The following is a 41,480-nucleotide window of genomic DNA, read 5'->3' as shown; positions in this document are numbered from 1 at the left end:
GCTGATTTTTTGAAGGTATGGTCATCATCCAGTGCGTGTCACCACGGCTACGACTTGGTTGTTCGAGGTGCCCTTAAATGCTCGGCAGCTTGCAAATAATGCAATCAAGAGAGGCAGTTGGCCTGCAGCTTTGGCTGCCTATAATGCGACACGCGACCAACACGGCGTTAGAACGCTGATTGGTTATACACAGGCCGAGCAGTACCAATTGGCTCGTCTGCTACAAATGGGTACGGCTGATCCGGACTTGGCGGCTAGTTTATCTTATGAGTCGGCTAGGCTTGGTGCAGGATTGAATGTTGGCGTTATTATAAAGGCTGATGATTGGGCAAAGAAGATGTTTAATGATGTATTTAATGGCAAGGTAATGACGGATGACGATATTCGTGAAAATTGCGGAAATTGAAAAATATAAGGAGGTAGTGTTGTGCGAATTTTGACGCGTGATGAGATGAGTCAAGTGTTCGGTGGAAAATCAAATGGAACTGTGGCGACGGCGTTGCCAACTGTCAATGTGACTGGGGTGCGCGGTTCTAATGGGAACTATTTTACAGGCTCTTATTTCGGTGGAGGATACCAAAGTTATAATGAGTATTCATCTGGAAATTCCGGAGGATCTCATTCGCGAGTTTATCCAGCTATACCGCCTTCGCAAATGCCAAGTGCAAGCAAAGTACGGTGTAGTGCTGATGCCGCCGCTGCAGCCGTTGGGTTACCTGGTATGGAAGCCGGCTGGGGTATGACGATTGTCAACGCTTACGCATATCAAGACGTGAATGCCGGAGCTCAGGGTTATCGTGATATACATCTTAACGAAACGAGGGCCACCAACATCGCTGCAGGACGAATGGAGATTCGTGGTTTGGCTCAGCCTACTGTTTGGAACGCAGCGGGAAACAATTAGACAGGTGGCACGGTTACAATCTATGCCGCTGCGTTCGAGGATCTTTCATCTGGATTTCGGTCGTCCGCTTATTATGATTCAACGGGAACATTGGTTGCATCAGGCATAACAATTGGTGCTGTTGATTTAGTTACTCACTCTGCGTTAGGTGCGGCGCATGAAGCCCGACACACATGGCAATTCAAAAATTCTGATGCCTCTCAGTGGTATGGGACTAACAATGAAGTAGATGCGGAGACATATGCACTTAACGTGCTGGACAGCTACCGCGCCGGCAACAACGGTAACTGCAATTGAATGAAAAATGAGCGGTTGTTCTTGATGTTTCTGAGCAAAAGCAAAAACCCCGCTGAAGCGGGGTTTTTGCTTTTTGCCTTGAGTCGTGGTGCCCAGGAGAGGACTCGAACCTCCACGAAGTTGCCCCCGCTAGCACCTGAAGCCCGCTAGCACCTGAAGCTAGTGCGTCTACCAATTCCGCCACCTGGGCGACTCAGGGGCGAATTGTGCAAGTTGCGCACGAAGCTGTCAACGCATCTCGCACAAATTCTTCGTGGTGGCTGTCGCCTGCCGGCGACGTGAGAAGACGGCGTGGCGGACGTGCGCAGTGCACGTCCGCCGCGACATCTGATTACGGCAGCTGCGCCGCCTGCAAGGTGACTTCCGCACTCTGCACCGGGTCGCTCGCCGAACGCGCCAGCTGCACGCGATAGGTGCCGGCGGCGATGTTCCAGTGACGCGCCCTGGCATCGAAGTCGGCCAGCGTCTTGGGCTCGGCCACCACCTGCACGCTGCGCTTTTCGCCCGGCTTGAGGGTGAGCTTCTGCCAGCCGATCAGGCGCAGCGGGGTGGCGTGACCATCCGGCAAGGTGACGTAGAGCTGCGGCACGGCGGCGCCTTCACGCGGGCCGATGTTTTCCACGTCGAAGCTCGCCGTGAGCTGGCTGCCGTTGGCGTTAACGCGCAGCGCGCCCATGCGGAATTGCGTATACGACAGGCCGTGGCCGAACGGATAACGCGGGGTCAGCTTGCGCGCGGCGAACCATTTGTAGCCGACGTTGGCGCCTTCGATGGCGTAGTCGATGCTGTCTTCGCCAGGCTTGGCAGGCTTGAAGCCCAGGCCCGGAATCGATGGACGCGGCAGCTGCGATTCGTCCACCGGCCAGGTCACCGGCAGATGGCCGGAGGGATTCACTGCGCCGGTCAGCAGGTTGGCGATCGCCTCGCCGCCGCCGATACCCGGATACCACGCCTGCAGCACTGCCGGCACGCGCTCGGCCCACGGCATGCGTACCGGGCCGTTGGTTTCCAGCACCACCGTGGTCCTGGGGTTGGCCTTGGCCACCGCTTCAATCAACGCGTCCTGGTGGTCGGGCAACTGCATGTCCGGCAGGTCCACCGATTCGGCGGCCCATTGGGTGGCAAAGACAATCGCCACATCGGCGGCCTTGGCCGCGCGTGCGGCAGCAGTGCGGTCCTTGCCGTCCACATAGTCGATCTGCACGTCCGGCAATGCGGCGCGCAGCGCCTGCAACGGCGAGGACGGATGGATGATGACCGGGCCGGGCCAGGTGGTCGGGGTCAGACCGGGCACCGCGTTGCCGCCGTTGATGGTGTAGTCCACGCGCGAGGAACCGCCGCCGGACATCACGCCCTTGTCGGCGTAACTACCGATCACCGCGATGCGGCGCACCTGCTTGGACAACGGCAAGGTGGCCTGCGCGTTGCGCAGCAGCACACTGCCTTCTTCGGCGACGTGTTGTGCAGCCAACAGCCCGGCCTTGCCGTCGATCGGCTGGCGCTGGGGGGGGGGGATCGAACGCGCCATGCGCGAACAGGCTGCGCAGGATGCGCTTGACCATATCGTCGAAGCGCGCGCGTGGCACCACGCCGGCCGACACCGCCATGCGCAACGGCGCGTCGAAGAACACCGCCGCATCGAAGACTTCGCCGGCCGATTGCTGATCCAGGCCAGCCAGCGCCGCCTTGGAGCCGCTGTGCACGCCGCCCCAATCGGACATCACGTAGCCAGGGTATTTCCATTCCTGCTTCAGCACCTGGTTGAGCAGGTAATCGTGCTCGCAGCCGTAGGTGCCGTTGATCTTGTTGTAGGAGCACATCACCGAGGCGGGGTCGCCGATCTTCAACGCAATCTCGAACGCGAGCAGGTCCGACTCATGCATCGCCTGTTCGCCGAGTTGCGCGCTATGGAAGTTGCGGCGCGTCTCCATATCGTTGAGCGCGAAATTCTTCATCGTCGACAGCATATGCTCGCTCTGGATGCCACGAATCGATTGACCGACCATCGTGCCGGCCAGCAGCGGGTCTTCGCCGGCATATTCGAAGTTGCGCCCGTTGCGCGGGTCGCGCTGCAGGTTGACGCTGCCGGCCAGCAGCACATTGAAGCCCTGCTGCCCGGCTTCACGGCCCATGGTCTTGCCGCCGGCGTAGGCCTGCTGCGGATTCCAGCTCGACGCCGTGGATGTGCCGGACGGCATCGCGGTGGCGAAGTCGCCTTTGCGGATGCCGCCGGGATTGGTCACGCCCACGCCGGCATCGGCGAGCTGCTGCGCCGGGATGCCCAGGCGCGGGATGCCGGGCACATAGCCGGCCGAGCCCAGCGCGCCCTCCGGCTTGGGAATCTTGTCGGTGCCCAGCCCGAAATAGCTGCGCAACATCTGGAATTTTTCGTCTTCGCTCATCTGCGCCAGCAGGCGGTCGGCGCGCTGATCCGGATTCAGTGCGGTATCCATCCACGGCTGCGCGACAGCAGCGGTTTGCGCGTAGAGCGGGGCGGCGAAAGCGACGCTCATGCCGAGTGCAATGGCGAGCGCGAGACGGCGTGGAGTGTGTGTAAACGTTTTCATTTCGAGCTGTGACACAGGGTGGTCCTTGTAGTGCGGTTGCAATAAGGGGAGGGCACTGCAGTGCACGAGTGGGGGTGGCGCGCGTGCGCGCCGAATCAGGTGGTTGCCGGGACTAAATGCTTCGTCAGAACTGCGTCTGCGCCGTGCGAAATACCGGATACAACCGGTAGCGCTCGTCCCAGGAAGCATGCAGGCGGGCGAAGAATTCCAGGCGCGCTTTCGGGTCGGCGGCGAAGGCTGCATCGCTGGCCAGGCGTTGCTCGAATTGCGCCTTCACTGCCGGATCGCGCTCGAGCATGTCGCGCGCGACATCCTCTGCGACGTAATCCTCCATGTATTCCTTGAGCTCAAACGCGTTGTTGAACAAGCCCCACTGCAGCAGCGAATCCGGCGCCTGCGGTTCCAGCATCGCCATCACCAAGCGCGACTTGGCCTGGGCGATCGGTACGAGCAGCGAGCCGGCCGGCACGCTGCGGGTTTCATCGCGCCATTGGCCGGCGATTTCCAGGGTTTGATGGCCTTCATTGGAGCGTGCGGCAAACGTTGCTTTGTCGGCACGGAAGCTCTGCACCGCATACTCGCCAGCAGTGGCGATGGTGTCGAAGGCGATGCCGTGCAGACGCAGTTTTCCGGCCACCAATGCAGCTTGCGCGGCAGGCACCAGATAGCCGCCGCGCGGCGCATCGACCACCACATCTGGCTTGATCTGATCGCGCAGCGGCACTTTCCAGATTTGCGGGGTGGTCTCGTCGTAGCGCGTCATCAACGCGCCGGAAATCGGCGAAGGCGTGCGCGTGTAGGCGTAACCACGGAAGGCGACAGTGCGTGTGGACGGGCCCGGTGCAAAGCTCAAGGGCTCCGGTTCGCCGGCCAGTTTGCTTGCACGTTGATCGGCGGCCAGCGCATCGGCGTGCCACTTCGCAACGTTGCGCGCGGTCTGCTGCAACACCGAGACGATCGCGTTGCGGGTGACGCGTACGCGCACCGGGTAGGTCTTCCACGAATGCGTTTCCACCAGCATGCCGAAGCGATTGCGCAGCAGGAAATAGCCGTGCGAAAAGCGCGGCGGCGACACGTCGTCGGCAAAGCCCGAGGTCGTGTCGTCTTCGTGCACAAACGAGGGGTAATACGGCAGCGGCAGCGAGCCTTGTTTGGCCAGATCGGCAATCACCGCATCGCGCCAGCGCGTGCCATCGCGCTGCAGCGTGGCATCGCCGGCATGCACCGGTTCCACCTGCACCGAGACGTCGTGCTCGAACTTGGCGCCATCGGTGACGTGCAGGTCCACAACCATCAGCGGGTCCCATTGCTGCACCAGCCGCAGCATCGCCTGCATTTCCGGTGCGTCGGCCTTGAGGTAGTCGCGGTTGAGATTGAGGTTCTGCGCGGTGGTGCGCCAGCCCATTTGCTCGGGGCCGCGCTGATTGGGGCGGTTCCAGGCGCCGAAGCGTTCGTGGCCGTCGACATTGAACACCGGCACGAACACCCACACCAGCTTGTCGAGTACGCTCTTGCCGGCCTTAGCGTCCAGCAATTCGCGCAGGGCCAGAAAGCCCGCGTCCTTGCCGTCGATCTCGCCGGCATGGATGCCGCCTTGTACCAGCACCACCGGCAACTTGCGTTGCGCAGCGCGTTGCGCATCCAGTGCGCCGCTGGTGGAGACGATCAGCGCCTTCATCGGCCGGCCTTCCGGCGTGGTGCCGAATTCGTTGCAGCGCACCGCCTGCGGGTAGCGCTGCGCGAAGGCATCGCACAGTGCGATGACCTCGTCATAGCGTCCGGTTTGCGCAAAGCCGCTGCGCTCGGCCTGGGTGGTCAGCGGTTCGGCAGCCAGTGCGGCGGGGGTGGTGGTCAGCAGCAACAGGCTCAGGGCCAGGCTGGTGAAGCGGGGCATCCAGCGGTCCAGTGTTCCAGGAAAACGTTTGCAATGTAGCCGAGCCGGCGCAGCAGGCCAATCTGCGCTGCGTCATGACCTGCGCGTGATCGGCTTGGTAGCGGTGTTTTGGATGCGCGTTTTTCAGCACATACGGGCCGAACGACTTTCGAGGCGTTCCGCAACGGCATCAACAAGCGCAGCGGCGTCGATGCATGCAATGGCCCATCCAGTGCCTGATCCAATGGTCGCGATGGCGGCCCGCCACCGCCCGCCGGTACGATAGCGCGTGTTTTCTGCTCGACCGGACTTTCTTTGACTACTTCCACCCTGCCGGGCGCCACTACCGGCGCGCGGCTGCCGTGCCAGATTCCTTTCATCATCGGCAACGAAGCGTGCGAGCGTTTCAGTTTCTATGGGATGCGCAACATCCTGGTGCAGTTCCTGATCACCTCGCTGCTGCTGCAGGAGATCGGCGGGCCCGGCCGTGAGGTCGAGGCCAAGCACATCCTGCACAGTTTCATGATCGGGGTGTATTTTTTCCCGCTGCTGGGCGGGTGGCTGGCCGATCGCTTCTTCGGCAAGTACACCACCATTGTGTGGTTCAGCCTGATTTATTGCGCCGGACATGCATGCCTGGCGCTGTTCGAAGGCAGCCGCAATGGGTTTTTCGTCGGGCTTGGGTTGATTGCGCTGGGTGCCGGCGGCATCAAGCCATTGGTGGCCTCGTTCATGGGCGACCAGTTCGACCAGTCAAACAAGCACATGGCCAAGGTTGTGTTCGACGCCTTTTACTGGATCATCAACTTCGGCTCGTTGTTCGCCTCGTTGCTGATTCCGCTGGCGTTGAAGCATCTCGGCCCGGCCTGGGCGTTCGGCATTCCCGGGATTTTGATGTTCGTGGCCACGCTGGTGTTCTGGCTGGGCCGCAAGCGCTATGTGCGGGTGCCGTTGCCGCCGAAGGATCCGCATGGCTTCGGCGCGGTGATGCGTACCGCATTGCTGGCACACGCGCCAGGGCAGGGCCGTCCTGGCTTGATGCTCGCGGTGGTCTCGGCGCTGCTGGCAGTGGCCTGCTTCGGGCTGATCGAGCAGCTCGATATCGTCATCTGCCTGTGCATGGCGCTGGTGCTGCTGTTGGCAGGCATCGGTTGCGGTACCTGGTGGCAGCTGGAGCGTGCGCGCGGCAGCCATCCCGCTACGGCGGTCGAAGGCGTGCGTGCGCTGCTGCGGGTGCTGGTGATCTTCGCGCTGGTGACGCCGTTCTTCTCGCTGTTCGATCAGAAGGCCTCGACCTGGGTGCTGCAGGGCCGCGAGATGACGATGCCGGCCTGGTTCACCGCCTCGCAGATGCAGGCGCTCAATCCGCTGCTGGTGATGCTGCTGATCCCGTTCAATAACCTGGTGCTGTATCCACTGCTGCGCCGTGGCGGCTGGGAGCCGACTGCGTTGCGTCGCATGACCTGCGGCATCGCTTTCAGCGGTCTGGCGTGGATTGCGGTCGGTGCCATCCAGATCGGCATGGACGGCGGTGAGCCGATGCATATCGCCTGGCAGATCCTGCCCTATGCGCTGCTGACCTTCGGCGAAGTGCTGGTGTCGGCCACCGGCATCGAGTTCGCCTATAGCCAGGCGCCGCCATCAATGAAGGGCGTGGTGATGAGCTTCTGGTACCTGACCACCACGGTGGGCAATCTCTGGGTGCTGCTATCGAACGTGGCGGTGCGCAACGCGACGGTGACCGCGCATATCGCCGATACTGGGCTCAGCGAAGCGGCATTTCTGATGTTCTTCTTCGCGGCCTTCGCGTTTCTGGCAGCACTGGCCTTCGGCCTGTACGCACGCCGGTATCGCATGGTCGACAATTACCGTTCTGCCTGAGGTTTGCATGATTACCCTGATCCTGATCGCCATCACCGGCATCGTCTCGTGGATGGCGTTCAACAACCGCAAGCTGGCCGACCGGCTGGTGCTGTGGCCGCCGGCGCTGGACAAGCAAAAACAATACGACCGCCTGGTGACCTACGGCTTCATCCATGCCGACCTGGGCCATCTGGTCTTCAACATGATCACGCTGTTCTTCTTCGGCCGGTATATCGAAGAGGTGATGACGCGGCTGAGCGGCAGCGTGCTGACCTATCCGTTGTTCTATCTGGGCGCGCTGGTGGTGTCGATCCTGCCCAGCTATCTGAAGAACCAGAAGAATCCCAATTATCTGAGCCTTGGCGCCTCCGGCGCGGTGTCGGCGGTGTTGTTCGCCTTCATCCTGCTCAAGCCGTGGACGATCATCCTGGTGCTGTTCATTCCGGCGCCGGCGATCCTCTATGCGGTGTTCTACGTGGGCTACAGCCTGTGGATGGATCGCCGCGGCGGCGATCGCATCAACCACAGCGCGCATCTTGCCGGTGCCGCGTTCGGGGTGATGTTCATGCTGATCATGGAGCCGCGCGTGCTGCAGGTGTTTCTGGAGCAGTTGTCCAATCCGCGCTTCGGATAAGCGCGTCGGTTGAGCGCGTTTGCCGAAGGGCAGCGTGGCCGTCAGGCGGCGCGACGGTTATCGGCAATGTTGATTGCCTGTTTGCCTGTTTGCCTGTTTGCCTGTTTGCCTGGGGCAACCGGCCAGCACCATCGAGGTGATTGGTCCTGGCGGGTAACGTGACGCGTGGCTCAGGCCGCGGTGCGTTCCTGGTCGGCAGCGGCATTGCTGCCGTAGGCCTGCTGCAAGCGCTCGTACACCGTATCGTTGAGCTGCGCGAAGTGCGGGTTGTGGGTATCGCCATTGATGGCGAGCTGGAATAAGCCCTCCAGCAACGAACTATCGCTGTCTGCGCTGTGTCCTGCCGAATCGTTGTTCATGCGGTGACTCCTCGTAGGTAAGGCGAAGACCTCGGCAGACGGTCAGCAAACCCTTTGCCAGCAGACCATCCGCAGCGGATGCCTTCGGCTTGGCTATCGGCGCTAGGCGAGCGAACTTAAGTGCACCCTCGACGCGCTGCGCGACGCGTCACAGTATCGATTCATTTTCACGCAGGCGCGGCGCCGCGCTGGTCACACTCACAGCTATATTCACAGCCACATTCACTGCCAAACGCAGACCACGATGGAGGCCGCTACAGTGCAGGCAGAACACGATCAAACCCAGCAACGCTTCAGCGTAGACACCGATGGACAATGCGCCGAACTGGTCTACCGTCGCGAAGGCGAGCGCATGACCATTACCCATACGCATGTGCCGGATGCGATCAGCGGACGTGGCATTGCTGCCGTGTTGGTCGAGGCCGCTTTGCATTACGCGCGCGAATCGGGTTTGAAGGTCGTGCCTGAGTGCAGTTATGCCGATGCCTATATACGTCGGCACCATCAGTTTCAGGATCTGCTGGCTTGATCGCCGGCAGCGTGTATTTGTAGCGTGTATTCGATTAGGGGCGGGTGGGATGGGGCGGCTGTTTGCAGTCAATGGAGCCCAGGGCTTACTGATGCTGGCCCTGCTGGCAGGGTGTACACAGCGCGCACCCACAACCGCAGAAACGACGGAGCCGGCAGCGCGCGCAACGCCGCCTGCAGAGCCCCTCGTCGTCCAAAGCGGCCCACTGGAAGATGAGATCGAGCATGCGCCTGCCTATATGGTCGGTATCAGCTATCCACGCGGATTGGACGCCTACCCGGAACTGGCGGCGCTGATCCACAGCTATTCGCAAGACGCGCGGGCCGAATTGATGGTAGCCGTCTCTAGTCTCGGCAACGACAAACCTGCCGCGCCGTACGAACTGTCGCTGGCATGGGAGACCGTGCTGCACACTGCCGAGCTGATCGTGGTGTCTGCCGATGGCAGCCGCTACACCGGCGGCACACATGGCGAGCCGCTGGTGGCGCGCTTAGTGTGGTTGGTCAAGGAGCGCAAGCAACTGACGGCGCAGGCGCTGATTCCCGACCCGGTAGGCTGGGAAAAGATCGCACGCGAGGTCGCAGCACAGTTGCATAACGCAGCCACCCAACGGGTGGAAGCCGATCGCGTGCCGGTCGAAGACCAGGCCGAGCAGGTGGCCTCGGCCGATCGCATGATTGCCGAAGGCACCGCGGCTCAGGTCGACAAGTTTGCCCAGTTCGTGCCGGTGCTCAATCCCGCCGGGCAGATCACTGCGTTACGGTTCGTGTTTCCGCCGTATCAGGTGGGCCCGTATTCGGATGGCACGCAGACTGCCGATGTCGCTTCCTCCACATTGTTAACCTGGGTCGCTCCGGAATATGTACATCTCTTCGCTCGCTGAGATGCAACCCCCGCAGATGATGTGATTGAATGGGGTGGCCATTCAGTAATGTAATCAAACGGGTGATATGAGCAGTTTCGATCCGACCGCAAGTCGCGTGGAAAACACTTGCGTGCGTTACCCTGCGTTCCCACGGGAGCCAGCTGTCCTGGTGAGGTTGATCAAGCATCTCTACAAGCGACTGCATACGCAGGGCTGTGTGCGGCTGAAGCCTTATGGCATCAGCCCACCGGAATACGAAATCCTGGTGATGCTCTACGGCACGCCGGAGCAATCGATCACGCCCACGGAAGTGGCCGAAGCGGCTAGCGAAAAGCCGGCCAACATCACACGGCTCACCGATCAGCTTTGCGAAAAAGGCCTGATTGCGCGTGGCATCAGCCAAGACGATCGGCGCAAGATCGTGCTGACGCTGCAACCGGCAGGCTTGGCCTTGATCGACAGTCTGCTGCCTGATGCCTGCAGGCTGTTGAATGCAGAAACTGCCGGCATGAGCGACGCCGAGCAGGTGCGTCTGGAAAAATTGCTGAGAAAACTGTTGGACAGTGTGGACGCTGTCGAGCTCTGATCGATAGGCATCGGCCTTGCCGCAGCACGGGCCATCGCACGCATGAAAACGCCGCCCGGATTGCTCCGGGATGCGTTTTCATTTCCCGCAGGTGCCGATTAGGGCTTGGACTGCGGCGCTTCCGGCGTCGCACCATCGCCGCCTTGCGCGCTCAGGCCGCGCTTTTTGAGCAAGGGCTCGATGTGCGGCGCATGCTTGGCAAAGTTGTTGAACAGCTCCATCGCATCCACGCTGCCGCTGCGCGAGATCAGGGTCTGGCGGAAACGATCGCCGTTGGCGCGGCTCAGCCTGCCATTGCGCTTGAACCACTGCTGGGTGTTGGCGTCCAGCACCTCCGACCAGATGCAGGCGTCATAGCCGACCGCGTAACCGCCGATGATGTGGCTGAAATACGGTGTCTTGTAGCGCGGCGGCACCGGCGCATAGGCAATGCCGTCCTGTTGCAAGGCCTTGGCTTCGAAGGCTATCACCCCGGCCGCCTCCGGCACTTGATTGGCGCTGATCTGATGCCAGTTCTGGCCGAGCATGGCCGCACCCAGATACTCGGTGGTGGCAAAGCCCTGGTTGAACTTGGAGTCGGCAATCACCTTGTCCAACAACACCTGCGGCATCGGTGTGCCGTTCTGATAGTGCTTGGCGTAGTTCTTGAGAATGGACGGCGCGTCGGCCCACATTTCGTTGGTCTGCGAGGGAAACTCGACGAAGTCGCACGGCACGCTGTTGCCGGAGAAATACGGATATTTCACGTCCGAGAACATGCCGTGCAGCGCATGGCCGAACTCATGGAACATGGTGGTCACCTCGTCCCAGGTCAGCAGCGTCGGCTGGCCTGCCGGCGGCTTGGGGATGTTGAGGTGATTGGCGACCACCGGCTTGAACCCGGTCAGCGCCGACTGTGACACGTAGGAGTTCATCCACGCGCCACCGCGCTTGGATTCGCGCGCGCACATGTCGGCGATGAAGATTGCCAGCTGCTTGCAGTCGGCGTCGAATAGGTCATAGACGGTGATGTCGTCGCGGTAGGTCGGCAGGTCGGTACGCTGCTTGAAGGTCAGCCCGTATTCCTGGTTGGCCGCATAAAACACGCCGTTTTCCAGCACATTCTTCAATTCGAAGTACGGCTTGAGGTGGGATTCGTCAAAGTTGTACTTGGCCTGGCGCACTTTCTCGCTGTCGTAGGCCCAATCCCAGGCTTCGAGCTTGAAGCTCGGCTTGCGTGCGGCTTTTTGTTCCTTGTCGATCATCGCCTGCAGATCGGCGGCTTCGCGCTTGGCGTTGGCCACCGCAGCCGGTGCCAGTTTGCCCAGCATCGCATTGACCGCTTCCGGGGTCTTGGCGGTTTGGTGTTCCAGCTAATAGGCCGCGTACGTCGGGAAGCCAAGCAGCTTGGCCTTGTCGGCGCGCAGCTTCATGATGCGCGAGACCAATGCGGTAGTGTCGTACTGGCCGCCGTGGCTGCCACGCGCCACCGAGGCGTCGTAGATCTTCTTGCGCAGATCGCGGTTTTTCAGCTGGGTCAGCGGCGGCTGGCCGGTGGTGTTGAGCAACGCGATCACGTACTTGCCGTCGAGCTTGCGCGCCTTGGCGGCTTCGGCGGCAGAGGCGATCTGCTGATCAGACAGGCCATCCAGTTGCTTGACGTCATCATCGACGACCGCCGCAGCATTCACCTCGGCCAGCACGTTCTGGCTGAAGGCGGTGTCCGGGTTGGCCAGCTCGGCGTTCATCGCCTTGAGCGTGGTCTTCTCGGCATCGGACAGCTTGGCGCCATCGCGCACGAAATCGCTGTGGTACTTCTCGACCAGACGCAGGCCTTGTGCGTCCAGGTCTAGCTTGCTGCGTTGGTCGTACAAGGTCTGGATGCGCGCAAACAGCTTGCTGTTGAGCGAAATCGCATCGCGGTGCGCGGCGAACCATGTGTATGCTGCGGTTCTGGCATCTTCTGCGTGTGCTTGATGGTTGCCCGCGTGAGTGCTGTTGGCCGCGTTTGGTTTCGCAATAGGCACGTTGAGCGCGCAATCCGGCTGCACGCAGCGATGTAGGCGGCTGCGTTATGCTGTTGTCTTGCTGATTGATCGAGGCTAGCCGTGAGCCAAGTGACCACGTTTGAATTCACTGACCTGGAAGGTCGCACGCAGTCAATGCGCGACTATGCCGGCAAGGTGCTGCTGGTGGTCAATGTCGCTTCCAAATGCGGCTTTACGCCGCAGTACGCCGGATTGCAGGCGCTATGGCACCGCTATCGCGAGCGTGGCCTGGTGGTGATCGGGTTTCCGTGCGATCAGTTCGGCCATCAGGAGCCGGGCGATGCTGCGCAGATCCGCCAGTTCTGCTCGCTCGATTACGCAGTGGATTTTCCGCTGGCTGAGAAGATCGAAGTCAATGGCAGCGGCGCGCATCCGCTGTGGCAATGGCTCAAGCACGAACAGCGCGGCGTATTGGGATCGGCAGTGATCAAGTGGAATTTCACCAAGTTTTTGATCGGCCGCGATGGCAGCGTGGTGGAGCGTTATGCACCGACCACCAAACCGGAAGCCTTGGCTGCGGATATCGAACGCGCGTTGGGCGCGTGATCTCGCAGGTGCGCTCCTACGACAGCGCATGCCGGCGACGCGGTCCCTCGACGTGGTCATGTGAAACGCCGCACTGCGCTGGCGTTTCACGCGCGTCGCATCACTTCTCGACGAACGCCCGCTCGAACACGTAATGCCCAGGCGTTCCGATGCGTGGCGAGGTTTCAAAACCGCGCGCATCCAGCACGTTGCGCAGGTCGGCCAGCATCTGCGGGCTGCCGCAGATCATGAAGCGGTCGTTGGCCGGATCCAGCGGTGGCAAGCCCAGCGTCTGCTGCATGCGGCCATCTTCCATCAATTCGGTCAAACGGCCCTGGTTGGCGAACGCTTCGCGCGTCACAGCCGGGTAGTACAGCAACTTGTCGCGCAGGATGTCGCCGAGAAATTCTTGCTGCGGCAGCTCGCGCTCGAAGTAGTCGCGGTAGGCCAGATCCTGCACGAAGCGCACGCCCTGGGTCAGGATCACCTTGTCGAAACGTTCGTAGGTTTCCGGATCCTTGATCACCGACAACCACGGCGCCAGGCCGGTGCCGGTGCCCAGCAGATAGAGATTGCGGCCCGGGTGCAGATCGCTGATCAGCAGCGTGCCGGTGGGCTTCTTGCCGACCAGCACCTGGTCGCCCGGTTTGATGTGCTGCAGCCGCGAGGTCAGCGGACCGTCGGGGACCTTGATGCTGAAGAACTCCAGATGCTCTTCCCAGTTGGCGCTGGCGATCGAATACGCACGCAGCAGCGGGCGCGTCTCGGTTTCCAGGCCGATCATCACGAACTGCCCGTTCTCGAAGCGGAAACCGGCATCGCGGGTGGTAGTGAAGCTGAAGTAGGCGTCGGTCCAGTGACGGACCTCAAGCACCGTTTGGGCGCCGAAAGCGGAAGACATGCCGTTGAGTGTCGTGGGAAAAGTACCCGCCAATTCTACCTCAAGCCGGCCAAATGAGATGAACTCTCATTTGTCCGGGAATGGAGAATCGGGAATCGGGAATGGGGTGCAGTGCGGAAAGATCCGGACCACTTTCGGATCAGCAAGCTCAGTACCGTCAGCCGCCGGGCAGCTGCTTCTAACGATTCCCCATTCCCCATTCCCGGCCTCACCGATATCCCGCCGCCTGCAGCTCAAACAGCTCCGCATACCGCCCACCCTGTGCCATCAGTTCCGCATGCGTGCCGTTGCCCTCGATGCGCCCTGCGGCCAGCACCAGGATGCGGTCGGCCATGCGCACGCTGGAGAAGCGGTGCGAGATCAGCACCGCGGTGCGGTTGTCCGACAATTCCTTGAAGCGCTGGAACACCTCGAACTCGCTGCGCGCGTCCAGCGCGGCGGTGGGTTCGTCCAGAATCATCAGCTGCGCATCGCGCATGTAGGCGCGCGCGATGGCGATCTTTTGCCATTGCCCTCCGGACAAATCCACGCTGTTCTTGAAGCGACGCCCCACCAGCTGGTCGTAGCCATCGGGCAATCCATCGATCAGATCGCCGGCCATCGCGCGTTGCGCAGCGGCGCGGATGCGCGGCGCTGCGTCCATCGCATCCACCTGGCCGACGCCGATGTTCTCGCCCACGCTCAAGTGGTAGCGCACAAAGTCCTGAAAAATTACGCCCAGATTGGCGCGCAGATCGTCCAGGTCGTAATCGCGCAGATCGTGACCATCGAGCAGGATGCGGCCTTCATCCGGGTCGTACAGCCGTGCCAGCAGCTTGACCAGCGTGGTCTTGCCGGCGCCGTTTTCGCCGACCAGGGCCAGCACTTCGCCCGCCCGTAGCTCGAAATCCAGGTGCCGCACCGTCCATTGTTCGGCGTCCGGATAGCGAAAACCCACATCCTCGAACACCAAGCCCTGGCGGATCGGTCGCGGCACCGGCAGCGCATTCGGACGCGAGCGGATTTCCGGCACGATGTTGAAGAACGAATACAGATCGTCCAGGTACAAGGCCTGGCCGGCGACTTGCGAAAAACCGATCAACAGGCCTTCCAGCAACTGGCGCAGGCGCAGAAAGCTGCCTGCCAGAAAGGTCAGATCGCCGATGCTGAAATCGCCGCGCACGGTGCGCCAGGCGATGTAGCCATAGGCCATGTAGTAACCCACTGTGCCCAGCGCAGCCAGCAGTGCGCCCCACAGCGCGCGTTTGCGCGCCAGTGCGCGATTGGCCTGAAAAAACTTGTCGGCCAGCCGGCGATAGCGCGTGATCAAAAAGCGGTGCAGGTTGAGGATCTTGACTTCTTTTGCGGTCTCGACGCTGGCGCCGACCTGGCGCAGGTAGTCGAGCTGGCGCCGCTCCGGCGTCCACTGGAAGTTGAGCGAATAGCCCAATGCGTTGAAATGCGCCTCGCCGATGAAGGCCGGGATCAGGGCGATCGCCAGCAGCAGGATCAACCACGGCGCATACACCACCAGACCCACCGCCAGACTGACCACGGTAATGGCGTCCTGCACCTGGCCGAACAACTGGCTCATCAAGTTCATGCGGTTCATGGTCTGGCGCCGCGCACGATCCAGCTTGTCCTGCCGGTTGGGGTCTTCGAAATCCTCCAGATCCAACTGCGCGGCGTGTTCCATCAGGCGCACGCTGGCGGCGTTGTTGAACAGTTCCGACAGCAGCGCATCGGCGTAGCCGACCATGCTGCCGAGCAGGTCCGACCCGATCGCCAGGGCCAGTTCCAGCGCCAGCAATTCCAGCAAGCGGTTCAAGCGGCCGCTGCTCAGCGCCTGGGTCAGCGACTCGAACGCCGGTGCTTGGCCGACCAGATGGATCGCCTCGTCGATGATCAGCTTGCCGATATACAGCGTGGCCACCGGCATCAACGCGCGCAGCACGCGCATGCCGATGCTGCTGACGCTCAGCCAGCGGCTGGTCTGCCAGATCTGGCGCAGGAACGGCGGTAGATTGCGCAACGCATTCAAGCGTTCGCGCAGGGTAGGGCCGGTACGGGGTGCGACGGGCGCTGTGGCGCCGGAATGGGAGGCTGACATCCCGCTAGTGTGCAGCGCTTTGCGTGGGCGTGAAGTGTTGGAGGGGTGCCAATGCGCATGCGGGCATCTGCGCGCGATAGCTGCGCCGTCGCGGACTGCGAGATTGCAGGGCGGTGCGGCCGGTGTCTCGCAGGGCGCCCGTGCACCGGGTCGTGCGTCACGCGATCCGTGGCCCGATCAATCGCTGCCATCGACGCGGCGGCAGGACGCACGGTAATTTTCGACTAAAATGCCCGGATTGCCCCCGCCAGCCGTAGAGCCAGCCGTGACCTCGATCAAGCAGGAAGACCTCATCCAGTCCGTCGCCGACGCGCTGCAGTACATCAGCTACTACCACCCGGTCGACTACATCAAGAATCTGTCCGCCGCTTACGAGCGCGAAGAGTCGCCGGCCGCCAAGGATGCCATCGCGCAGATCCTGATCAACTCGCGCATGTGCGCAGAAGGCCATCGCCCGATCTGCCAGGACACCGGCATCGTCACCGTCTTCCTTGAAATCGGCATGCAGGTGCGCTGGGACGACGCCGCCATGGGTGTGGAAGACATGGTCAACGAAGGCGTGCGCCGCGCCTACAACCACCCCGACAACAAGTTGCGCGCCAGCGTGCTGGCCGACCCGGCCGGCAAGCGCCAGAACACCAAGGACAACACCCCGGCGGTGGTCAACACCAAGATCGTGCCGGGCCATCATCTTGAGGTGATTGTCGCGGCCAAGGGCGGCGGTTCGGAAGCCAAGAGCAAATTCGCCATGCTCAATCCTTCCGATTCCATCGTCGATTGGGTGCTCAAGACCGTGCCGACCATGGGCGCCGGCTGGTGCCCGCCGGGCATGCTCGGCATCGGCATCGGTGGCACTGCCGAAAAAGCCATGCTGCTGGCCAAGGAAGCGTTGATGGAGCCGATCGATATCGTCGATCTGCAGGCGCGTGGTGCGTCCAATCGCGCCGAAGAACTGCGGCTTGAGCTGTACGAAAAGGTCAATGCGCTCGGTATCGGTGCGCAAGGCCTGGGCGGCCTGACCACGGTGCTGGACATCAAGGTCAAGGATTACCCGACCCACGCCGCCAACCTGCCGGTGGCGCTGATTCCCAACTGCGCCGCCACCCGCCACGCGCACTTCACCCTGGACGGCAGCGGCCCGGTGATGCTGGACCCACCCTCGCTGGAAGACTGGCCCAAGCTCACCTACAACCCGACCAACGCGCGCCGGGTCAACCTGGACACCATCACCCGCGAAGAAGTCGCCAGCTTCAAGCCGGGCGAAGTGGTGCTGCTCAACGGCAAGCTGCTGACCGGCCGTGACGCCGCGCACAAGCGCATGATCGACATGCTCAATCGCGGCGAAACGCTGCCGGTCGATTTCACCGACCGTTTCATCTACTACGTCGGCCCGGTCGACCCGGTACGCGATGAGGTTGTGGGCCCGGCCGGCCCGACCACCGCCACGCGCATGGACAAGTTCACCCGCCAGATGCTGGAGCAGACCGGCCTGCTGGGCATGGTCGGCAAGTCCGATCGCGGCGATGCGGCCATCGATGCGATCCGCGACAACAAGGCCGTGTATCTCATGGCAGTCGGCGGCTCTGCGTATTTGGTGTCCAAGGCGATCAAGGCAGCACGCGTGCTGGCGTTCGAAGATCTGGGCATGGAAGCGATCTACGAATTCGAGGTCAAGGACATGCCGGTCACCGTGGCGGTGGATTCCACCGGCGAGTCGGTGCACAAGACCGGCCCGCGGTTGTGGCAATCGCGTATCGGCAAGATTCCGGTGTTGGTGGAATAAGCCTGGCCTGGAACGGCGACGCAACTGCACTGCGTCGCCGCGTCCCGCAGCCCACGTAATAAAGCTTAGGCCGCTGTCAGCAGCCGGTGTCTGTACACCGTGAGAAGAGCGTCTGCCGGATCGACCATGCGGCCAGGCAACGCCGAGCAGGAACTCGCTATGCTCGGCGCACTGACGGTCACAGGAGAACAGGCATGCTCCGACTCATCTGCATCGCGCTGTTGTGCATCGCGCTGTTGGTCTGTCTCAGCCAGGGTTTGGCAGCGCAGCAGCACAGAGCACCGACGGTGCTGTTTCCTTCCGGCAACTATGCGCCGACACCGGCCGCGCCGGTGCCGTTTGCAGAAAAAAAAGCCACTCACGCCAAGCGAACCGTCGACACGATTCAGCGGGCCCGCAGCGTGGGACCGTTGCATTGCGCAGTGTAACCACAGTGCCGGGCAATGCCGCGCCGACCGGCCAAGCGAGAGCAGTTGCAGCTCCTCGCTTGCGCCGCGCGGAAAGCGCTGCGACGACGTGCAGCATCCGGCACAGTGGGCCAATTGCCTCGCGCAGCTCTTCGATTGCAGCCATCAGAGCGGCGACAATCGATGTGAGCCACGCAAGCTCGCCTGCCTGCGCGCTTGCACCAACTGACTCAGCAACCCGTATGACCGCCACGCTGTATCACGCCCCCAAGCACTGCAGCTTTCGTCGTGCATGGCCGCTGATCGAACGCGAGGTGCCGCACGCACTGCATTCGCCGGATTTCGAACGCGCCGAGCAGAAATCGCCGGAGTATCTGGTACTCAACCCGGCCGGCGTGGTGCCGACGCTGGTGCTGGACGGCCAGGTGCTGACCGAAGCCGCGGCGATCGTGCTGCATCTGGCCGACACGTATCCGCAGGCCGGGTTGGCGCCGCCGCTCGGCACCCCCGCACGCGCGGCCTACTACAAGTGGATGTTCTTCTGCGCCAACACTCTGCAGCCGGCGTATCGCGCCTGGTTTTACCCGGGCGAGCCGGCGGGTGCCGAGCATAGCGATGCGGCGCAGGCGCAGGCACGGCAAAAACTCGAAGCGGCCTGGAACAAGGTCGATGCGCAGTTGCAGGCCAATGGTCCGCCTCTGCTCGGCCAGATGCTGTCAGCGGCCGATTGCATGCTCACCATGATGATGCGCTGGTCGCGCAACATGCCCCGACCGAGCGACATCTGGCCGGCGCTGCAGACGCATGCGCAGCGAATGAAAGCCCGGCCGGCGTTTCAGGAAACCTATCGGCGCGAGGGTCTAACCGACTGGACCTGACTCCTCACGCGCCACTTGGAAATCATGCGTTCATAACTCTGTTTGAAGCGCTTCGCAGCGCCCGCCGTGTAGTACGATCGCGACACCAACCAGAGAGCAGGGGCTCGTCCATGTCGCATTCCGCATCCCGTCGAAAATTGCTGCAATGCGCCTGTTGCGCGCCGATCGCCGCCGCCGCCACGTCCCTGCCGTTCGCGCTGCGCGCGGCGCCGTCCAAAAAGACCGATCTGACCGCCGAACCGGCGCTGCAGACGCTGCGCGACGGCAATAACGCGTTCGTCCAAAACCGTCCCAAGAAGGTGATCTCCGACGGCAAGCGACGGTTGGAACTGGCGCTGGGCCAGACCCCGTTCGTAATCCTGGTGTCGTGCTCGGATTCGCGCGTGCCGCCGGAACTGCTGTTCGGCCGTGGCCTGGGCGAAATGTTCATCGTCCGCAACGCCGGCAATACGGTCGATACGACCGCATTGGGTTCGGTCGAATATGCGGTGAGCCAGCTCGGCGTGCCGCTGGTGGTGGTGATGGGCCACGAGAGTTGTGGCGCGGTCGCTGCGGCAGTGTCGGTGGTGGAGAAGAACGCGTTCTTCCCGGGCGCGATCGGCGCCATGATCGAGCCCATCGTGCCGGCCGTGCTGACCGCCAAGAGCAAGGGCGGCAGCGATTTGCTGGCCGACTCGGTCAAGGCCAACGTCAAGCGCACCGTCGACCGCCTGCGCGCGGCCTCCGAGCCGGCGCTGCTGGAACCGCTGCGTGCCGGCGGCGTGCGCGTGGTCGGCGCGTATTACACATTGCACGATGGCAAGGTGGATTTCTTCGACGTCTGATCCTGATTGCAGTGGTTTCGCACTGACAGCGCAGGATGATCTCCTGCGCTGTTTTTATAGGTGCGGCGCAGCGCGGTCGTCAGCGCAATGGAATCTCAATCCATATCATCATCAAACCTCTTGCGCCGACGGAACGGCATTAGGTGCTGGCGCAGTAGCCCCTTGGGCACCGTCTCCACTTTCATGACGCCGTACTCCTGCGGCCACGCATCGCGACTCGGCGGCAGTTTGAACGTGCCCATCAACAAGCCCACCAATGGACGGAGATAGCGTAGTTGACTTCGATAGAGTCCTGCTGGCGCGCATGGTGCCATTGGTGATAACGCGGCAAGACCAGCACATACTCCAGCCAGCCCAAACGCAGGGCGAGGTTGGAATGGGCCGGTACCGCCTGTAGACCAACCAGAATCACCTACCCATTCACGGCCGGTGTCGAGAAACCGAGAATCAACAACGGCAGCAGGACGGCACTGCGGGTCAGCACGATTTCCACACAATGGATGCGCGACCCGGCCAGCCAGTCCATCTCGCCGCTGGAGTGATGCACCGCGTGGAATCGCCAGAGCCAGGAAATGTGCTGGTACGCCCGATGCAGCGATGCAGCCGTGCCTGCGCGTGCGTCAGTCTCGGTACCGGTGCCTGCGAACGTAGGGACCGCCGCGACCGAGACAGCGGGCAGCGACCCCCAGCGTTCCGCTGCCGGCCACGCGCAAGTCCGGGATGGGCTACCGCGCGTTCGCACAAGCGATGACGGAGCAAGGCTGGCAACTGGTGGGCCCGCTCGCCGCCGACAGCTGCATGACCGCTGGCGATTGCGCGGTCCAATTCATTGCGCCCCGGTGGCAGTGCGCGCCTGCGCGTGCAGGCCGGTCGCAGGCCGGTGCGGCAGTGCTGAACCGCTGGCAGGCGCGACAGGTGCCGCTGGAGCGTATCGGCAACCCCACTGCATCGGCAGTGGATGCCAAGGCCGCACCCGCTGCGGCAACCTTGGCCGAGACGCCGCGCTGAGCTTGGCCGGGTAAGGCCCATCGCACGCGGCGTATCATGGCGCTGCGCGTTGCGGTGTATATCGGTGGGCGCGCTACAGCCCGGTCGCATCTTCCCTGATATCAAGTCCATTGGCCTGCCTGAATCCTCCTGCATGAAGCGCATCGATCCTGCCGACCTGGAAGCGCTGTTCGATGCAGTGCCGGACGTGCTGTTCTTCGTCAAGGATCGCCAGGGCCGCTATACCCACGTCAACCAGACCATGCTGCGGCGGCTGGGGCTGAAGTCGCGTAAAGAGTTGATCGGCAAGCGCGTTGCCGAGGTCTATCCCAGCGGCTTGGGCGCCAATTACGCCAATCAGGATGAGCAGGTGCTGGCCGGTGCGGTGATCGACAACCTGCTGGAGCTGCATCTGTTTGCCAACCGCGAACCGGGCTGGTGCCTGACCTGCAAACGTCCGCTGCTGGTGAATGGCAAGGTGCAGGGCATCATCGGCATCTCGCGCGATCTGGGGCCGCAGGACGGGCATGCATCGCAGTACGAAAAGCTGCGGCTTGCGCTGGCTTACCTCAACGCCAACTATGCGCAAAACGTCCGCATCCAGGCCTTGGTGGAGATCACCGGTTTTTCGATGTCCAAATTGCAGCGTTCGTTTCGCAAAGTGTTTCAGCTCACGCCACAACAAGTGCTGGCCAAGCTGCGTCTGCAGATGGCGATGCATCTGCTGCACGGAAACAAGAGCCTTACCGAAATCGGCCACGCCTGCGGTTTCAGCGATCAGAGCGCCTTTGCGCGGCAATTCAAGCTGGCGGTCGGCATGACGCCACGCGAGTACCGCGCGCTGGCTAACGCTGCGCAGTGTCCTGCCGAAACGCCTGAGAGTCTTTCAACAAGACGACTGCGCAGCAGTTGAGTCAGCCGAGTGCGTGGTGCCCTTACCGCTCGCGTGACACGCCGCGAATCCATCCATAGTGGCTCGGTGGCGGCATCCACGCCGCCACAGGGTCCGGCAATCGGTGAGGACACCGCACCAGAACGTTATGGGTGGCTGGATGAAAAGCTGGCTGTCGCATGGGATGCGTTGGCTTACTGCAGCGGGTGACTTGCTGCGTGCATAAACGCCTTGGGCGCGAAACGACGTAGAAGTCGCTTGCGCCCAAGGGAGTGTTCGGTGTGGCGCCGATGCAGCTACGCCAGCATGCGCACCTTCGGCTCACGTGCCCACTGGCGGGTCTTGGCAGCAGTGATGAATGCCTTGGTATCTGCCGCTTCAATCACGCCCGCATCCTTGCCGACATTGCCTGCCTTCAGCAGCAGCAGCGCGCCATCGTCGAAGGCAATCGCCTTCAAGTGCGCCCACGCGTTGCTGACGAAATCCAAGGCTGCCGACTCGCGCGTCAGCAGCTTGGCGGCCTCAGACGACAACAGCACCGCCACCGCGTCGAACACCACCGATGGCGTTCCCGCCAATTGACCATCGGCTGCCAATTGCTTGCCATCGCTGAGCTTGGCACCGCCCACTTTCGGCGCGACGATCTTCACCGTGGCACCCGCAGCTTCTGCGGCATCGTGGATCTGCTTGATCGCAGCCGCATCCGAGCCATCGTGAATCAGGATGCCGATCGTGCGTCCCTGCAAGGTGTCTTTCATCTTGCCGATCAGCTGCAAGGCCGGCGACAACGGCATATCGGTCGGTGCAACCGCAGCCGGTGGTGCCGGCGGCAACGTGATCATGCCCATGCCATCAGCGACACGTTGCGCGAGTGATGGGTCGATGTGACGCAGATGGCCAACGATGGCTTCGCGCACGTGTGCGGTTTCCACCTTGGATAATTCAAAGACCAGCGCCGATGCCATATGCGCCTGTTCCAGCGCGCTCTGGCTGCGAAAGAACATCCGCGCCTGGCTGTAATGATCGGCAAAACTTTGTGCGCGCACGCGGCCCTTTGCGCCGTCTTCGGCCGGTGTTGCATGGCTGGGGAATCCGCGCAGCGCCTCACGCGGCGCATCGGCCTGCAGCGAGCTGGGATCGTAAGCGACACGGCCCTTCGGCACGCCCATCTGCATATGTCCGTCGCGCTGATTGTTGGCGAACGGACACTTGGGCGCGTTGATTGGAATCTGATGGAGGTTCGGTCCGCCCAGACGGCTAAGCTGCGTATCCAGATACGAGAATAGGCGACCCTGCAACAGCGGATCGTTGCTGAAATCGATACCCGGCACGATGTTGGTCGGGCAATATGCGACTTGCTCGGTCTCGGCGAAGAAGTTGTCCGGCCAGCGGTCCAATACCATGCGCCCGACAATCTGCAGTGGCACCAATTCTTCGGGAATGACCTTGGTCGAATCCAGGTGATCGAACGTGAATGCCTCAGCTTCTGCCTCGGTGAACAACTGCACGCCCAGTTCCCACTCGGTGAAATTACCGCTCTGGATCGCTTCGAACAAATCGCGGCGATGGAAGTCCTGATCGGCACCAGCGATCTTGACGGCTTCGTCCCAGAGGGTGGACTGCAAGCCAAGCTTGGGACGCCAATGGAATTTGACAAAGGTGCTGTCGCCGTTTTCATTGAGGAAACGGAAGCTGTGGATGCCGAAGCCTTCGATCATGCGCAGCGAACGCGGAATCGTGCGATCGCTCATCGCCCACATGATCATGTGCATCGACTCGGGCGTGAGCGAGATGAAATCCCAGAAGGTGTCGTGCGCGCTGGCGGCCTGCGGGAAGCCGCGATCCGGCTCCATCTTCACCGCATGAATCAAGTCGGGAAACTTGATCGCATCCTGGATGAAAAACACCGGGATGTTGTTGCCTACCAGATCCCAATTGCCTTCCTTGGTGTAAAACTTCACCGAAAACCCGCGCACGTCGCGCGGCGTATCGACCGAGCCGGCGCCACCGGCAACTGTGGAAAAGCGGGTAAACAATGGGGTTTTCACCCCGACTTCGGTAAAGATCTTGGCGGTGGTGTACTGGCTCAGCGACGTGGTCAGCTCGAAGGTGCCATGCGCTGCGCTGCCGCGCGCATGCACGATACGCTCGGGGATGCGCTCGTGATCGAAGTGGGTAATCTTCTCGCGCAGAATGAAGTCTTCCAGCAACGTCGGGCCGCGCGGCGTTGCGCGCAGCGAGTTCTGGTTGTCGCCAACCGGAATGCCCTGGTTGGTGGTCAGTTGCGGATGCGTGCCGCCGGTCTTTTGATGCAACTCATCGCCCGTGCCGCGCAATGCGTCGGGTGTCGCGCTGACGATAGCGATGGAAGGAAGTTGCGCGGGCTTGCTGGGTAACTTGGGCATGAGAATCCACTCTGGCGGGCTTAGGATGCTGGCGTATCCGGCGAGCGTGGGAGTGGTTCTGTTAATTACACGTGTCTGCTTGCGAACGAATACTCACATGCAGCCAAAGTCTGCGCTGCATTGCAGCTGCTTGTTGCTTGCCTCACGCAGCGTGCTGATGCATTGCACGCGCTTGCATGCAACGAACTCGACTGGTGTGCGTTGGGCTACAACAGATCCAACGGCTGTTTGCATGTTGGCGGCGGAAACGCGCGCTCCAGTTCGGCAACATCCTGCGCATCCAGTTGCAATGTGCAGCCGCCGCATTGACGCGCACATGCGCAGGTGTTCCCGATTCGGGAATGGCCATGACCTTGCCGCTGCGAATCGCCCACGCCAGCGCCACTGCGGTTGCGGCTACGCCGCGTCGCTCGCCGATGGCGTTCAGCAGCGGATGATCCAGCAATGCGCGGCCGCCCAATGGCGAATACGCCATCCTCGTCACTTCGTGCTGTGCATACCACGGCAGCATCGCACTCGATGCCGCGGTTACCGGCGTGATACAGACAAAGTGTGACGGTGCGGCAGGCTCACAGCCGCTCGGGCAGCACGGTGCCCGGCTTCAACTTCGGCTCGCGCAGCAACTTGGCCTTGTAGGCCATCAGTTCCTCGTCCGGTATGTCGAAGCGTTGCAGCCACTTGGCAGTGCCCACCACGCCCAGGAACGGCTCGCCCCCCATCGTGGCGCCATGGAAGTCTTTGATGGTGGTGCTGCGGAAGCGCCTGAGCAGGTGATTGACCAGCACGTAGCTGGCCGGCATGGGGTCGTCGTCGACACTGGCGATGTTCGGCGCAGGCCCGGCCTGGATCACCGTGCCGGCCCCATAGTCGTAATAGGCAAACCAATCGCCGGGCAGTTCGCTGCGTAATGCATCAAGCCCGGTGCCGCCGTCGAGTTGCTGCAGCATGGAGGTGTTGATGGCGGTCAGCCAGGAGATTGTTTTGAGGCCGTCGAGTAGCCCTCGGGGAAAATATGTAGGCTTTCCTACATCCGCGCCACGCAGTTTTTGCGACATATATGCTTCGGTTGGCGTGTCTACGTGCCAGTTCAAAAGTGAAAGAACAAACCCATGTCCGCCATGCCCATGTTCGGCATCGAGCCGCCGCGCAAAATCAACAAACAAGCGCTGGAATGTGGAAGGATTGTCCGCCACAAACTTCAAAGGCACCGAGAAACGCAGGCAGCTTAGTCCCCAGCCGCGCTGCTCCTGCCACCCCCGCAGATTTGCACTGTAAAACTCGTACGCGCTTGCGTCTTCCTGCTTCTCGCCGGCGGTATAGCCAAAGATCGCAGAGTCGTCCGGGTCCAGCTTCAATAGCCAATCACGCAAGGGTTTGGACCGACTGAACTTCACCGGTTTGGTTTCGTCCTTGTGCATCCAACGCAGCACATCGCCGACCGCAGCAGCGTATTGATCGAAGCATGCGCAGATGGCCTCGCGTACCGGCGTGGTATAGCCGCTTTTGTAATACAAAGTGCCAGTCACCGCCAGCACTGTGCCCACGTAGTCTCTGGGGCCGGAGCGCATCAGCAGCCCGCCCGGCAGCGACAGCTTGCCTTCGTGCTCTGTCAGAAGTTTGGCACACTCGTCATTGCTCATGCATTGCTCACCTTGCAGGAAGAGGAGTTCGGCCACCGGAGGCCAGGAATGCCAGCCATGCAGCCAAGGTCGCCAGCGGCGCAAGTTGCTCGATCTCTACCGGGACGCCGTTCTCCTGGGGTTGCTCTTGCTTGCTGCATTTACACTCCCTAGATTCAAGTAGCACTGGCTGCTTGCCTGCGATGATGGTGTAGTCCCGAATTTGAGCGTCACTCATCTGATCCCCCGGAAATTTTATCTCGATCACGTCCTCCAGGTTGTCCTGCGTGGGTGGCCGCGCGGGGTCGATGACGGTCACCACGTCCGGCCGCCGGATCAGCCCCGCGCGTGGGCGAAACGGTGGGCGCCCCTTGGCCGGATCGCCCCAATGCTTGTCGATCCAGCCCTTGAGCCAGTCGTGGGTCTTGGTGGCCAGGCCGCTGTCCATGATCGGCGCGGGCGGCTGCTGGGTCATGTCGTAGTTCACCTCGGGCTTGTAGCGGGAGGCATGGTACCAGTCCAGGCTGCGCAGCTTGCCGGACACGCACATCTGGTAGAGCTTCTGCCCGGCTACGCCGGTCAGCGGGTCGCGGATGCAGGAGCAGATGATCGGGCATAACACCGCCATGTCCTGCGGCTTGGCGCGGCTCACGCCGGCCTGATTGCTGCGGCCGTCCACGGCCAGGCTGCCTTGGTCCTGCGGCAGTGCGGGGTCTTCGCTCATGCGGTGCTGTGCTCGCCAGCGTCCAGTAGCTGAAACATCAACGGTTCGTCGACATCGCTCGACAGCCACGGTGTCAGTCCCTGCAGATCGGTCTGGCAGTCCAGTTGCTTGCCGCTGGGAGTGCTCAGGCGCACCCGCCTGCCGGCGACCGGGCGGCCGGTGGCTTCATCCAGCAGCTCGAACCGGCCCGAAAACGGTTGTTCGCCATCGGTGGTACCGCCCAGGGCGTTGGCAAGCAGACCGGCACCGATGGCGTTGGCCGCCCGTTGCGCGCTGCCCGCACCGGCAGCGCCGGCCTGCGGCGTGGTGGGGGTGACATCGAAGCTTGTGCCGACCGTGCTCAGCGCATGACAACCGCAGGCCAGCCGGTGGCCCTGCAATACGATCCCCAGATCGTTGAAGGTGGTGCTGTGGTCGGCTTCGACAAAGGCAAAGATGCCCGTGTGGCGGGGACAGTTGGCCAGGTCGCCCAGCACCACGATGGGCTTGCCATCGATGGTGGAAAAGTTTCCCAGTCTGGCGCTGATGACACGGCCGCCACCGGTGGTGGGGTCTCCCAGGCGAATCGGTCCAGGCATGAGCATCCCTCTGGCGTTTGATCCAGGCTCAACCTTAGCGCTGGATGCGACGCCCGGGCGAGCGCGCCCCGGCATCCCCGGCAGCCGAGGGCCACCGGCGGCAAGGGGGGAGGCTGGGCTGTCCCCCACCGGGGCCTTTGCCGCCCATGATGTGCACTGGGGCGACGGTTCGCCGCAGCAGGGGGCCGCTGGTGCCCAGCCCTCCCGACCACGCTGTATCTGGCCGTGTGTGCAGGTGCCGAACGGTGGTGTTGCTTACGCTTCCACATCATCCTTGTAGGCATCCACCGGGATGCAGGCGCACATGACGTTTTTGTCGCCGTAGATGTTGTCCACGCGCGCCACCGGTGGCCAGTACTTCTGCTGCTTGAGGCTGGGCAGCGGGAAGGCGGCCAGTTCGCGCGGATAGGCGTGGGCCCACTCGCTGGCCGACACCTGGGTTGCGGTGTGCGGGGCGTGCTTGAGCGGGTTGTCGTGGCGGTCCAGGCGGCCGTCTTCGATGGCGGCGATCTCTTCGCGGATCTGGATCATCGCGTCGATGAAACGGTCCAGTTCGTGCTGCGATTCGCTTTCGGTCGGTTCCACCATCAGCGTGCCGGCGACCGGGAAGCTCAACGTCGGTGCGTGGAAGCCGAAGTCGATCAGGCGCTTGGCGATGTCTTCGGCGCCGATGCCGCTGGTCTTCTCCAGCGGGCGGATGTCGAGGATGCACTCGTGCGCCACCAGCCCGTTACGGCCGGTGTAGAGCGTCTTGTAGTGGGAGCTGAGGCGCTTGGCGATGTAGTTGGCATTGAGCAGTGCCACCTGGGTCGCCTTGCGCAGACCGCCACTGCCCATCATGGTCACGTACATCCAGCTGATCGGCAGGATCGATGCAGAGCCATAGGCTGCAGCGGACACCATGCCCACCGGGCTTTGATGAGACGTGCGGCCATGGATGGACGCTGTTTGATTTTCGCCGGCAGGGATGCCGGCATAGGCTGTCGTTCTGGGAAGAAAGGGCGCCAGATGCGACTTCACCGCACACGGCCCCACACCCGGGCCACCGCCGCCATGTGGAATGCAGAAGGTCTTGTGCAGATTCAAATGCGACACATCCGAGCCCCACTTGCCGGGCTTGGCCACGCCGACCAGGGCGTTCATGTTGGCGCCGTCTGTGTAGACCTGGCCGCCATGCGCGTGCACGGCTTCGCAGATGGCCACTACGTCCTCTTCGAACACGCCGTGCGTGGACGGATAAGTGATCATCAGTGCAGCCAGACGCTGGGAATATTTTTCCGCTTGGGCGCGGATGTCTTCGACGTCGACATTGCCGTTGGAATCGCACTTGGTGACCACCACGGTCATGCCGCACATCTGTGCCGAGGCCGGGTTGGTGCCGTGCGCGGATTCGGGAATCAGGCAGATATCGCGGTAGGCCTCACCCCGCGAGCGGTGATAGGCACGAATCGCCAGCAGGCCGGCGTACTCGCCCTGCGCGCCGGAATTGGGCTGCAGGCTCACCGCGTCGTAGCCGGTGCACTCGACCAGCATCGCTTCCAGTTCGTCGATCAACTGCGCATAGCCGGCCGACTGTTCGGCCGGGGCCAGCGGATGGATCGCGCCGAACTCGGGCCAGGTCACCGGAATCATTTCGGCGGTGGCGTTGAGCTTCATGGTGCAGCTGCCCAGCGGGATCATGGTGCGATCCATCGCCAGATCCTTGTCGGCCAGCGAGCGCATGTAGCGCAGCAGCTCGTGCTCGCTGTGGTGGGTGTTGAATACCGGGTGGGTCAGGAATGCACTGCTGCGCAGCAGGCCTTGCGGCAACGCATCGGCGGTTACGGCATCGAGCGCGTCCACCGTGGCTCTCGGCATCCTGCCTTCGGCGACACTCGCACCTGCTTGTGCATCGGCTAGTTGCGCGCCGAACAACGCGGCCAGCGCAACCACATCGGCGCGCGTGCTGGTTTCGTCCAGACTGATGCCCACCGCTTCGCTGTCGATCGCGCGCAGGTTGATGCCGGCCGCACGTGCTTTGGCGTGGATGGCATCGGCATCGATCGCCGTGACGTGCAGGGTGTCGAAGAAACGCTCGCCCACGGTGACGCCGGCACTGCGCAAGGCAGCGGCCAGGATCGCGGCCAGCCGGTGCGTGCGCCGCGCGATGCGGGTCAGGCCCTCGGGGCCGTGGTAGACCGCGTACATCGAGGCCATCACCGCCAGCAGCACCTGCGCGGTGCAGATGTTGGAAGTGGCCTTCTCGCGGCGGATATGTTGTTCGCGCGTCTGCAAGGTCAAGCGATACGCCGGGTTGCCGGCGGCATCGATCGACACGCCGATCAAACGGCCCGGCATTGAACGCTTGTAGGCATCGCGACAGGCCATAAAGGCTGCATGCGGGCCACCGAAGCCGAACGGCACGCCGAAGCGCTGCGAATTGCCGATCACGATGTCTGCGCCCCATTCGCCGGGCGCGGCGATCAGGGTCAGCGCGAGCAGGTCGGTGGCCACGGCAACCAGGCTGCCTTGCGCGTGTACCGCATCGGCCAGCGCGGCGTGGTCGCCGATGTGTCCGAAGCTGTCCGGATACTGCAGCAGCACGCCGAAGCACGTGGCCTGCAGCGCTTCGTCCGGCGTGCCCACGCGCAGCACGATACCCAGCGGCTCGGCGCGCGTCCGCAGCAGTTCCAGCGTCTGCGGGTGCACCGCGTCGTGCACGAAGAAGGTCTCGGACCTGGACTTGGCCGAGCGCTTGGCCAGCGTCATCGCTTCGGCCGCAGCCGTGGCTTCGTCCAGCAGCGAGGCATTGGCGATCTGCATGCCGGTGAGGTCGGCGCACAGGGTCTGGAAGTTGATCAGCGCTTCCATGCGGCCTTGCGAAATCTCCGCCTGGTACGGCGTATAAGCGGTGTACCAGGCCGGGTTTTCCAGAATGTTGCGCAGGATCACCTTCGGGGGATGAGTGCCGTAATAGCCCTGGCCGATAAAGGTGCGTTGCACCTGGTTCTTGCTGGCGATGGCGCGGATCTTGGACAGCGCTTCTTCTTCGGTGATCGCTTCGGGCAGCGCCAGGGCGGCCGCGGATTTGATGTTGCCGGGCACGATGGCGTCGGTCATCGCATCCAGCGAGGCGTGGCCGACCACGCCCAGCATCTGTGCGATTTCTGCGTCGTTGGGGCCGATATGGCGTTCGACGAACGCACTGTGGTGTTCGAGGTCGCGCAGGGAAGGCAGAGGCTGGGACATGGCGGGCATCCGGGGCAGGGGGCAGACGAATGGTCAACAGGCACCCCGACCGGCGTGACGCGCACAGCGCATCACCTCCTGTCGCAGCGACAGTCTTCCTCGCGCCCCTCTGTCCTTTTGCCTGAGAGTTTAAAAACGCGGTATGGCGCTGGGCCTGCCTGCGTTCCGTGCCCCTTCGGCGCCGGCATCGGCCGGTCTCTCCAGAGTTGTACTACGGATGGTATCGGGCCTGAGCGATTACGGGCTGTTGCGCCTTCGGCAGCGGCAGTGCCGCTTCTCCCACCGTGTTGCCGGCCGATTATAGCGTGCGTCTGCACCACCGGGCGCACCCGCCGCGCCTGTCGCGTCACGGCTGTTATGCTTGCGTCCGCTTAACCTGGCAACGGCGAGCGCCTATCATCTTTGCCCTTGTGATCCTCCGGGCGCCGCGACGCGCGGATGCTGGTGTGCGTCCCCGTTGCACCACGTTTCGGACTGCTGCATGACCCCCACCACGCCTTCCACCCGTCGCATGGCGCTGCTGCTCGCCGGGTTGGCGATGTTCGGCCCGTTCTCCATCGACACCATCTTCCCGGCGTTCTCGCGGCTCAGCCGCAGCCTGGCGGTGGACGAGGTGGCGATGCAGCAGACCATCAGCTTCTATCTGCTCGCGTATGGGCTGATGAGCATCGCGCACGGGCCGTTGTCCGATGCGTGGGGCCGCAAGCGGGTGATCCTGGGCGGGCTGGTGCTGTTCATCGCCGGCTCGGTGGGCTGCGCACTGTCGCAGGATCTGCCCACGTTGTTGGCGTTCCGCGCGTTGCAGGGCCTGTCGGCCGGTGTGGGCATGATCGTTGGGCGGGCAGTGATTCGCGACCTGTTCCATGGCGCTGATGCGCAACGGCTGATGAGCCAGGTGTCGATGATCTTCAGCATTGCACCGGCCATCGCGCCGATCATCGGCGGCTGGATCCTGCTCAGCGGTGCCGGCTGGCCGCTGATCTTCTGGTTTCTGGTGGCGTTCGGGCTGGTGCTGTTGATTGCGACGATGACCTGGCTGCCGGAGACCCATCCGGTGGAAGCGCGCACGCCGCTGGAGCTGCGCCGCTTGATGCGCGACTACGTGCGGATCGGCTTCAACCCGCGCTTCCAGCGCCTGGCTGCGGCGGGAGCGTTCAACTTCGCCGGCATCTTTTTGTACATCGCCTCGGCGCCTGTGCTGATCATGGGTCATCTGCATCTGAGCGAGGGCGACTTTGCGTGGTTGTTCATTCCCACCATCGGCGGCATGACGCTGGGTTCGTTCCTGTCCGGGCGCATGGCCGGCAGCATGGACCCGGCGCGGCAGATCCGCATCGGCTTCATGTGCTGCGGCGTGGCGGCGCTGGCCAATCTTGGCTACACCTTCTCGGTGGCGCAGATCAGCCTGCCGTGGGCGGTGTTGCCGATTTTCCTGGCCGGCGTGGGCATGGCCTTGATCTTCCCGATCCTGGCGCTGGCGGTGCTGGACATGTACCCGCATCAGCGTGGCCTGGCCTCTTCGCTGCAGGCCTTCACCCAACTGATGACCAATACGCTGGTGGCCGGGGTGCTGTCGCCGCTGCTGAGTGAACACCCGCGCCAACTGGCGCTGGGTATGAACGGTTTTTTCTTGCTGGGCTGGCTATTCTGGTGCTGGGAGCGCCGTAGTGGCCGCCTTCTGCGCCGCCGCCAGGCCGAAGAGGCAGTGCCTCTGGAGCCGGCCGACCACCTCTGACCTCACAGGAGCCTGCATGTCCATCGATTCCAAGCTGCGCCGCGACGCCCGCAAGCGCGCCGCCGAGCGCCAGCGCAACCAGGCCATCGCCAAGGTCACTGCCGATTCGCCAATCGAAGCGCATGCCGAACTGCGCGACCAGCAACGCACACTGCTGGCCGGCATCGTCCGTCGCGATGGCGAGTGGGTACTGGGCATGGACGGCCGCATCGCCGGCGAAAGCACCAGCGCCGCGCAGGTATTGGCCTTGATCATGCGCGCGGCCGAATTGCACGAGCGCCAGGGCACGCCGGTGCGGCTGACCTATTCGGACGCGCTCAAGGACGCCGCGCATGCCGAGGCCCAAGCCGATGGGATGGAGTTCGAGCAGTTCAAGAACAGGCTGAGTGCACGTTTGCAGGGCGGCGCTAAACTCAATTGACGCGCGCAGCGCCGGCGTCGCTCGCCCGACGTGGAGCGGCTCACAGCGGGGAGCGTGCAGTTGCCAGGTGGGCGCGGAGCAACCGAAGTGCACGAGCGGTACAACGCGGATTCCCAGTGCCAGCCGCGCGCGCCTGGCGGCGTGCGCAGTCGGTGTATTTGTCAGTCTTATGGGATCAGGGAAACATGCCCAGTCAGGGACCGATGTTCAGCTCTTTCCTTGCCATCAAGGATTGGAATGACAAAGTCTTTTCCTTCTGCCCGGCGCGCAAGCCGCTGCTCTCGATGTAGGAAAAGAGCAGATAGGCATTGACGCAGGTGCAGCCGATGAACTTTTCCCTGGACTCCAGCTTGGGGATCATCGAGTTGTAGAGCACGTAGTAATGGATCGCATCGATGTTGTGGGTGGTGCCCAGAATGTTGGCGCAGTCGATCAGTTCCGCCATCTGCTGCATGTCGAAGGTGTAGGGCAGCAGGTCCAGACGGCGCACCACATCCAGGCGTTTTGGCTGGATCAGGCAGGCATTGCCTTCGCCATATCGCCACATCCAGTCTGCGCCATACTCGCGTTCCAGGTGAGCGCCTTGGAAACTGGTGGTATGCAGCGGGAGGTTGTTTTCATGGGGAAGCTGATTGATCGTGGTGAGGTTGACCGAGGTGAGCGCATCTTCGCGGATCATCTCCCCGAGATTGGCCGAACTGGCCATGATGTGCCAGGTCCACGACGATTGCTGCATGAGGATATCGCTCATTTCCATGTTCTGTGCTCCGGAATGATGTTGAAAAGTCCAATGCTGGACGCGGTGGTGCCGAGATCGTCTGGTTGAAGCGAGATGACCGAATCGGTTTTCAAGATTCGGTCACTTGTTTGACCAACCAATACATTTCCTTGATGGTCTGCAATGCGATGGTCTGGTTTTCCGCGCGCATGGCTTGGAGTGGAAGACCGTGCAACAGGGACATTCCGGGAAACAGCACTATGGGAGTGCCATTGGTTTCGGTGGACAACGGTCTGGGCTCGGGTACATCGGCGAAGCTGCGCCTGATCAGCGCAATGACCACGCCCAGGGCCGCGAGCGCCAGGGCCGCGATCAAGGCAACCAGCAACTTGATCGGAGGCAATGGAATCTTCTTGATCAGGGTTGCGATGAAAATAACGGCCATCAGGCATTCCAGATTCAACGGGCAGTTCAATACCTGGACCATCTGGGTCTGCAGCAAATGCCCTGCCTGTTGCACGAACTCCACTTCGTAGCGTTCTTCATTCACCAGGATCGGAACCGCTATTTGGCGACGCGCCAACGTGTTATCGGTTGTCCGGTAGTTGATCTGGGTCAGGCCCGGGGCGATCTGGGACGGATCCTCAAGCGATAACCATCGGGTGTCATAAGAGGCAATGCGAACCTGCGTGGCGTCTGCATGAACAAGAAAAAAACACTGCGTCTCTAGCCGCTGCGATTGCGGGTACTGCTCGTATGCAGCAGGGAAAGCCACCACCAGCACCTGGACGGGCAATGGCCGCCGACTATCGGAGCGCTCCATCTGTGAGCCCGGCCTCGCCAGCTGCTGCGGTGGTGGATTCATACGCCTGCAGTCCAAGCATGATCGCACCGGCGCTCAAGGCCAGGGAGCCAAAAATCAGCGGCGAGGGTTCGTTTTGCAGCACTTGGGTCATCAGCGCATAGGCTGCCTGGGCACTCGGAATCGCGGTGGCATTCAGTGCATCGGCGGCCGCGAGCGGAGCCGTTACGATCGAACCGTTGGCAACCATGCTAGTTCTCCGGCGGTGGCGGTGGCGGTGGCGGTAGGTGGTAGAGCTGGCGAATGCGGTTCAAGACCTTGTTGTTCTCCTCGGTGATGATGCGCATCTGTTCGTCGGCATCTCCATCCACGCCCAGCAGTGCGACGTTGGTGGCGACCTTGGTCATCGAATCTGCGATCTCGGTGACCGCTTGCCCAAGTTGCTCGATGGATTCTGATTGGCTCATGGGGACGCTCCTTCTGCTGGCGATGGTGTCGTGGAAGATTTGGATGGGTGATGCGAGTGGAACGCAGGGCTGGTGTAAGCCAGCTGGGTGACAACTGTTGAATTGATGTACGCGTTGCACGCAGGAAATGTGCTGGGGCCGAACACCGCGTCGTGCGCATTGCTGGCCGTCGTCGAAGCGGTGGTGGCGATGACGCCGGTTTCGCGATGTCGGATCACGTAGTAGTTGCAGGGCTGCAGCGCCGCCTGCATGCCGTTGATCACGCGGTTTTCCAACAATTCCAGCATCTGGCTGTTGTGCTGCGCCATGGGAGTGGGGATATCGGCGGGCTCCTCGCTCATGCTTGCACCGCCACTGCGGTGGGAGCTTGCGCAGATGCCACGGCCGCGCGGAGGTCGGCGATGCTCTGTGCTGCGGCATTGGAGGATAAGACGGTGACGCCGGATCTAGCAGCGGACGGATTGGCGCTCTGCACGCTCCTGACCGCGTTGGCCAGAATGGACTGGCGCAGTCGATTCGACGCATCCTGATGGGCCAGCTGGGTTTTCGCCGCCAGGTTGTTGCTGGTCACTTGATTGGAGTAGGCCAGATTGGACAGCAGCGACCCTTGTTGCGATGCAGCCAAGCCAGTCAGTGCGAGTGCGCAGACGATCGGATCCGGTGGAGACGGTGGAGCCGTGTTGTCGGTTACTGTGATGTCGATCTGCATGAGTTCTCATCCGAAGAGGGGTGGGGGCACGTGTGACCACCCCCACCCTTGCCACTACGCTTTCACCGTTTTGATGAAGAGACCTGAATGGTCACGCCAAGACTATCGAGGTTGATCTTGATGTCTTCCTTGGCAATGTTTCCAGGGATGAAGATCACCGGTCCCGGCGGTGGAATGACCAGCCGACCTTGCTGATCCACGCTCAGTTTCATTTCCAGCAGCGCCATCAACTTTTGCCACCAGCCGGCGGGCAGCTTTCCTCCGGTTGGCGTGCTGAACGCGGCAATTGTCGCTTTCAGATCGGCGATGGTCTGCGAAAGCTCGTTTGCAGTCAGGATATCCACTGCAGAGCGTGCTTCCAGCGGGCAGATGGTGCTGATGCTGTTGGTGGCCTTGGCAACGACCGGTATGCCAAGTTCGGTGACAGCCTGCTGATTGGAAATGGCATTCTGCTGCCCGAGGTTGTTGCTGGCCAATACATTGGGATAAGCGAGGTTGGACAGCATTGCAGGCTGTTCAGAGATCGCCTTCAGGTTGCCGATTGCCACTGCGCTCACTACCTCTTCTTCTAGCATGGTCCTTGCTCCGTTCTATGACCAAACGACCGCTTACGATCGTGTGCTGAATGCCTGCAGCGTGGCCTTCATATCGGCGATGGTCTGCGCGAGTTCGTCGTTGGTGAGAATTTCCACGGCCGAGCGTGCTTCCAGCGGCCCCAGGTTGCTGATGGTGTTGGACGCCTTGGCGACGATGGAAATGCCAAGTTCGTTCATCGCCTGCTGGTTGGACACTGCGTTCTGCTGGGACAGATTGGTGTTGGCCAAGGTATTGGAATAGGCCAGGTTGGACAGCATTGCGGGTTGTTCCGAGATCGCTTTCAGGTTGCCGATCGCGACGGCGCTCACTACTTAATCGGGCAAAGGCATGGTGATTCTCCTAGCATGGAATGGAATGGACGAGAAGCGGCTTGCCTACCGCAGCCCCGGTTTGGGGAGGATGCTTTCATCGCAGGATCGATCGGCCCGGATGAACTGCACGCGTGATGGATGCACATGCGCAGTTGCTGCCGCTTATTGGACAGCGTCGCGTTGCGTCTGCATGACACCCATGTCCTTGATGAGTTTCTCGATGTCCTTGACCATCTGGTCGATGGTGGTCTGGTTCTTGCAATCGTCGGTACGCTCGATCATCGCGACGCATCTGGCCGCAGCGGCCATCTGTACCTGATTCATCGCCTGCTGCTGGCTGAGCGAGATCTGCTGCTGCATGTTCTGGTTGAAGATCTGCTGGGCGAGTGCGAGGTTGGCCAGCACCGCCGGCTGCTCGCCGATGGATTTCGCATTCGATATGGCGATGGCCTGGATGATGTCTGCGGGGAGTGAGTCAGCCATTGAGCTCTCCATAATGAACGCGTCTTGCTGCGGCGGTGGTGTGCGATGCGATGGGCAAATCCTAGGTCGCTGTTGGGCCGGTACACAAGTATCGTTACCGTAGCTTCGCGGTATCTTCGCCAGTAACGACGCCTCATGTTCGCTGTCTGTCACGTCTGCCGATACGATTGGTCCAAGAAAATTTTTGGTGAACTCTGAGTCAAATTGACGGGAGCCGATTGCGGAGTTACTGCAATCCAGAGCGGATGTGCTCGCTTAGTGGTTAATTCTATGAATTCGCTTTGAATCGGATGGCTATATCGTGTATCCAACTCCTGCTGGTGGACCGTTCGCTGCGTCCGGGTATTGCCGTGATACACGTGGCGCGTAAGCGAGCTGCATTGGTGCTGATAGTTGCTCGACGACTGCCGCATAAAGCTGCTGGTCGTGCCCTGCGTGATAGGAGTAACAGCGACTGACGAGGGTATATTGTGATCGAGGGGACGGGTGGGATTGACGAACAAGAAATTCGATCTGCCTGTGATGCCCTGCTCAAGAGTGAGGCATTCATCAAGGCTCCTAGGATGGGACGACTCCTCCGGTATCTCGTCGAGCAAGTCATTTTTGGCGACACACGCAATACCAACGAATACGCCATTGGAATCGCGGTCTTTGATCGCGATCCGGCGCAGTATCAGCCGGCTGAGGATCCAGTGGTCAGGGTGCAGGTCGGACGTCTGCGCCAGCGTCTCAATGCTTATTACTGCATGCAGGGCGCGGGCGCCGCGCTGGCGATCAAAATCCCTGTGGGTCGCTACATGCCAGTTATCGCTCGGCAGAATGCAGCAGCTTCCGTCACCAGCAGCCGTCTGATGATCCATCCAATTCACTATATTGCCGAGCGCGGTGAGGGGAAGGCCTTCGCCGATGGTCTCTACGAAGAATTACTTGATCAGTTGTTCCAGGCGTTCGGAGAAGTCTTTACCGTTCCGCTCGTCTCATCGGTGACCCAAAGTGAGAGGGGCGCGTCCGCAGAACTCCACGCGCGCGCGCAGGTGCAACATTCGATCGAGGGCAGCTTACGCATCGATGCCCAGCGGATTCGGGCATCGATCCGTATTGTCGATTCCTCGCTGCGCAGGATCATGTGGGCCAGACACTTCGACCGCTCCATTGCGTTCGGCATCCAGCAGCAGTAAGAATTGGCGATGTCGATCTGCAGTGCCTTGAAGCAAATCTTCCAGGGGTGATCGCAGGCAGTCGTTGCGACAGCCGAAGATCCGACGCAAGCGAGGGATCGCCCTGCGGCGCGATAGGGCGCTCGCACGATATACGCAGCAAGGCTCAGCGCGTAATCGTCAAGCCAGCTGCATCGGCTTTGACAGGTACGGTCGCTTGCCAGCCACACAATTGCCCCTGATTCTGTTGCTTCAACCACTCGTTCATCGGTGCGAAGTATTCCAGCATCGGGCCGGCATCCAGGCGGTCGTTGCCGGTGAGTTCCTTCAGCGTGGTCTGCCACGGCTGGCTGGAACCACGCTGCAGCATCGACCAGAATTTCTGCCCGGCCTCCTTGTTGCCGTAGAAGCTGCATTCGTACAGCGGGGCCGGTTGGCCGGCGGCTTCGCACAGGCCTTTGTAGAACTGGAACTGCAGGATGTGCGCGAGAAAATAACGCGTGTACGGGACGTTGCCAGGCACATGGTATTTTGCGCCGGCATCGAAGAACTCTTCGCCACGCGCGCTCACCGGTGCCACGCCCTGATACTTTGCTTTCAACGCCCACCAGGCCTGATTGTAGTGCTCGGGAGTGATCGAACCGTCGAACACGCCCCAGCGCCAGTGGTCGATCATCAAGCCGAACGGCAGGAAGGCGACCTTGCTCAGCGCCATGCGCATCTGCGAATTGATCAGCGCCTCGCGGCCGGTTTGCTGTTCGCCCACCATGCCGATCGACTGCAGATACTTGGGCGTCATCGCCAGCACGATGGTGTCGCCGATCGCTTCGTGGAAGCCATCGTTAGCGCCATTCTGGAACAGCGGCGGCAACGGGTTATAGGCCAGGTCGTAATAGAGATGGCCAAGCTCGTGATAGATGGTGGTGAAATCTTCTTCGGTCGGGTTGATGCACATCTTGGTGCGCACGTCCGCGCCAATGTTCTGGTTCGCATCGCCGCCCATATTCATATCCCACGCGCTGGCGTGACAGATCACGTCGCGGTCCAGCGGTTTGATGAATTGCGAGCGTTGCCAATAGGTGTCGGGAAGTTTGGGCATGCCGAGCGATGTGTAGAACTCCTGCGCGCGCTCGGTCATCTGTTTTGCGGTGCGCAGTTGTGCTTCGCGCTCGGCCTGGAAGCGTGCGCCGCTACCGCTTTCGCCGCCGTTATTGGCCACGGTGCGTGCCAGCACCGCGCTCAGATTGCCCTGGTACTGTTTTTCCAGCGCAGCGGTGATGTCCAGATCGCCGGCGCCCGGATACGGCTGCAGCAGATCCCACAGATTGCTCCAGTCCTGCTGCCACATATTGCCCATCAGATGCGCGGGCAACATGCCGCCCGCGACCTCGCCTTTGTCCTTGCCGTACTGCGTATGGAGCTTGCCGCGTGCGTAGCACTGCAGTTGCGCGTACAGCGGTTTGACCTGTTCCCACAAACGCTCGGTTTCGCTGGCCAGTTGCGCCGATGGCATGTCGTAACCGCTGCGCCACAGCACACCCACATCGGCAAAACCCAAGCCGCGCGCGCCTTCGTTAGCGAGCTCGACAAACCGTTGATAGTCCTTGCGCATGGGTTGTGCGGTGGCGTGCCAGCCCTGCCAGGCGTCGAGTTGTTCGTTGTAGTCGCGGCTGCGCGCCAACACTTGTTGCAGTTCGCCCAACTGGCGGCAGCGGCGCTGCTCGCCCTTGCCGATGCAGTAACGCCCGGCGCCGTAATCGCCTTGCATCCTGGCCGCTATTTGCGTGAGTTCCGCCAGTTTGGTCGGGTCGCGGGGCGCGGGCAGGGCGCTCATCAATTTCAGCAAGTGCAGTGCACGCGCGCTGTCGGCCGACATCGGGAGGCCTGCGTACTGTTTGGATTGTTCGATCCAGCGGTCCAGCTGTGCCAGCTGGCGCTCATTGGCCTTGGCCGCCAGCAATTGCGAGTCGCCATTGATGTAGGTCGACGACAGCCACTGCGCTGCAGTGAGTTCCGGATACGCGGCCTTGTATTCGGCGCTGATGCGCGTCACGAACTGGTCGGCGCTTTCGGCAGGGGCGGCTTTGGTGGCGGCGGGTTTGGCCTGCGGCGCCGCATCCTGGCGGCAGGCCGTCAACGACAGGGTGCCGGCAACGACGGCCAAGGCCAGCAGTAAGCGAGGATTCACAGGTGGTCCTGGCAGTGAAGTCCGGCGAAGGCTAGAACGCGCCGGGTTTCAGGGCAAGCGGTGCTGCCGCGCATGCGACGCCGACGGCTGCGAATCCATGTGGGGTTATTGGAGTAGCCGACAAAACGACGACGCTCACCGCCAGGCGGGCGCGGCCGGTGCTCGGTGCGGCATGTCTCACGCGGGCACTGCGACGCCGAGCGCGCCGTCCACACCCAGCTGCCGACTGGCGCGACGTTTTTTCAGTCATTTTAAGACGTAAGCAACCAGCAACTCTCTGGTGCGGTGAGGGCACAGCGCCTCGACCGACGAATCAATGGAACCATCGCGATATCGCATGGTCACCCCCTGGATGTTGGCGATGCAAGGAGTTCTACGATGCAATCGAAGTCTGCGCGTTGGCCGTGGCTGCTGGCGGTGCCAGTGGCACTGGGCGCCGCCTGGTGGCTACTCAGCGGGTCATCCACTGTGCCCGGCGCGTTGCCTGCGCCGATCAGCCAGACGGTAAGCGCCGTGGCAGCCGCAGTGACACGCGCGCCGCCAGTGCCGGCGGGCCCACGCCATCCGATGCAGGAGCTCTCAGCCGAGCGCTTCGGTGCTGCAGCCGGTACCGGGCGAGTCTGAGGTGTCCGATGCCGCTGGCGGTGTCGTGATCGATCAGGCCAATGCGGCGCGTTATGCGCCTTATGTGGCAGCGTTCACCCAGGTGGATGCACGCGCATCGGTGCGCAGGTAGCTGCGTTTCTACCCGCTATTCCAGCGGGCTGATGCCAATCTGGGTGCGTCGGATCGTTACTTCAACGATCGCGTGATCGATGTGATCGATCATCTGCTGCTACGCACACCGGATCCGGCGCAGCCGATCAAGGTGCTAGGCGACGAACGTGGCCGTTATCGCTTTGTCCATCCTGCGTTGGAATCGTTGTCGATTGGTCAAAAAGCACTGCTGCTGCAGGCAGCGGTGTGCACGCGCTGCCTGCATGGAAACAACGCAAGCTCGGCAGCATGCACCGCGCGCTGCGCCGCCGTAACACCTAGGCCGCGTCCAATTCCCGATAGCGGCGGAAGATGCCATGGGTGTTGAACGCCACCCGTCGCGCGGATGCGAGATAGGCGGCGATACGTGGCCGCTCGGCCACGTGCTGCTGCAACTACCTCGGCCACCAGATCGGTGATGGTCAGTTGCAACTGCAATGCCTGGATGCGCTGGGCATCCGATTCCGTCACCAGCTGCAGGTGCGGCCCGATGATATGCAGGATCGCCGCGACCTGCGCCACCACCCTATCGCCAACGCTGAGGAAAGGCGGAGCGAACGGCTGTGTGCCCGCCTGGTCGCCTTCCAGAAAATCGGTCATTACCTCGTCGCCTTCGACGCGCGCCACGTCGGTGTAGTTGGCGCCGGCATCTTCCAGTGCGAGTCGGACGAATTCGCCGCGGCCTTGCAAGCCGCTCCAGTAGTAGAGCTGCTAGGGCCTGTTAACACTAATGGCCTGAGCGAGTAAACTATCGAGTATGGAGATCATACCAGAGCAATTTTCCCTAATCGA

The 41,480-nt window shown here is 62.0% G+C and carries 36 protein-coding genes, 1 tRNA gene, 7 pseudogenes and 1 riboswitch; of the genes and pseudogenes, 18 read left to right on the top strand and 26 right to left on the bottom strand.

The features are described 5' to 3' along the window. Window positions 1–58 precede the first annotated feature (58 nt). Together XpopCFBP1817_RS05815 and XpopCFBP1817_RS05810 are read left to right on the top strand one after the other, a co-directional pair. Complete coding sequence (locus tag XpopCFBP1817_RS05815; protein ID WP_128416388.1) at window positions 59–406, top strand: hypothetical protein; 348 nt, start codon at window positions 59–61, stop codon at window positions 404–406. 21 nt (window positions 407–427) lie between these two features. Next, window positions 428–904, top strand: coding sequence for a hypothetical protein (locus tag XpopCFBP1817_RS05810; RefSeq protein WP_128416387.1), 477 nt, complete (start codon window positions 428–430; stop codon window positions 902–904). Window positions 905–1,287: 383 nt separating this feature from the next. On the opposite strand, the gene XpopCFBP1817_RS05805 is transcribed toward XpopCFBP1817_RS05810, so the two are convergent. From XpopCFBP1817_RS05805 to XpopCFBP1817_RS05795, 3 genes and pseudogenes are all read right to left on the bottom strand, one after another. Then, a tRNA-OTHER gene (locus XpopCFBP1817_RS05805) sits at window positions 1,288–1,391 on the bottom strand. A gap of 141 nt (window positions 1,392–1,532) precedes the next feature. After that, window positions 1,533–3,768: pseudogene (locus XpopCFBP1817_RS05800) on the bottom strand (beta-glucosidase). 124 nt (window positions 3,769–3,892) lie between these two features. Then, complete coding sequence (locus XpopCFBP1817_RS05795; protein WP_128416386.1) at window positions 3,893–5,662, bottom strand: M14 family metallopeptidase; 1,770 nt, start codon at window positions 5,660–5,662, stop codon at window positions 3,893–3,895. Between the two features lie 294 nt (window positions 5,663–5,956). On the opposite strand from XpopCFBP1817_RS05795, the gene XpopCFBP1817_RS05790 reads away from it, so the two are divergent. Both XpopCFBP1817_RS05790 and XpopCFBP1817_RS05785 read left to right on the top strand, forming a co-directional pair. Beyond that, entirely contained in the window at window positions 5,957–7,522 is a 1,566-nt protein-coding gene (locus XpopCFBP1817_RS05790; protein WP_128416385.1) for a POT-type proton-dependent oligopeptide transporter, read from the top strand. Between the two features lie 7 nt (window positions 7,523–7,529). After that, window positions 7,530–8,138 carry a rhomboid family intramembrane serine protease gene (locus XpopCFBP1817_RS05785; RefSeq protein WP_128416384.1) on the top strand — a complete coding sequence of 203 codons (609 nt, stop codon included), beginning with the start codon at window positions 7,530–7,532 and terminating at the stop codon, window positions 8,136–8,138. A 170-nt stretch (window positions 8,139–8,308) separates the two neighbouring features. On the opposite strand, the gene XpopCFBP1817_RS05780 is transcribed toward XpopCFBP1817_RS05785, so the two are convergent. After that, window positions 8,309–8,497 (bottom strand): hypothetical protein, encoded by a 189-nt coding sequence (locus XpopCFBP1817_RS05780; protein ID WP_128416383.1) that lies wholly within the window; start codon window positions 8,495–8,497, stop codon window positions 8,309–8,311. Window positions 8,498–8,741: 244 nt separating this feature from the next. On the opposite strand from XpopCFBP1817_RS05780, the gene XpopCFBP1817_RS05775 reads away from it, so the two are divergent. From XpopCFBP1817_RS05775 to XpopCFBP1817_RS05765, 3 genes are all read left to right on the top strand, one after another. Further along, complete coding sequence (locus XpopCFBP1817_RS05775) at window positions 8,742–9,026, top strand: GNAT family N-acetyltransferase (protein WP_128416382.1); 285 nt, start codon at window positions 8,742–8,744, stop codon at window positions 9,024–9,026. Window positions 9,027–9,075: 49 nt separating this feature from the next. Then, window positions 9,076–9,909 (top strand): DUF3298 and DUF4163 domain-containing protein, encoded by an 834-nt coding sequence (locus XpopCFBP1817_RS05770; RefSeq protein ID WP_128416381.1) that lies wholly within the window; start codon window positions 9,076–9,078, stop codon window positions 9,907–9,909. A 67-nt stretch (window positions 9,910–9,976) separates the two neighbouring features. Next, a complete protein-coding gene (locus tag XpopCFBP1817_RS05765; protein WP_128416380.1) occupies window positions 9,977–10,477 on the top strand; it encodes a MarR family winged helix-turn-helix transcriptional regulator in 501 nt (166 codons plus the stop codon). Window positions 10,478–10,575: 98 nt separating this feature from the next. Here the strand turns inward: XpopCFBP1817_RS05765 and XpopCFBP1817_RS05760 are convergent. After that, window positions 10,576–12,390: pseudogene (locus XpopCFBP1817_RS05760) on the bottom strand (M3 family metallopeptidase); the annotation flags it as partial. Window positions 12,391–12,564: 174 nt separating this feature from the next. Between XpopCFBP1817_RS05760 and XpopCFBP1817_RS05755 the strand changes: the two are divergent. Further along, window positions 12,565–13,050: a glutathione peroxidase gene (locus tag XpopCFBP1817_RS05755; RefSeq protein ID WP_128416379.1), complete on the top strand. Its 486-nt coding sequence runs from the start codon at window positions 12,565–12,567 to the stop codon at window positions 13,048–13,050. Window positions 13,051–13,150: 100 nt separating this feature from the next. Here the strand turns inward: XpopCFBP1817_RS05755 and XpopCFBP1817_RS05750 are convergent, their stop codons facing one another. Continuing rightward, window positions 13,151–13,930, bottom strand: coding sequence for a ferredoxin--NADP reductase (locus tag XpopCFBP1817_RS05750; RefSeq protein ID WP_128416378.1), 780 nt, complete (start codon window positions 13,928–13,930; stop codon window positions 13,151–13,153). Between the two features lie 208 nt (window positions 13,931–14,138). Then, window positions 14,139–16,019, bottom strand: a complete 1,881-nt coding sequence (locus tag XpopCFBP1817_RS05745; protein ID WP_128416377.1) for an ABC transporter ATP-binding protein — start codon at window positions 16,017–16,019, stop codon at window positions 14,139–14,141. A gap of 265 nt (window positions 16,020–16,284) precedes the next feature. On the opposite strand from XpopCFBP1817_RS05745, the gene XpopCFBP1817_RS05740 reads away from it, so the two are divergent. The 4 genes from XpopCFBP1817_RS05740 (at window position 16,285) to XpopCFBP1817_RS05725 (ending at window position 19,911) form a co-directional block, all read left to right on the top strand. Beyond that, window positions 16,285–17,802 carry a fumarate hydratase gene (locus tag XpopCFBP1817_RS05740; protein WP_167393839.1) on the top strand — a complete coding sequence of 506 codons (1,518 nt, stop codon included), beginning with the start codon at window positions 16,285–16,287 and terminating at the stop codon, window positions 17,800–17,802. 194 nt (window positions 17,803–17,996) lie between these two features. Beyond that, entirely contained in the window at window positions 17,997–18,230 is a 234-nt protein-coding gene (locus tag XpopCFBP1817_RS22610) for a hypothetical protein (RefSeq protein WP_244171067.1), read from the top strand. Between the two features lie 221 nt (window positions 18,231–18,451). Beyond that, a complete protein-coding gene (locus XpopCFBP1817_RS05730) occupies window positions 18,452–19,087 on the top strand; it encodes a glutathione S-transferase family protein (protein WP_128416375.1) in 636 nt (211 codons plus the stop codon). A 185-nt stretch (window positions 19,088–19,272) separates the two neighbouring features. Next, window positions 19,273–19,911, top strand: a complete 639-nt coding sequence (locus tag XpopCFBP1817_RS05725) for a carbonic anhydrase (RefSeq protein ID WP_208619550.1) — start codon at window positions 19,273–19,275, stop codon at window positions 19,909–19,911. A gap of 95 nt (window positions 19,912–20,006) precedes the next feature. On the opposite strand, the gene XpopCFBP1817_RS22080 is transcribed toward XpopCFBP1817_RS05725, so the two are convergent. After that, on the bottom strand, window positions 20,007–20,153 hold the full coding sequence (locus XpopCFBP1817_RS22080) for a hypothetical protein (RefSeq protein WP_208619548.1): 147 nt from the start codon (window positions 20,151–20,153) through the stop codon (window positions 20,007–20,009). Next, a pseudogene (locus tag XpopCFBP1817_RS22605) lies at window positions 20,153–20,458 on the bottom strand (sterol desaturase family protein). Before XpopCFBP1817_RS22605 ends, XpopCFBP1817_RS22080 begins: the two are co-directional and overlap by 1 nt. Before the next feature lie 25 nt (window positions 20,459–20,483). Here XpopCFBP1817_RS22605 and XpopCFBP1817_RS05715 point away from each other — a divergent pair. Continuing rightward, window positions 20,484–20,919 (top strand): annotated as a pseudogene (locus tag XpopCFBP1817_RS05715) (hypothetical protein). A 133-nt stretch (window positions 20,920–21,052) separates the two neighbouring features. After that, window positions 21,053–21,811, top strand: coding sequence for an AraC family transcriptional regulator (locus XpopCFBP1817_RS05710; RefSeq protein WP_128416374.1), 759 nt, complete (start codon window positions 21,053–21,055; stop codon window positions 21,809–21,811). 275 nt (window positions 21,812–22,086) lie between these two features. Here the strand turns inward: XpopCFBP1817_RS05710 and XpopCFBP1817_RS05700 are convergent, their stop codons facing one another. From XpopCFBP1817_RS05700 to gcvP, 6 genes and pseudogenes are all read right to left on the bottom strand, one after another. After that, window positions 22,087–24,195 carry a catalase gene (locus tag XpopCFBP1817_RS05700; RefSeq protein WP_128416372.1) on the bottom strand — a complete coding sequence of 703 codons (2,109 nt, stop codon included), beginning with the start codon at window positions 24,193–24,195 and terminating at the stop codon, window positions 22,087–22,089. 206 nt (window positions 24,196–24,401) lie between these two features. After that, window positions 24,402–24,752: pseudogene (locus tag XpopCFBP1817_RS22600) on the bottom strand (aldo/keto reductase); the annotation flags it as partial. A 12-nt stretch (window positions 24,753–24,764) separates the two neighbouring features. Beyond that, complete coding sequence (locus XpopCFBP1817_RS05690; RefSeq protein WP_128416371.1) at window positions 24,765–25,835, bottom strand: type VI immunity family protein; 1,071 nt, start codon at window positions 25,833–25,835, stop codon at window positions 24,765–24,767. Window positions 25,836–25,842: 7 nt separating this feature from the next. Beyond that, on the bottom strand, window positions 25,843–26,538 hold the full coding sequence (locus XpopCFBP1817_RS05685; RefSeq protein WP_128416370.1) for a VRR-NUC domain-containing protein: 696 nt from the start codon (window positions 26,536–26,538) through the stop codon (window positions 25,843–25,845). Next, the gene (locus XpopCFBP1817_RS05680; protein WP_128416369.1) at window positions 26,535–27,116 is read right to left on the bottom strand and encodes a PAAR domain-containing protein; all 582 of its coding nucleotides are present in this window, start codon (window positions 27,114–27,116) and stop codon (window positions 26,535–26,537) included. Before XpopCFBP1817_RS05680 ends, XpopCFBP1817_RS05685 begins: the two co-directional genes overlap by 4 nt. Before the next feature lie 255 nt (window positions 27,117–27,371). Continuing rightward, window positions 27,372–30,344, bottom strand: coding sequence for an aminomethyl-transferring glycine dehydrogenase (gene gcvP / locus XpopCFBP1817_RS05675; RefSeq protein ID WP_128416368.1), 2,973 nt, complete (start codon window positions 30,342–30,344; stop codon window positions 27,372–27,374). 99 nt (window positions 30,345–30,443) lie between these two features. Next, window positions 30,444–30,558, bottom strand: a riboswitch (glycine riboswitch). 267 nt (window positions 30,559–30,825) lie between these two features. On the opposite strand from gcvP, the gene XpopCFBP1817_RS05670 reads away from it, so the two are divergent. Both XpopCFBP1817_RS05670 and XpopCFBP1817_RS05665 read left to right on the top strand, forming a co-directional pair. Next, window positions 30,826–32,079, top strand: coding sequence for a multidrug effflux MFS transporter (locus XpopCFBP1817_RS05670; protein ID WP_128416367.1), 1,254 nt, complete (start codon window positions 30,826–30,828; stop codon window positions 32,077–32,079). Window positions 32,080–32,095: 16 nt separating this feature from the next. Next, window positions 32,096–32,500, top strand: a complete 405-nt coding sequence (locus XpopCFBP1817_RS05665; RefSeq protein WP_128416366.1) for a hypothetical protein — start codon at window positions 32,096–32,098, stop codon at window positions 32,498–32,500. A gap of 193 nt (window positions 32,501–32,693) precedes the next feature. Here XpopCFBP1817_RS05665 and XpopCFBP1817_RS05660 read toward each other — a convergent pair whose 3' ends face one another. The 9 genes from XpopCFBP1817_RS05660 to XpopCFBP1817_RS05620 form a co-directional block, all read right to left on the bottom strand. Continuing rightward, on the bottom strand, window positions 32,694–33,257 hold the full coding sequence (locus tag XpopCFBP1817_RS05660; RefSeq protein WP_128416365.1) for a hypothetical protein: 564 nt from the start codon (window positions 33,255–33,257) through the stop codon (window positions 32,694–32,696). Window positions 33,258–33,348: 91 nt separating this feature from the next. Then, on the bottom strand, window positions 33,349–34,014 hold the full coding sequence (locus XpopCFBP1817_RS05655; RefSeq protein WP_128416391.1) for a hypothetical protein: 666 nt from the start codon (window positions 34,012–34,014) through the stop codon (window positions 33,349–33,351). Between the two features lie 10 nt (window positions 34,015–34,024). Then, window positions 34,025–34,270, bottom strand: coding sequence for a hypothetical protein (locus tag XpopCFBP1817_RS05650; protein ID WP_128416364.1), 246 nt, complete (start codon window positions 34,268–34,270; stop codon window positions 34,025–34,027). 1 nt (window position 34,271) lies between these two features. Then, entirely contained in the window at window positions 34,272–34,487 is a 216-nt protein-coding gene (locus XpopCFBP1817_RS05645) for a Ras family protein (RefSeq protein ID WP_128416363.1), read from the bottom strand. Further along, window positions 34,484–34,828 (bottom strand): hypothetical protein, encoded by a 345-nt coding sequence (locus tag XpopCFBP1817_RS05640; protein ID WP_128416362.1) that lies wholly within the window; start codon window positions 34,826–34,828, stop codon window positions 34,484–34,486. The genes XpopCFBP1817_RS05645 and XpopCFBP1817_RS05640 overlap by 4 nt, the downstream gene beginning before the upstream one ends. Continuing rightward, window positions 34,825–35,196 carry a hypothetical protein gene (locus XpopCFBP1817_RS05635; protein ID WP_128416361.1) on the bottom strand — a complete coding sequence of 124 codons (372 nt, stop codon included), beginning with the start codon at window positions 35,194–35,196 and terminating at the stop codon, window positions 34,825–34,827. Before XpopCFBP1817_RS05635 ends, XpopCFBP1817_RS05640 begins: the two co-directional genes overlap by 4 nt. Window positions 35,197–35,258: 62 nt before the next feature. Next, window positions 35,259–35,771: a hypothetical protein gene (locus XpopCFBP1817_RS05630; protein WP_128416360.1), complete on the bottom strand. Its 513-nt coding sequence runs from the start codon at window positions 35,769–35,771 to the stop codon at window positions 35,259–35,261. Between the two features lie 33 nt (window positions 35,772–35,804). Beyond that, complete coding sequence (locus XpopCFBP1817_RS05625; RefSeq protein ID WP_244171066.1) at window positions 35,805–36,101, bottom strand: R body protein; 297 nt, start codon at window positions 36,099–36,101, stop codon at window positions 35,805–35,807. Between the two features lie 165 nt (window positions 36,102–36,266). After that, complete coding sequence (locus XpopCFBP1817_RS05620) at window positions 36,267–36,587, bottom strand: FAD-binding monooxygenase (protein WP_128416359.1); 321 nt, start codon at window positions 36,585–36,587, stop codon at window positions 36,267–36,269. A 527-nt stretch (window positions 36,588–37,114) separates the two neighbouring features. On the opposite strand from XpopCFBP1817_RS05620, the gene XpopCFBP1817_RS05615 reads away from it, so the two are divergent. Beyond that, window positions 37,115–37,765 (top strand): hypothetical protein, encoded by a 651-nt coding sequence (locus XpopCFBP1817_RS05615; protein WP_128416389.1) that lies wholly within the window; start codon window positions 37,115–37,117, stop codon window positions 37,763–37,765. 145 nt (window positions 37,766–37,910) lie between these two features. Here the strand turns inward: XpopCFBP1817_RS05615 and XpopCFBP1817_RS05610 are convergent, their stop codons facing one another. Further along, window positions 37,911–39,932, bottom strand: coding sequence for a M2 family metallopeptidase (locus XpopCFBP1817_RS05610; RefSeq protein WP_128416358.1), 2,022 nt, complete (start codon window positions 39,930–39,932; stop codon window positions 37,911–37,913). A 378-nt stretch (window positions 39,933–40,310) separates the two neighbouring features. On the opposite strand from XpopCFBP1817_RS05610, the pseudogene XpopCFBP1817_RS05605 reads away from it, so the two are divergent. After that, window positions 40,311–41,016, top strand: a pseudogene (locus XpopCFBP1817_RS05605) (DUF3014 domain-containing protein). On the opposite strand, the pseudogene XpopCFBP1817_RS05600 reads toward XpopCFBP1817_RS05605, so the two are convergent. Further along, window positions 40,967–41,378, bottom strand: a pseudogene (locus XpopCFBP1817_RS05600) (thioredoxin domain-containing protein). The pseudogenes XpopCFBP1817_RS05605 and XpopCFBP1817_RS05600 sit on opposite strands and share 50 nt — an antisense overlap. Window positions 41,379–41,480: the final 102 nt, after the last annotated feature.

The sequence above is a fragment of the Xanthomonas populi genome (genome assembly GCF_002940065.1).
GTDB classification, from domain to species: domain Bacteria; phylum Pseudomonadota; class Gammaproteobacteria; order Xanthomonadales; family Xanthomonadaceae; genus Xanthomonas; species Xanthomonas populi.
Note: the sequence above shows the minus strand (reverse complement) of the source record. Positions and strands in the feature narration are given on the sequence as shown.

What these genes read in the sequence shown, in the direction of transcription:
- XpopCFBP1817_RS05795 (WP_128416386.1), bottom strand. Translation starts at nt 5,662, where the DNA reads ATGCCCCGCTTCACCAGCCTGGCCCTGAGCCTGTTGCTGCTGACCACC.
- XpopCFBP1817_RS05785 (WP_128416384.1), top strand. Translation starts at nt 7,530, where the DNA reads ATGATTACCCTGATCCTGATCGCCATCACCGGCATCGTCTCGTGGATG.
- XpopCFBP1817_RS05780 (WP_128416383.1), bottom strand. Translation starts at nt 8,497, where the DNA reads ATGAACAACGATTCGGCAGGACACAGCGCAGACAGCGATAGTTCGTTG.
- XpopCFBP1817_RS05775 (WP_128416382.1), top strand. Translation starts at nt 8,742, where the DNA reads ATGGAGGCCGCTACAGTGCAGGCAGAACACGATCAAACCCAGCAACGC.
- XpopCFBP1817_RS05770 (WP_128416381.1), top strand. Translation starts at nt 9,076, where the DNA reads ATGGGGCGGCTGTTTGCAGTCAATGGAGCCCAGGGCTTACTGATGCTG.
- XpopCFBP1817_RS05765 (WP_128416380.1), top strand. Translation starts at nt 9,977, where the DNA reads ATGAGCAGTTTCGATCCGACCGCAAGTCGCGTGGAAAACACTTGCGTG.
- XpopCFBP1817_RS05750 (WP_128416378.1), bottom strand. Translation starts at nt 13,930, where the DNA reads ATGTCTTCCGCTTTCGGCGCCCAAACGGTGCTTGAGGTCCGTCACTGG.
- XpopCFBP1817_RS05745 (WP_128416377.1), bottom strand. Translation starts at nt 16,019, where the DNA reads ATGTCAGCCTCCCATTCCGGCGCCACAGCGCCCGTCGCACCCCGTACC.
- XpopCFBP1817_RS22610 (WP_244171067.1), top strand. Translation starts at nt 17,997, where the DNA reads ATGCTCCGACTCATCTGCATCGCGCTGTTGTGCATCGCGCTGTTGGTC.
- XpopCFBP1817_RS05730 (WP_128416375.1), top strand. Translation starts at nt 18,452, where the DNA reads ATGACCGCCACGCTGTATCACGCCCCCAAGCACTGCAGCTTTCGTCGT.
- XpopCFBP1817_RS22080 (WP_208619548.1), bottom strand. Translation starts at nt 20,153, where the DNA reads ATGGGCACGTTCAAACTGCCGCCGAGTCGCGATGCGTGGCCGCAGGAG.
- XpopCFBP1817_RS05710 (WP_128416374.1), top strand. Translation starts at nt 21,053, where the DNA reads ATGAAGCGCATCGATCCTGCCGACCTGGAAGCGCTGTTCGATGCAGTG.
- XpopCFBP1817_RS05700 (WP_128416372.1), bottom strand. Translation starts at nt 24,195, where the DNA reads ATGCCCAAGTTACCCAGCAAGCCCGCGCAACTTCCTTCCATCGCTATC.
- XpopCFBP1817_RS05690 (WP_128416371.1), bottom strand. Translation starts at nt 25,835, where the DNA reads ATGAGCAATGACGAGTGTGCCAAACTTCTGACAGAGCACGAAGGCAAG.
- XpopCFBP1817_RS05685 (WP_128416370.1), bottom strand. Translation starts at nt 26,538, where the DNA reads ATGAGCGAAGACCCCGCACTGCCGCAGGACCAAGGCAGCCTGGCCGTG.
- XpopCFBP1817_RS05680 (WP_128416369.1), bottom strand. Translation starts at nt 27,116, where the DNA reads ATGCCTGGACCGATTCGCCTGGGAGACCCCACCACCGGTGGCGGCCGT.
- gcvP (WP_128416368.1), bottom strand. Translation starts at nt 30,344, where the DNA reads ATGTCCCAGCCTCTGCCTTCCCTGCGCGACCTCGAACACCACAGTGCG.
- XpopCFBP1817_RS05670 (WP_128416367.1), top strand. Translation starts at nt 30,826, where the DNA reads ATGACCCCCACCACGCCTTCCACCCGTCGCATGGCGCTGCTGCTCGCC.
- XpopCFBP1817_RS05665 (WP_128416366.1), top strand. Translation starts at nt 32,096, where the DNA reads ATGTCCATCGATTCCAAGCTGCGCCGCGACGCCCGCAAGCGCGCCGCC.
- XpopCFBP1817_RS05660 (WP_128416365.1), bottom strand. Translation starts at nt 33,257, where the DNA reads ATGGAAATGAGCGATATCCTCATGCAGCAATCGTCGTGGACCTGGCAC.
- XpopCFBP1817_RS05650 (WP_128416364.1), bottom strand. Translation starts at nt 34,270, where the DNA reads ATGGTTGCCAACGGTTCGATCGTAACGGCTCCGCTCGCGGCCGCCGAT.
- XpopCFBP1817_RS05645 (WP_128416363.1), bottom strand. Translation starts at nt 34,487, where the DNA reads ATGAGCCAATCAGAATCCATCGAGCAACTTGGGCAAGCGGTCACCGAG.
- XpopCFBP1817_RS05640 (WP_128416362.1), bottom strand. Translation starts at nt 34,828, where the DNA reads ATGAGCGAGGAGCCCGCCGATATCCCCACTCCCATGGCGCAGCACAAC.
- XpopCFBP1817_RS05635 (WP_128416361.1), bottom strand. Translation starts at nt 35,196, where the DNA reads ATGCAGATCGACATCACAGTAACCGACAACACGGCTCCACCGTCTCCA.
- XpopCFBP1817_RS05630 (WP_128416360.1), bottom strand. Translation starts at nt 35,771, where the DNA reads ATGCTAGAAGAAGAGGTAGTGAGCGCAGTGGCAATCGGCAACCTGAAG.
- XpopCFBP1817_RS05620 (WP_128416359.1), bottom strand. Translation starts at nt 36,587, where the DNA reads ATGGCTGACTCACTCCCCGCAGACATCATCCAGGCCATCGCCATATCG.